This is a genomic window from Streptomyces indicus (assembly GCF_900100315.1).
In the GTDB taxonomy this organism is placed as follows: Bacteria; Actinomycetota; Actinomycetes; order Streptomycetales; family Streptomycetaceae; genus Streptomyces; species Streptomyces indicus.
The window spans coordinates 68,951-125,413 of sequence record NZ_FNFF01000020.1; the positions used below are offsets into that span (position 1 = coordinate 68,951).

Sequence of the window (56,463 nt, forward strand, 5' to 3'; positions counted from 1 at the left end):
GGAAGCCGAAGCCCTTCTCGCTGTTGAACCACTTGACCTTGCCGGTAGGCACGTCTGTCCGTCCTCGTCGTCTGCTGTTCCGGGGCCGGCCGCGATACGCGGCGGCGGAAAAAACGGCTCTTGATAGCACTGCAGCGGGTCCGAAGAACCCGCCGACACCAAGACTATTGGCAACGGCGCGCCTGACAAGCCCGCTTTTCACGGTGCCCGCCGGCCCCTGTCCGCTGGGAACTACCCTGGTCGCGTGAGCAACACACCTTCAGGACCCGGCGACCGGCTCGTACGGGTCGGCGCGATCATCTTCCTCATCGGGACGGTGGCCACTTTGGCCACGGTCGCCCCTTTGTTCCTCGGCACGGAGCCTTTCCCGCCCGTGGCGTACGCCGTGTGCATGCTGATGGGCGTCGGCTTCGCGGTCGCCGGGGCGGGCGTCCTCAAGTCGATCGCAGTGCAGCGCCGTCAGGCGCGCGCAGCCGCCGAGTAGGACGCGAACCAGGCGGGGAACGCGACGAGGTCCGCCAGGACCACGTCCGCGCCCTCCGCGCGCAGCTCCTCCGCCGAGCAGGGGCCGGTCGGCACCGCCACCGACAGGGCGCCCGCGACACGTGCGCCCCGCACGTCGCCGAGGTGGTCGCCGACGTAGACCGAGGCGCCGTACTCCTTGAGCGCCTCGGCCTTGGCCTCCGCCCACAGCCAGCCGATCACGGCGTCCGGCTCGATGCCCAGGTGGTCGAGGTGGAGCTTGGCGCTCGGCTCGTGCTTCGCGGTGACGACGATCGCCCGGCCGCCGGCCGCGCGGACCGCGGCGACGGCCTCGCGGGCGCCGGGCATCGCCGGCGACGGCGTGATCGCGTATGTGGGGTACATCTCACGGTAGCGATCGGCGAGCGCGGGGATCTCCTCGGCAGGGAACCAGTGCGCCAGCTCGTGTTCGAGGGGCGGGCCGAGCCGGCTGACCACGAGGTCCGCGTCGATCGGGACGCCCGTCTCGGCGGCCAGCGCCTCCCAGCAGACCTTGATCCCCGGCCGTGAGTCGATCAAGGTCATGTCGAGGTCGAAGCCGACGGTGAGCGGGGGCTGCGGGCGCGCGTTCGAGGTCATGGGGCCATTGTCACCGGGTGGGTGCGGGTCCGGTCCGGGTGTCCGAGTTCTAGACTTAGGCCACCCTGAGCTCGAACGAACACGCGGCGTGACGCCCGTAACGCAGAAAAGGGCACGATGCCGACCGCCGCCGCCACCTCCCCCAAGGCGCACCGCCCGATCGCGGCCAGACGCCTCGCCCTGACCGGAGTGGCGCTCCTCGCGCTCCTCCTCGCCGTGCTGCTCTCGCTCGCCGTCGGCGCCCGCGCCATCGCGCCGTCGGCCGTCGTCGATGCGCTCCTGAACGGCGGGCACAGCGACGCGGCCGAGGTCGTACGGGAGCTGCGGGTGCCGCGCACGCTGATCGGTCTGATGGTGGGCGCCGCGCTCGCCCTCGCGGGCACCGCGTTGCAGGGCATCACGCGCAATCCGATCGCGGACCCCGGGATCCTCGGGATCAGCCAGGGCGCGTCCGTGGCGGTCGTGCTCGCCATCGCGTTCGCGGGGATCCACTCGCTCTCCGGATACGTGTGGTTCGCGTTCGCGGGCGCCGCCGTCGCCTCCGTCGCGGTGTACGCGATCGCCTCCAGCGGGCGCGGGGGCGCGACGCCCGTGAAGCTCGCGCTCGGCGGTGCGGCGATCAACGCGCTGCTCGTGTCCGTGACGATGGCGGTCCTGACGACGAAGGCGTCCGCGCTGGACGAGTTCCGGTTCTGGCAGGTCGGGTCGATCGCCGGACGCGGGTCCGACGTGGTCGGGCAGGTGTGGCCGTTCCTGCTCGTCGGGGTGGTCCTGGTGTTCTCGGTGGCGCGCGGGCTCGACGCGCTGGCGCTCGGCGAGGACGTGGCGAAGGGGCTCGGGCAGCGGGTCGCGACCGTGCGGATCGTGGGCGGGCTCGGGGCGACCGTGCTCACCGGGGTCGGGGTCGCGGCGGCCGGTCCGATCGCGTTCGTCGGGCTCGCGGTGCCGCATATCGCGCGGGCGGTCGTGGGCTCGGACCACCGCTGGGTGCTGCCGATGGCCGCGCTGATCGGGCCCGTGATGCTGCTCGTGTCGGATGTGGTCGGGCGGGTGGTCTTCCCGCCGTCGGAGGTGCCTGCGGGTGTGATGACCGCGCTGATCGGTGTGCCGTTCCTGGTGACGCTCGTACGGCGGAAGGCGGTGGCGGCATGAACCCGGCGGCCGTACGGCACGGGGCGGTGGCGGCATGAGCACCCTCGCCGACTCCTCCGCGAAGGGCAGCCGGGTGCGTCCCGCCGGCTACGGCGTGCTGCGCACGGGACCGGCCGCGTTCCTCGTGCACCGGCGGGCGGTGGGCATGGGCGCCGCGCTGCTCGTGCTGCTTGCCGCGGCCTCGGTGCTCTACCTGTGCGTGGGCGAGTCCTTCGTCTCTCCCGGCAACGTCCTGAAGGTCCTGCTCGGCGGCACCTCGCCCGACGAACTGGTCGTCGAGGAGCTGCGGTTGCCGCGTCTGGTCGTGGCCCTGCTCGTGGGCCTCGCCTTCGGTGTCGCGGGCGCCCTGGTCCAGACCGTCGCGCGCAATCCGCTCGCGAGCCCCGACGTCATCGGCATCAGCCAGGGTGCGAGCGCGCTCACGGTCGCCGCGATGACGCTGGGCGTCACCTCGTACAGCGTGCTGCCGTATCTGTCCGTGGCGGGCGGGATCCTCGCCGCCGCGCTGGTCTATCTCTTCGCGTGGCGCGGCGGGCTGCACGCCACGCGCTTCGTCCTGATCGGCATCGGCTTCGCGATCGCGCTGCGCTCGGTCACCACGCTGTTCATGACCAAGGGCGACTACCTCGTCGCCCAGCAGGCGCAGATCTGGATGACCGGGTCGCTCAACGGGCGCGGCTGGCCCGAGGCCGAGGTACTCGGACCGCTGCTCCTGGTGCTCGTGCCGGCGATCGCGTGGGCCGCGCGCGCCCAGCGCAACGTGTCCCTCGACGACGACACGGCGACCGCGCTCGGGGTGCGGCTCGGGCGCGTACGGCTCGGTCTGGTCGGACTCGGTGTGGTGCTCGCCTCGGTGGCCACCGCGGCCGCCGGGCCGGTGGACTTCGTGGCGCTGCTCGCGCCGCAGATCGCGCGCCGGATGACCCGGACCGCGCAGATCCCGCTGGTCTCCAGCGCGCTCATGGGCGCGCTGATCGTGGTGCTCGCAGACCTGCTCGCGCGTCGGCTCTTCTCGCCCACCGAACTGCCGGTGGGAGTCCTGACGGCCGCGGTGGGCGCGCCGTATCTGATCTGGTTGATCATCCGCAGCCGTACCGTCGGAGGAAGCTCGTGAGCCGGCTCACCACCCAGGCGCTGACCCTCGCCTACGAGGACCGCACGGTCGTCGAGGACCTGGACCTCGCGATCCCGGACGGCCGGGTCACCGTGATCGTCGGCCCCAACGCCTGCGGCAAGTCGACCACGCTGCGCGCCCTCGGCCGCCTCCTCAAGCCGAAGTCGGGCGCGGTCCTGCTCGACGGCAGCGAACTCGCCAAACTGCCCACCAAGCGCATCGCCCAGCAGATCGGCCTGCTCCCGCAGACCCCCGTCGCCCCCGAGGCGATCACGGTCGCGGACCTGGTCTCGCGCGGGCGCCAGCCGCACCAGCACTGGTGGCAGCAGTGGTCGGACGAGGACGAGCGCGCGGTGACGGAGGCGATGGCCCGCACCGACGTCACGGACCTGGCGGAGCGCTCCGTGGACGAGCTCTCCGGCGGCCAGCGCCAGCGCGTGTGGATCGCGATGGCCCTCGCGCAGGAGACGGACCTGCTCCTGCTCGACGAGCCGACCACGTACCTGGACATCTCGCACCAGGTGGAAGTCCTCGACCTGGTCCGCCAGTTGAACCACGACAAGGGCCGCACGGTGGTGGTCGTCCTGCACGACCTCAACCAGGCCGCCCGCTACGCCGACCACCTCGTCGCGATGAAGTCGGGCCGCGTGGTGGCCTCGGGCCCGCCCTCGGAGGTGGTCACGGCGGATCTCGTCCACGAGGTCTTCGGCCTGGACTGCGTGGTGGTCCCGGACCCGGTGACGGGGTCGCCGCTGGTGGTGCCGGGGGCGCCGTGGAAGGCGGCGTAGCCGCCACTCCCCCACCGGACCCACGGGTCACAGGGTTTACTTGGGGCGTCATCTGACGTTCAACAGGGTGGGGATTCTGCGATGACTTCAAGAAGGCTGTTCCTGGGTGCGTTCACGGCGGGGGCTGTGACCGTGGCTGCGGGGGCGAGTGAGGCGGCCGCAGCCGAGGCGGAGGGCGTCGTCGAAGGGGACACGACGTTCACCGGGGCGGTGAAGGCCACCTCGTTCCACACGGATTCGGCTGCGATGTCGTCGTTCGCCGGCACCGCGGCTACCGCGCACACGCACACGCTGACGGTGCGGCAGGCGGGGACCGTCGTCGACAGCGTGGCGCTGAACGTCACGTCGACGAACCCGAACGATTCCGCGATGTGGGTGTCCGGCAAGGAGAAGGCGCGCGGCACTCTCAAGGTCACGCACCAGGGTTACGCGGACGGGTCGGACTACGAAGCCGCGGCGATCTCCATCTGGTTGTCGACCGCGGACGGCGTGGAAGGAACGCGGGCCCAGGGCATCTTCATGCGGCCCGCGCCCGGGAACGGACCGACCAAGGGCAACCTCATCACCTTGCGCAACAACGAGGACAAGGTGGACGACTTCGTCGTGAAGGCCAACGGCCGAGTCGGCCTCGGTCTGCCGTACGGGATGAACCCCCGTGCTCGGATCGAGATCGCCCAGCGCCCGGGTGACACGATGGGCCTGATGCTGCAGGCCAACCCTGAGAGCACCGCCCACCTCGCCGACTTCCGCAACAGCCAGGACGTCTCGCAGACCCGAGTCCTCAACGACGGAACGCTTGCCTCGCGCAACGTGTACCTCGGTGGCAGCGGATCGCCGCAGTTCGGCGGAGGTGACGCGGTCGTCGGCATCCGCAACCGCGCGCTCAAGCCCACCACGAACCCCGCCAACGGCGGCGTCCTCTACGCGGAGAACGGGGCTCTCGTGTGGCACGGCTCCAACGGCACAGTCACCACCATCGCCCCGGCCTGACCGAACCCCGAGGAACCACCGTGGAACTGACCCCCGAACAACTCGTAGCCGAGTTCCAGGACGCCGTCATGGAGCTCTACTTCGCGCGCAAGCGCATCGCCGTGCTCGAGTCCGAGAACCAGGCGCTCCGGGCCGAACTCGCCCTCGCCGCGCAGCCGGCGGAGGCGGAGTCCTGAGCAGACGGGGGTGACCGGACGAGCCCCGGCCACCGCAGCTCACTCCTCCGCCAGCTCCGCCACCCCCGTGATCCGGTGCAGCGGATACGTGCGGACCTCGTCGGCCGTGTGGTCGTAGCCCGTGACGAAGCCGCCCTCCACGCGGACGGGGGCGATGACGCGCTGGCTCGCGGTGCCCTCCGCGTTGACGTAGCCGATCCACAGGGCGTCGCCTGTCATCACCGCCGCCTGCATCGTGGCCAGCGTCTCCGCGGCCGTGGTGCGCGGGAGATGGCCGTCCGTGGTCGTCGGGGTCTCCTTGCGCGGGGCGGTGGAGGCCAGGTCGCCCGCGCGGATCGCGCGGACCGCCGCGCCGAGCAGCGTGGCGTCGGGGACCGGGGGGCCGTCGGGGACCGGCTCCGGGGGTGTGCGCGGCGGGGTGCGGTGGGAGTGGGCGCGGGTGATCAGGACGTCGCCTTCGGCCGACTCGGCGGCCGGGGCGAAGCCCATCGTGCGCAGGCCTTCGAGGAGGGTGCCGGGGTCCGCCTGGGCGGCCAGGACCGTGGGGGCCAGGCGGCGCAGGCGCAGGCCCTGGGAGCGCTTGTCGGCGAGGATCTCGCCGAGGACGGCCTCGTCGTCGCAGCGCACGTACGCGGAGGCCGCGCCGATCCTCAAGTGGCCGTGTTTGCGGGCCACATCGTCGATCAGGTACGCCAGCGGCTGCGGCACGGGCGTACGGCTGTGGGCCGTCAGGAAGGCCTGGAGGTCGGAGGCGGACTTGCCGGCGTCGAGCGCGCGGCGGACCGAGGCGGCCGTGAACCGGTAGACCGTGGCACCGCCCTTGGACTCCACGTCCGCGAGGACGCCCAGCATGTCGGCGAGCGGGCGCTCCAGGGGGCCGGGCGCGACCGCGGTGAGGTCGGCCTGGAGCAGGACGTGGTCGAGCGGGTCCGGGATGAGGGGCGCGAGCACCCGTACGAGCAGCTCGTCGTCCTCGACGAGCAGCGCGCGGCCGTGCGAGGAGAGGGCGCCGCGGCCCGTCACGCCCAGCAACTCGGCTTCCGTGAGCGCCCATTGGGCCAGGCGCGAGCGCAGGTCGTCCTGGCCCGCGGCGCCGGAGCCGGCCGCGCCGCCGCGCAACGGGCGCTCCCAGCGCAGCCGTTCGAGAATCGACGCCGGGGCGGGCGCGCCGCCCTCCGGCAGCGCGGCGAGCAGGTCGAGGACGCGGCGGCGGACCTCGGGGGCGGCCGAACGGTCCAGGTGCGGGCCGAGCACCGACATCACGCGGTCCTTGGCGTCGCGCGAACCGGCCACGCCCGGCGCGCGGGTGGCCGCGAGCCACGCGGTCGCCAGCACCTGCCAGCGCTCGGCGGGCGACTGCTCCAGCCATGCGTCGTACGCGGGCGTCGCGGCGTACCGCTCGTCGGCCTCGCCGTCGGAGGCCACCAGGCCCGCCGCGTAGGCGAGTTCGATCCAGAAGGCCGCCACCGGCTCCGACACGTCGAGCGCGACGGCGGTACGCTTGAGGTCGCGCACGCTCAGGCCGCCGGCCCGCAGCACCGCGGGCCCGCCCTCGTCCCAGTCCTTCAGGAGCTCCTCGACGGTGGCGAGCGCGGTGTAGGCCTGCCCGGCCGCGGTGGCGTCGACCACGCGGCCGCTGTGCGTGGACGCGGCCTCGACCGGCGGCGGCAGCGGCCTGGGCTCGCGGTGCGCGCGCCCGCCGCGCAGGTGCAGCGCGGCCTCGCGCGGCAGCACCACGGTGCCGGGCGCGGTGGGCAGCAGCAGTCCGCGGTCGAGCAGCCAGCGGACGTGGGGCGCGGGCTGGGCGGTGACCTGCCCGTACGGCGGCCCCCACGTCAGCCGCCCGAGCACCTCCAAGGCGTCCACGGGGGCCTCGTCGAGCAGGGCGCTCATCCTCGTACGGTCGCGGAACAGGTCCGTGAGCGCGGTGACCGCCGACACCGCGTCGTGCGTGGGCGTGAGGCCCGCGCCCGCGAGCAGCTGCTGCACGCGGCCCGGCGACATCCCCGAGGTGGCCTCGGCGACGGTGGGTCCGAGGCCGGTCGGCGAGGGGTGGCCCGGGCTCGGCGCGAGCAGCTCGCGCGCCGTGCGCACCAGGCGCAGCCGGTCGTCCCCGCCCCACACGAGGGCCTGCTCGCGCAGGGTGGCGAGCGCCACGGGCAGGGCGGCCTCGATGTCCGCGTCCCGCTCGCCGTCGCCGGTGAGGAGGGCTTCCAGCTGCGCGTACGTGGCCGGGTCAGGGGCGACCGCGAGCGCCTCGGCGGTCTGGAGCGCGAAGGTGTCGAGGCGCTCCAGGGCGCGGACGACCGAGGCACGCGTGCCGGCCCGGGTGGCGAGCTGGGTCAGGTCGTTGGGCACCGGACTGAGCAGGTCGGCCCGCGCCCGCAGCAGGGCGGCGAGCGACGCGTCGTCGCGCTGCCGCAGCTCCTCGGCCAGCGTCCGCGGGGTGGCAGTGGCCGTGCTCTCGGTCCTCATCCGCACCACGGTAGTCCCTGGGACCGACAGGGCGGCGGTGTGCGCGGTACGGTCGGAGCGCCGGGATGACGTAAGAGGGCATACCCGGACGGGACTTGGCGGTGCGCGACGGTGCACGGCGGCCGTGGCGCCGCGGGTGGCTGCGGCGGCGCGGGCGGCGACGGTCGGGCGGCGGTCGGGTCGGGCGGTCTCCGGGCGCGGGCGGCGATGGCGGCTCGGGTGACGGCGGCGGTTCGGGTGCGGCGGCTCGCGCGGCGAGGGCGGCCCGCGTGGCGGCGGCTGTGCGGGCGCCGGTGGCTGTGCGTGCGCTGGTGGCTCGCGTGGCGGGCGAGTCCTGTGGACAACGGCAAGGCGGCAGGGGGTTCGGTCCGGTGGCGATCGAGAGCGATCAGCTGGTCTTCGACTATCTGAGCCGGGTCGGCGACCTGGCCCAGCAGCGGCAGCTGTCCTCCTCGGCGCGGATGCGCCTGGTCACCGAGGTGCGCGCGGAGATCGAGAAGCGGCGCGGCCGGGCGGTCGGCGGCGAGACCCCCGCGTCCGTCCGGCGGCTGCTCGCGCGGATCGGCCGGCCCGAGGAGCTCGTGGCGAAGGCGGCGGCGGGCCAGGAGCTCGATCTGCCGCCCGACGTGGAGGTGCCGGTCCAGCGCACCGGGACACGGCGGTTCGGGCGGGCGGCGAAGGAGTCGGACGGTGCAGGCGGGTCCGCCACGTCCGGCGGGTCGGCGGTGCCGGACGACTCGGACTCAGGACGCCGTTCCGGCCTGGCCGGGCTCTCCGGCCTGCGCCGCACCCTCCCTCGCCCCCGCCGTTCCGGGCCGGGCGATGAGCCCGAGCTGCCGCCGCGCCCCGTGGCCTCGCCGCCGCATCTCGCGGGCGAGGACGAGCTCGGGCCGAGCGGGTCGGAGCCGGACTGGTGGCGGGTGGACGCCACCCCGTTCGGGCCTTCGGACACCGTGCCCGGCTTCGTCGGCGGCATCGAGATCCCCGAAATACTGAAGCCGCCGCCCAAGGACGACGAGGAGGACGAGGGCGCCGGACAGGTGCCGGGCGCCCGGCGGTCCGCGCGGCTCGAGAAGGCCGCGGTCGTCGAGGAGGACGGGAGCGACGAGCTCGACGAGGCCGTGGAGACCGCCGGCCGCAGGCGGCTGCTGCCGCGGTTGCGGCGCGCCCCCGCCGAGCGCTCCCTGAGCTTCAGCAATCCGCTGCTGCTCATCGCCGCCGCGCTCCTGGTCGCGGGGGTCGTGATGGGCAACCCCCTTCCGCTGGCGGCCGGTTGGGGCATCGCGTACGCCTCGCGCCGCCTCACCCGCAACGAGGCGAAGCTCGCCGTCCTGTGGGTGCCGGGGCTGGCCGTGGCCTCCGGCCTCGTATGGCTGTGGGGCCGGGTCGAGGGCCGCTGGGGCGAGCCCGTCGCGGACGAGGCGATGGGCTCGGCCGTGTCCGAGACCTGGCCGTGGGTGGTACGCGGAGCCGCCCTCGCCTCGGCCCTGTTCCTGGTGTGGCGCTCGCAGCGGCGGTCCGGCGGGGAGTGAGCGGAGGCCCGGCAGCGTGGGTACGTACGGCGGCGGACCGGGCCGCGTGAATCCGTATCGCCACGGACCGGCCCCACGGATCCTGACTGCCACGGCCCCGACCACACGGACCCGCACCGCCACGCACCAGGCCGCGTGAATCCGTACCGCGACGGACCGGACCGCATGAATCCGCACCGCCACGGACCAGACCGCACGGACCCGCACCGCCACGGACCAGACCGCCACGGACCGGGCCGCCACGGACCGGGCTGCGCGGACCCGCACCACCGCAGCCCGCCCCGCACCGCAGCCCGCCCGACACCCCCCGGATTCAGCCCAGCGCCTCCGGCAGCGGCTCGCCGTGCACCACGATCAGGCCCGACACCGCACGCGTCAGCGCCACGTACAGGCGGCGCAGGCCCGTGCGTTCGTCCGGCTCGCCCGCCACGACCGCCGACGGTTCGTCGAGGACCACGTAGTCGTATTCGAGGCCCTTCGCGAGCGACGCCGGTACGAGTGTGAGGCGGGTGTCCGGGGTGGTCTCCTCGCCGGGGCCCAGGTAGCCGAGGCCGGCCCCCTCAAGTGCCTTGGCCAGGACGGGGATCCGCGCGTCCGCCGCGATCAGGCCGATGGAGCCCTCGTGCGCCAGGGACTCCATGCAGGCGGCCACCACGTCCTCGTCGGGCGCGGACGACTCCCGTACCGAGAGGGATCCCGGCGACTCGCGGACCGAGGACACCTCCGTCAGACCCGGCGCGATCGACGGGAGCAGACGCGAGGCGTACGCGATCACCTCGCGCGGCACACGGAAGCCCGCCGTCAGCTCCTCGATCACCGCGTCCTGCTTGCCGAGGTGGCCGAGCGCCTCGCCCCAACTCCGCGTCGCCCAGGGCGTGGTGCCCTGCGCGAGGTCGCCGAGCACGGTGGCCGAGCCGGTGGTGCAGCGGCGGCCCACCGCGCGGTACTGCATCGGCGAGAGGTCCTGCGCCTCGTCGAGGACCACATGGCCGAGCGAGTGCGTACGGGTCACCAGGTCGGCGGCCTCGTCGATCAGGACCGCGTCCGCCGCCGACCACTTGGCCGACTTCACCGAGCGCGCGGGCTTCGCCCAGAGGATGGTCCGCTGCTCCTCCTCGCTCAGCACCCCTTCGGCGTGCTCGGCGAGGAAGTCCGCGTCGGACAGCAGGCGCAGCACCAGCTTCGCGGGGTCGACCGGGGGCCAGATCGCCTTGACGGCCGCCTTCACGGCGGTGTTGCGGGCGACGGCGTCCTGCACGCGGTCGTCGGGCGCCTCACCGGCCTGCTCCATCCGGACGAGCACGGCGTGCGCGATCCGCTGCGGGAGCGCCTCGCGCGCGGCCCCGTACCGGATGTCGCGGTCCAGCAACTCCCGGACGATCTCCTCCAGTTCGTACGCGGGCACGCGCCAGCGCCGCGAGCCGCGGACCACCATCAGTGCCTCGGCCGGCATGCTCACATGCGAGCGGACCGCGCGCCGCAGCACCTCGGCCATCCGCGCGTCGCCCTTGACCAGGGCGGACGCGGCATCGTCCGTGCCGCGCACCTCCACGTGCGCGACGAGGTCGTCCACGGTGGCCTGCTGCACCTCCAACTCGCCGAGTGCGGGCAGCACTTGCTCGATGTAGTGCAGGAAGGACTTGTTGGGTCCGATGACGAGGGTGCCGGTGCGGGCGAGCCGCTCGCGGTGCGCGTAGAGCAGATACGCGACCCGGTGCAGGCCGACCGCCGTCTTGCCGGTCCCCGGCCCTCCCTGCACGCAGACCGTGCCGCCGAGCCCGCTGCGGACGATCTCGTCCTGCTCGGGCTGAATGGTGGCCACGATGTCGCGCATCGGGCCCACGCGCGGCCGCTCGATCTCCTGCTGGAGCAGCTTGCTGGTCTGCGCCGCCTCGGACGGGTCGGAGAGGTGTTCGTCCTCGTACGCGGTGATCTCGCCGCCCGTGTAGCCGAACCGGCGGCGCAGCGCGACGTCCATCGGCTTCTGCTTCGAGGCCTGGTAGAAGGGCTGCGAGACGGGCGCGCGCCAGTCGATGACCATGGGGTCGCCGTCGGCGTCGTGCACATGCCGGCGCCCGATGTAGAACTGGTCGCCCGCCGCGCCCTCCGCCTCCTCCGCGCCCACGGGGTGCAGGTAGGTGAGCCGCCCGAAGAACAGCGGGGTGTGGGCGAGGTCGGCGAGGGACTTGATGCGCTCGTCGATCTGGTGCTGGAGCACCGCCGCGTTCACCCAGTTCGCGGTGACGTCGCGGATGTCGAGCCCCTCCGCGTCCTCCCGCATCGCGCGCAGGGCGGCGCGGGACGCGGCGAGGTGGGCGCGTTCGCGGCCCAGGGGGCCGGCGTCGCGGGTGGGGTCTTCTTGCACGGGCACGGCAAAGCCTCCAACCAGGATCGTTCCAGGGCTGGCCCCCGGTTTCCGGCCGGGCGGCGGCACTCCGCTGGTGCTACGGAGGCGGGAAGCGGGACCCGTGGCGGTGCGGCCGCCGGGGTCCGGGCAGACGGAGAAGCTTAGATCACGCTCCGCGGGCCGTGCCAACGGTTTTCCGTCGAGCGGGTCCCTCTGCCCAAAGGCGGAGAGCGTCCCCTATGGGGATGAGGGTCGGGTTCAGCCCCCAGGTCGATGTCTGATATGGGGGTGCTCGCCCATCCTTGAACACATGAGCAGCGCAACCTTCACCCCAGGCCCTGTCCGCACCGGACCGCCGAGCGGCGCGACCGCCACCGGCACCGTCCGCCACACCCACCGCGTCGGCAACGCCCTGCGTGCCGTCAAGGTCTTCGCCCGCGCGGCGATGGACGTCGTCGTCCTCGGCGAGTACGCCCAGGACGCGGGCGTCGTCCGCCGCCGCCCGGCCCACCGCGACCACTGACCCCTCCGCCGACCCGTTCGCCGACCCGTTCCGTCAAGTAGCCGTCCGCACACACCCGGTGACCGTGCGCTAAGGTCTCGCGCGTGATCCGCCGGACTGTGACCAACCGAACGCCGACCGTGACCAGCCCGGGCGTCCTGCTCACGGTCTCCGCACTGGCGCTCGCCGCACTCTGCCTGGCCCGGCGCATCCCGATGGCCGACACGCTCGTGTACCGGGCCGAGGGCGCCGCCGTGATGCACGGTACGGACCTCTACGGCTTCACCGTCACCGAGTGGGCCCTGCCGGCGACCTATCCGCCGTTCGCCGCGATCCTCTTCGTGCCGACGGCCTGGCTGCCCCTGCCGGCCCTGAAGTTCGTGTTCGTGGCGGGCAACGCCCTGCTGCTTGCCCTGCTGATCCACCACTCGGCCCGCTTCGCCCGCCTCCCGCTCCCCTGCCCCCTGCTGTACACGACCGTGGCGGTGGGCCTCTGGCTCGAACCGGTCTTCCAGACCCTCCTGTTCGGCCAGATCAACCTGGCGCTGATCTGCCTGGTGCTGTGGGATCTGAACCGTCCGGCGACCGCGCTCGGCAAGGGCTTCGCGCTCGGGGTCGCGGCCGGCGTGAAGATCACCCCGGGCGTCTTCATCGTCCATCTGCTCCTGACGCGCCAACTGCGCGCCGCGGCCACGGCGTTGGCCTCCTTCACCGGTACGGTCCTGCTCGGCGCCCTCGTCCTGCCCTCCGCGAGCATCGCCTTCTGGACCCGCCATCTCTTCGAGACCGGCCGGGTGGGCAAGGCCTGGATCGTCGACAACCAGTCGCTTCAGGGCCTGATCGCCCGCGCGCTCGGCGACCCGGCACCGGGCCTCGCGTGGCTGGTGCCGGCCGCCCTGCTTGCCGCGGGCGGCCTCTGGCTCGCGGCCCGCGTCCACGCCCGCTCCCCCGCCTGGTCGCTCCTGGTCACCGCGTACACGGCGCTGCTCGTCTCGCCGATCAGCTGGTCCCACCACTGGGTGTGGTGCGTCCCGCTGCTCGCCCTGCTGCTCGCCGAGGGCCGTACGCGGCTCGCGCTCGCGGTGGCCGCGGTGTTCACGGCCCGCAGCTTCTGGGTGCTGCCCCACCAGGGCGATCTGGACCTGCACCTGCCCTGGTGGCAGCAGCCGTTGGCCGCCCCGTACGCCTTGCTCGCCCTGGCGCTGCTCGCCTGGGCCGCGCTGCGCTTCGGCCGCCCCGAGCACCCGTGCTCACGCCTGGTCGGGCAGCGCACCGGATCCCCGAGGACCTCGGTGCCGCTCGGCTGAGCGCAGGGCGGTCGGTCCTCGGCGAGGAGGATGTCCGCGTCGTCGAAGATGCGCAGCACCACGAGGAGACCGAACGGTCAGCCCGCCGCCAGCAGGTCGTCCGCGTCCATGATCCGGTACGCGTACCCCTGCTCGGCCAGGAACCGCTGGCGGTGGGCCGCGAAGTCCTGGTCGATGGTGTCGCGGGCGACCACCGAGTAGAAGTGCGCCTGGTGGCCGTCCGACTTGGGGCGGAGCACCCGGCCCAGGCGCTGCGCCTCCTCCTGCCGCGAGCCGAAGGTGCCGGACACCTGGATCGCGACGGTGGCCTCGGGCAGGTCGATGGAGAAGTTCGCCACCTTCGAGACGACCAGCACGCTGATCTCGCCCTCGCGGAAGGCGTCGAAGAGCTTCTCGCGCTGGGCGTTGGAGGTCTCGCCCTTGATGACGGGGGCGTCCAAGTGTGCGCCCAGCTCGTCGAGTTGGTCGATGTACTGGCCGATGACGAGGATCTGCTGGCCCGCGAACTTCTTCACGATCGCCTCCGTCACCTTGCGCTTGGTGGCGGTGGTGGCGCAGAAGCGGTACTTCTCCTCGGCCTCCGCGGTGGCGTAGGCGAGGCGCTCGGACTCGGTGAGGTTGACCCGGACCTCCACGCAGTCGGCGGGCGCGATGTAGCCCTGGGCCTCGATCTCCTTCCAGGGCGCGTCGAAGCGCTTGGGTCCGATGAGGCTGAACACGTCGGACTCGCGGCCGTCCTCGCGTACGAGCGTGGCCGTCAGACCGAGGCGGCGGCGCGCCTGGAGGTCGGCGGTGAACTTGAAGACGGGCGCGGGCAGCAGGTGCACCTCGTCGTAGACGATCAGGCCCCAGTCGCGGGAGTCGAAGAGCTCCAGGTGCGGGTAGACACCCTTCCGCTTCGTCGTCAGGACCTGGTACGTGGCGATGGTGACGGGACGGATCTCCTTCTTCGTCCCGCTGTACTCGCCGATCTCGTCCTCGGTCAGCGAGGTGCGCTTGACCAGCTCGTGCTTCCACTGGCGGGCCGAGACGGTGTTCGTGACGAGGATGAGCGTGGTGGCCTTGGCCTGGGCCATCGCGCCGGCGCCGACGAGCGTCTTGCCGGCGCCGCAGGGCAGCACCACGACGCCGGACCCGCCGTGCCAGAAGTTCTCCACGGCCTGCTTCTGGTACGGGCGCAGGGCCCAGCCCGACTCGTCGAGCTCGATCGGGTGCGCCTCGCCGTCCACGTAACCGGCGAGGTCCTCGGCGGGCCAGCCCAGCTTGAGCAGGGTCTGCTTGATCTGGCCGCGCTCGGAGGGGTGCACGGCGACGGTGTCCGCGTCGATCCGGGCGCCGACGAGCGGCGTGATCCGCTTGGACTTGAGTACCTCTTCGAGCACCGGCCGGTCGGTGGTCGTCAGGACGAGCCCGTGCGCCGGGTGCTTGCTGAGGGTGAGCCGCCCGTAGCGGTCCATCGTCTCGGCGATGTCGACGAGCAGGGCGTGCGGGACGGGGTAGCGGCTGTACGCGACGAGCGCGTCCACGACCTGCTCGGCGTCATGCCCGGCGGCCCGTGCGTTCCACAGCCCGAGCGGGGTCACGCGGTAGGTGTGGATGTGCTCGGGCGCCCGCTCCAGCTCGGCGAACGGAGCGATGGCCCGACGGCATGCGTCGGCCTGCTCGTGGTCCACCTCGAGGAGGAGGGTCTTGTCGGACTGGACGATGAGTGGGCCGTTCACACGCGTCACCCTTCTGCTGGCCAAACGTCCAGTGTGCCGCATGCGCCGGCGGTACGGGGGCGCCATCGGACGCCCCCGCCTGCTGCGCTGCGGCGGCCCGTACCGGCTACGCGTCGACCGCAGCCCGCCACTCGGCCACGGCCTCCGCCGACACCGGCGCATCCCACCCCTGCGGCCGGGCGGCCGACCCGATGTGGAACGCGTCGATGCCGGCGGCCTTGAGCTCCGGCAGGTGCTTGAGGCCGAGCCCCCCGCCGACCAGGATCTGCGGCTCGTACCCGGGCTCGCCCGAGCGCGCGCGCCCCGCCTCGGCCACCAGCGTGGCAAGTCCGTCGTCCACACCCGCCGCCGAGCCCGCCGTCAGGTAGGTGTCGAGGCCGGGCAGCTCCGCGAGCTGCTTGCGCAGGGCGTCGCGGTCGGCGGCCCGGTCGATCGCGCGGTGGAAGGTCCAGCGCGCGCCGCCCAGGGCCCCGACCAGCGTCTCGATCGCGGGCATGTCCGGCGCCCCGGTCTCGTCCAGGAAGCCGAGCACGAACTCGGTGGCGCCGGCCTCGCGCAGCTCACCGGCCGAGCGGACGAGCGCCTGCACGTCTCCGGCCGCGAACCCGTCGGCGGCGCGCAGCATCACGCGGAGGTCGATGTCGACCGCGGAGCGGATCGCCTTGAAGGTGGCCACGCTCGGAGTGAGCCCGTCGGCCGCCATGTCGGTGACCATTTCGAGCCGGTCCGCGCCGCCCGTCTGTGCGGCGACCGCGTCCTCGGGCCCGAGGGCGATCACCTCAAGGACTGCACGCTTCGTCATGGGCCCACTCCTCACGGATCACCGTTGATCGCGACATTCGCTGAGACTTCTCTGGTCTAGTCCAATCTCAGGGTACGCGGTCACGGCCCCGCTGGGGAGTCGATCAGTGCCCGTGCCCGCCCTCTTCACCAGAACCTTCACCGGAGCCGGTCCCGGAACCCGACCCCGGGCCGGAGTCCGGCACCGCCCCGTCCGCGTGCACCGTGAAGGCCGCCGTGCGGACCTTGCCCTCGTGCTGGAAGTCCAGGAAGAGCCGGTAGGAGCCCTTGCCGGTGGTCTCGGCCGTGAAGGAGATGTCCGGTCCGGCCGGGCCCTCGTTCGGGTGGACGTGCAGGTACTCGAGGTCGCCCTCGCGCAGCGCGACCAGGTGCCCGTACGCGCCGAGGTAGGGCTGGAGGTTCTTCACCGGCTTGCCGTCCTTGCTGACGCTCAGAACCAGTTCGCTCGCCTTGCCGGGCTTCAGTGCGCCGTTGAGCCGCACCTCGTAGCCGTCCACCTTCGCGACCGGGGACGCCTTCGGCAGCTCCTTCGGCTTGTACGGTCCGGCCACCGCGACCTCGGCCGCCTGCACGGTCCCCTCGGCCGCCCCCTTCGCCTTGAAGTCGGCGAAGATCCGGTAGCTGCCCGCCTCGGGGAGCTCCACCGGCGTGGACCAGACGCCCTGCGCGTCCCGCTCGGGGTGCAGATGCCGGTACACGGTGAGGTCGCGCGAGGCGACGATCAGGTGCAGCTCCTTGCCGTGCTCGCGCGTGTACGAGGTGAGCGGACGCCCCGCCTCGTCCTCGATCGCGAACCGGATCTCGCCACGCTGATCGGCGGTGAGCCGCGGAGTCTTCAGGCCGATGCGGTACGCGGCCCCGGAGGCGGCCGGCTGCTCGCCGTGCCCTTCGCCCTCCTTGCCACCCCCGCCCCCGCTGTCGTGGCCGCCGTCCGACGTGTGGGCCGCGGCCTCCTTGGCCTTCTTGTCGATCACCGGGTCGAGGCCACTGCCGACCGCGTACGCGGTGCCGAAGGTCGCGCCGAGCGCTGCGGCGAAGGCGGTGATCCGGAGTGCTGTCTTCATGGCGTGCTCCTCGATGGTCGGACTCGACACCTCCAATAGATACCCCCCTAGGGTATAAAGTCAAGCGCTGGGAACGCTTGCGTCAGATAGGGGTGGGGGGTATACCTGAGAACGCAAGCCGAGATACCCCCCTGGGGTACTGGACGACGAGCGAGGAGACCGCAGTCATGACCACCGAAATCGACACCGGCCCCGCACAGGCACAGGTCGAGCTGGCCATCGGCGGCATGACCTGCGCCTCCTGCGCGGCCCGTATCGAGAAGAAGCTCAACCGGATGGACGGGGTCGAGGCCACGGTCAACTACGCGACCGAGAAGGCCAAGGTCAGCTTCCGCGAGGACGTCTCGGTCCAGGACCTGATCGCCACGGTCGAGGCCACCGGCTACACGGCCCAGGAGCCCGAGCCGCCGCGCGCAGCCGAGGCCGGCGATGCGGGGCAGCAGGCCCCCGAGGCGGACGAGCTCCGGCCGCTGCGCCAGCGGCTCCTCACCGCCGTGCTGCTCTCCGTCCCGGTGATCGCGATGGCGATGATCCCGGCCCTCCAGTTCGAGTACTGGCAGTGGCTGTCGCTGACCCTGGCCGCGCCCGTGGTCACGTATGCCGCCTGGCCCTTCCACAAGGCGGCCTGGACCAACGCGCGGCACGGCGCCGCGACGATGGACACGCTGATCTCGGTGGGTACGTCGGCGGCGTTCCTGTGGTCGCTGTGGGCGCTGTTCTTCGGGACGGCCGGCATCCCCGGGATGACGCACCCCTTCGAGCTGACCATCGAGCGCAGCGACGGCGCCGGGAACATCTACCTGGAGGCGGCCGCGGGCGTCACGGCCTTCATCCTGGCCGGCCGCTACTTCGAGGCACGCTCGAAGAGGAAGGCGGGCGCGGCGCTCAAGGCGCTGCTCGAACTGGGCGCCAAGGACGTGACCGTGCTGCGCGAGGGCGGCAGCGAAGTCCGTATCCCCATCGGCGAGTTGAAGACCGGCGACCGCTTCCTGGTGCGGCCGGGCGAGAAGATCGCCACGGACGGTGTGGTGGTCGAGGGGTCCTCGGCCGTGGACGCCTCCATGCTCACCGGTGAGTCGGTGCCGGTGGAGGTCGCCGCCGGGGACGCGGTGACCGGGGCGACCCTGAACGCGGGCGGCCGTCTGGTCGTCGAGGCCACCCGGGTCGGCGCGGACACCCAACTGGCCCGGATGGCACGCCTGGTGGAGGACGCGCAGAACGGCAAGGCCGCGGCCCAGCGCCTGGCCGACCGTATCTCCGCGGTGTTCGTGCCGGTCGTGATCGCCCTGGCCTTCGCCACCCTCGCCTTCTGGCTGGGCAACGGGGCCGGCTGGAGCGCCGCCTTCACCGCGGCCGTCGCGGTCCTGATCATCGCCTGCCCCTGCGCCCTCGGTCTCGCCACCCCGACCGCGCTCATGGTCGGCACGGGCCGCGGCGCCCAGCTCGGCATCCTGATCAAGGGCCCCGAGGTCCTGGAGTCCACCCGCAAGGTCGACACGATCGTGCTCGACAAGACCGGCACCGTGACCACCGGCCGGATGACCCTGCTCGCCGCGCACACCGCCGAGGGAGTCTCGGAGTCCGAACTCCTGCGCCTTGCGGGTGCGTTGGAGAACTCCTCCGAGCACCCGATCGCCCAGGCCGTGGCGGCGGGCGCGCTCAAGGAGAACGACGGTCCGCTGCCCGTGCCCGAGGACTTCGCCAACGTCCCCGGACTCGGCGTCCAGGGCATCGTCGAGGGCCACGCGGTCCTGGTCGGCCGCACCGCACTGCTCGCCGAGTGGGCGATCCACCTGCCGGTGGACCTGGAGCGGGCGCTCGCCGAGGCCGAGGCGGCCGGCCGTACGGCCATCGCCGTGGCCTGGGACGGCGAGGCGCGCGGGGTCCTGGAGGTCGCGGACGCGGTCAAGGACACCAGCGCCGAGGCCATCCGCCGGCTGCGGGACCTGGGCCTGACCCCGATCCTGCTCACCGGCGACAACAAGGCGGTGGCGCAGGCCGTGGCCGCCGAGGTGGGCATCGCGCCCGAGGACGTCATCGCCGAGGTCCTGCCGCAGGACAAGGTCGACGTGGTCAAGAGGCTCCAGTCCGAGGGCCGTTCGGTCGCGATGGTCGGCGACGGCGTCAACGACGCGGCCGCGCTCGCCCAGGCCGACCTCGGCCTCGCGATGGGCACGGGCACGGACGCGGCCATCGAGGCGGGCGACCTCACGCTCGTCCGCGGAGACCTGCGCGCGGCGGCCGACGCGATCCGGCTGTCGCGCCGCACGCTCGGCACGATCCGCACGAACCTGTTCTGGGCCTTCGCCTACAACGTCGGCGCGCTGCCGCTGGCGGCCGCGGGACTGCTGAACCCGATGATCGCGGGTGCGGCGATGGCGTTCTCGTCGGTGTTCGTGGTGGGGAACTCGCTGCGGCTGCGGGGGTTCAAGGCGCTTTAGCCGTACGGGAGTCCGCGAGCGAGGACGGCGCCGGTCCCTTGGGGGGCCGGCGCCCCTCGCATGCTCCGGTTCAGTCGCCGAACAGGTTCAGCTCGGCCTCCGTGGTGCCCGCGAGTTCGTAGCGCGCGCCGGTCACCGGGCGGCCCGCGAGCAGCCGGACGAACACGGGCGCCGAGCCGATGAAGCGGGCCGGCGGGCCCGAGCCCTCGACGCCCAGGAGCACGGGCTCGTCGAGTTCGTCCAGGTCGGCGTGGACCGGCGGCGCGGACTTCTGGCGCGCGTAGTGCGCCGCGATGGCGAGCGCGGCCGGGACGCCCTCGCCCCCGTACGCGCCCTTGGCGCCCACGGCCTCCTTGATGTCGCCGGAGTGGATCCACTCCCCCAGGGCGACCGCGTCGAACAGGCCGCCCGACGCGGCGATCACGGGGCCCGCGTCGGACATCGCGCGCTCCAGCTCGTCCACGACCTTCTGGTCGGACCAGGAGGCGCGCTCGGCGATGTCCCGCTCGTTGCAGGCGGGCGAGAAGACGTCCTCGTCGAAGCGGCTCTCGATGAGCCGCATCAGGGCGGAGCCGCAGTGCGCCGCCACATGCCGGACGGTCCAGCCCGGGCAGCACGTGGCGCGGCGGAAGTCCTCGTCCTTCAGGCCCCGCAGGAGCGGGATCAGGACGTCGCGTTCGCCGCGCAGCAACTGGCCCGGCAGTTCGGGATCATGGGTGTCGGTCATGGCGCGGAGCGTAGGGCCGGCCGGGACAAGGCACCAGACATCCCCGTACGCTCGGGGCATGGCCGACTCCGACACCGCCTCCGCCGCCTCGCTCGACGCACTGCGAACGCGCTGGTCGGACGCACTGCGCGCGGCCCGGGGCACCGGAGCGGAGGGGCCCGACCCAGTTCCGTACGCGGACCACCTCCTCAAGCGCTGGGCCGAACCCCAGCGCCGCTACCACACGCTCGCCCACCTCACGGCGGTCCTCGACCACGTGGACACCCTGGCCGGGCACGCGGACGAACCCCACCTCGTGCGGCTTGCCGCCTGGTTCCACGACGCCGTGTACCTGCCCGAGCGCTCCGAGAACGAGGAGCGCTCGGCCCGGCTGGCCGAACGCGCCCTCGCCGAGGCCGGGTTGGCGCCCGCGGACGTGGCCGAGGTGGCCCGTCTGGTCCGCCTGACCGTGACGCACGCGCCCGGCCCCGAGGACCGCAACGGGCAGGTCCTGTGCGACGCGGACCTGGCGGTCCTGGCCTCGGCGCCCGAGGCGTACGCGGCGTACACGCGGGCCGTGCGCGAGGAGTACGCCTTCGTCCCCGAGGACGCCTTCCGCACCGGCCGCGCGCAGATCCTGGCCCAACTCCTCGCGCTGCCAAGGCTGTTCCACACCCCGCAGGGCGCGGACGAGTGGGAGCCGCGCGCCCGCGCCAACCTGCGCAAAGAGCTCGCGGAACTCGGCGCGGCCCCCGCATAATCACGCGGTGACCGATACGAGCAATGACGCGGGGACCGATACGAACCATCACGCGGTGAGCGATACGGGCGAGACCGGCGGCATGCCCCAGGACGCACCCTTCGCCCTCCGCACCCCGGACCTGACCCTGGTCGCGCTCGCCCCCTCGGCGGCGCTCGACCTGGCCTCGGGCGGCACCGGCGGCTTCACCTGGATCGAGGGCGGGCCCGAGGAGGGCACGCGGGTCGGTGCGGGCGTGATGGCGAAGGCCGCGGCGGAGGGCGCGCACCGCCCGGGCTGGGGCACGTATGTGCTGGTCAGGGAGTCGGACGGGCTCGCGGTCGGCGCGATGGGGTTCCACGGACCGCCGTCCGGCGGCCGCGTCGAGATCGGCTACGACGTGGTGGCCGCGGCCCGCCGCAACGGGTACGCGACCCAGGCCCTGCGCGCCCTGACGGCGTGGGCCCTGGAGTCGGTGGGCGCGGTGGTCGCGCGTACGGAGCCGACGAACCGGGGGTCCCGGCGGACGCTGGAGCGCGTCGGGTTCACGCGGGTGCCCTCGCCGGACGCGGCGTGGGTGGCGTACGAGCTCAGCGCTTGTGTCGGCTGAGCTCAGCGACGTACTGCGTCACACGCCGCCCGGCCCGTCACGCAGGCCGCCCCTTCGGGCGCCGCAGTCCGGAAGCCGTCAGGAGCCGCACGACCTCGCGCGAGGACACCTCCACCGCACCGGCCGCCACCGCGTCCGCGTACCGTGCGGCCGGGATGTCGTAGTGGTCGCGCTCGAAGGCGCGCGGCGGACAGCCGATCGACGCGGCGAACGCGTGCAGTTCCTCGTACGAGCTGTCGCTGATCAGGTGCGACCACATCCGCCCGTGCCCGGGCCAGGTCGGCGGGTCGATGTAGACCGTCACCGGGGCACCGCCCCGAGCGAGCCCACCGCGGCTACTACGACCGCGGCCTTCGCGCACACCCAGTGCGGGTCGGGGCCCAACTCCGGCTCCACCTCCAGGGCATGGGGGTCACCCGAGCCGCAGACGGGGCACAGCGGCCAGCGTCCGTAGCGCTCGAGAAGGGCATCCTGGACGTCCTGGGCCACGAGACCGGCGAGGTACTCGGCCCCCTCCGGCCACTGCTCCACCCACCACCGCCGGTGCACCACGGCGTCCTCGACCAGCGAGACGACATCCGCCTCGGCCACGTCACCGGCCACGAGGTCGGCGAGCACGAGGGCGCGTGCAGTGTGCAGGGCCTGTTCCAGGCGGGGCTTGTGTTCCGCGTCGTCCATACGTTCATTGTGCGCCCGGCCGGACGCCCCGTGCCGGGCCGTCCGCGCAGGCACCGTCCCCTTACGACCTGGCGCGGTCCGCAGCCGTGTCCTGGGCGCTCTTCTCCGAAGAGGCCGCCACGTTCCCGGTCTCCGCAGAGGCCGCCACGTTCCCGGCCACCCGACGCGACACCTCGCCCGCGCCCCGAGTCCGCTGCACCCGCAGCGCCGCGTACGCCACGCCCAGTGCCGTCACCGTCATCGCCGCGCCGGCCCACGCGGGCGAGCGGAAGCCGAAGTCCGCGTCGATCACCGCGCCGCCCAGCCACGGGCCGCCGGTGTTGCCGAGGTTGAAGGCCGCCGTCGTGGTCGCGCCCGCGAGGGTCGGGGCCGCACCGGCCACGTTGAACATCCGGGCATTGAGCGCCGGAGCCGTGTAGAACGCCGAGAAGCCGAGCAGGAACGCGAGCACGACCACCGCCACCGCGCTGCCCGCGAGCAGCGCGAACCCGACGAGGAACACGGTCGACGCGGCGATACCGCTGAACATCACGCCGAACAGGTGCGCGTCCGCGATCCGCCCGCCCACCGTCGTCCCGACGAGCGCGCCCATCCCGAACAGGCCGAGCACCCACGGCACCCAGGCCGAGTCCAGCCCGGCCACGTCCGTGAGCAGCGGGGCGAGGTAGCTGAACGCGCAGAACACACCGCCGGCCGCGAGCGCGATCAGCGCGATCTGGAGCCAGACGGCGCGGTCCTTGTAGATGGCCAACTCCCGCCGCAGGCGCGGCTTCTGCTCGGGAAGGGGGATGCGCGGGATCAGGGTCACGACACCGACGAGCGCGATCGCCGAGGAGAGGCCCACGGCCCAGAACGCCGAGCGCCAGCCCAGGTGTTCACCGAGGAAGGCGCCCGCGGGCACACCGAGGACGTTCGCCACGGAGAGGCCGCCGATCATCACGGCCATCGCGCGGGCCCGCTGCCCGAGGTCCACCATCGCGATGGCCACGGCCGCGCCGACCGCCCAGAAGCCCGCACAGGCAAGGGCGCTGACGACGCGTGAGGCGAAGAGGATCTCGTACGTGGGGGCGAGCGCGCCCGCCACCTGCCCGAGCCCGAAGACGGAGATCAGCGTGATGAGGGTGGTGCGGCGCGGCAGCCGCAGCGTGGCCACGGCGAGCAGCGGCGCGCCCACGACCATGCCGATCGCGAACGCCGAGATGAGCAGTCCGGCCTGCGGGATGGTGACGTCCATGTCGCGGGCGATCTCCGGGAGCAGTCCGGAGAGCATGAACTCGCTCGTCCCCAGCGCGAAGACGGCCGTGCCGAGCGTGTAGACGGCTATGGGCATACGGGAGCGTGTGGCGGGTGCGGGCATGTCAGGTGCGAACAAGCACGAGGCCCCTTTCATTCCGTACGCCCCTCCGTACGCCCCTCCGTACGCACCCGTACGCACCGCGGGCAGCCGCCTCGTTGTGACGGCGGCCACACGTCAAGGCGCCGTGATGAACCCGGGACCAAGGGCCTCTTGACGACATAAGAACGCCGAAAATATCTTTCAAATGTGAGCAACGATCTGAAGGAAAGTTTCCGCAGCGCCTCGGGCGGCCCCGGCACGACCACCGGCCCGGCCACCGGCGCACTGCCGGACACCCCGCCCGCGCCGGCCGCCCTCGCGGCCAAGGTGCGCACGCTCGCCCCGTCCATGACCCGCTCGATGCAGCGCGTGGCCGAGGCCGTCGCCGGCGATCCGGCCGGCTGCGCCGCCCTCACGGTGACCGGCCTCGCCGAGCGCACGGGCACCAGCGAGGCGACCGTGGTCCGCACGGCCCGTCTGCTCGGCTACCCCGGCTACCGCGACCTGCGCCTCGCGCTCGCGGGCCTGGCCGCCCAGCAGCAGTCCGGCCGCGCGCCCGCGGTCACCGCCGACATCGCGGTGGACGACCCGCTGGCCGACGTGGTCGCCAAGCTCGCCTACGACGAGCAGCAGACCCTCGCCGACACCGCCGCCGGCCTCGACATGGCCCAGCTCGGCGCCGCCGTCTCGGCCCTCGCCGCCGCCCGCCGCGTGGAGCTCTACGGCGTGGCCGCCTCGGGCCTGGTCGCGCAGGACCTCGCGCAGAAGCTGCTCCGTATCGGACACGTCGCGTTCGCCCACTCCGACCCGCACCTGGCCGTCACCAACGCGGTCACCCTGCGCTCCGGCGACGTGGCCATCGCGATCACCCACTCCGGATCGACCGGCGACATCATCGAGCCGCTGCGCGTGGCCTTCGAGCACGGCGCCACCACGATCGCGATCACGGGCCGCCCGGACAGCCCGGTGACGCAGTACGCGGACCACATACTCACCACCTCCACCGCGCGCGAGAGCGAGCTCAGGCCCGCCGCGATGTCCTCGCGCACCTCCCAACTGCTCGTCGTGGACTGCCTGTTCGTCGGCGTCGCCCAGCGCACCTACGAGACCGCGGCGCCCGCCCTTGCCGCGTCCTACGAGGCACTCGCGCACCGCCACAGCCCACGCAACACACGCTGAGGCCCCCGCTTCCGCAGCTCCTGCCGCCCTCCCCTTCACCCGCACATGGAAGAGCACCCCGTCATGACCTCCACCACGCCTGAAACCACCGCCGACGACGCCGGTGCCGACAGCACCTACGGGGAGCTGCGCGCCCAGCTGGCGACGCTGACGACCGAGGCGTTCCGGCCCGAACTCGCCGAGATCGACCGGCTCTCCACGCTGGAGATCGCGGCCACGATGAACGGCGAGGACGCCACCGTCCCGGCCGCCGTCGCCGCGCAGCTGCCGCAGATCGCGGCCGCGATCGACGGGGCGGCCGAGCGGATGGCGCGCGGCGGGCGGCTGGTCTACGCGGGCGCGGGCACGGCGGGCCGGCTCGGGGTGCTCGACGCCTCCGAGTGCCCGCCCACCTTCAACACCGACCCGTCCGAGGTCGTCGGCCTGATCGCGGGCGGCCCGGCCGCGATGGTCACGGCCGTCGAGGGCGCGGAGGACTCCAAGGAGCTGGCCCGCGAGGACCTGGACAACCTGAACCTGGGCCCGGACGACGTCGTCGTCGGCATCTCGGCCTCCGGCCGCACCCCGTACGCGATCGGCGCCGTCGAACACGCCCGGGCGAAGGGCGCGTTGACGATCGGCCTGTCCTGCAACGCGGACTCGGCCCTCGCGGCCGCCGCCGAGCACGGCATCGAGGTCGTGGTCGGACCCGAGCTGCTCACCGGCTCCACCCGCCTGAAGGCGGGCACGGCCCAGAAGCTCGTCCTCAACATGCTCTCCACCATCACGATGATCCGGCTCGGCAAGACCTACGGGAACCTGATGGTGGACGTCCGCGCCTCCAACGAGAAGCTGCGGGCCCGCTCCCGGCGCATCGTCGCGCTCGCCACCGACGCCTCCGACGAGGCCATCGAGGCGGCCCTGACCGGAGCGGACGGGGAGGTGAAGACCGCCATCCTCATGATCCTCGCGGACCTCGACGCCACCACCGCGAACCGGCTCCTGGACGACGCGCACGGCCACCTGCGCGCGGCCCTCCAGTCCGCCGCCGGCTGACCCCTCCCCGCACCACCTTCACAGCAAGGCACCACCGCACATGAGCACCGAAGACAAGAACCGCGCCACTGCCGCCGCGATCCTGCCCCTCGTCGGCGGCGCGGCCAACATCACCACCATCGCCCACTGCATGACCCGGCTCCGGCTCGGTCTGCGCGACCGCTCCCTCGTCCAGGACGAGGCCCTCAAGGCCGTGCCGGCCGTGATGGGTGTGGTCGAGGACGACACGTACCAGATCGTGCTCGGCCCGGGCACCGTCGCCCGGGTCACGCCCGAGTTCGAGAAGCTGGTCGAGGAGGAGCGCGCGGCCGCACCCGCGCAGCCGGTCTCGGCCGATGAACTCGCCGCTCAGGGCGCCGAGATGAAGGCGGCCCAGAAGGCGAGGAACCAGACCCCCTTCAAGCTCTTCCTGCGCCGCATCGCGAACATCTTCGTCCCGCTGATCCCGGCCCTGATCGGCTGCGGCATCATCGCCGGCCTCAACGGTCTGCTGATCAACCTGGGCTGGCTGCCCTCGGTCACCCCGGCGCTCGCCGCGATGGCCTCGGGCTTCATGGCGCTCATCGCCGTCTTCGTCGGCTTCAACACGGCCAAGGAGTTCGGCGGTACGCCGATCCTGGGCGGTGCGGTCGCGGCGATCATCGTCTTCCCGGGCGTGGCCAACATCGAGGCCTTCGGCCAGCAGCTCTCCCCCGGCCAGGGCGGCGTCCTCGGCGCGCTGGGCGCGGCGGTGCTCGCCACGTACATCGAGAAGTGGTGCCGCAGGTGGGTGCCCGAGGCGGTGGACGTGCTCGTGACCCCGACCCTCACGGTCCTCATCTCCGGTCTGGTCACCATCTTCGGCCTGATGTTCCTCGCGGGCGAGATCTCCACCGGCATCGGCACCGCGGCCAACTGGCTCCTCGACAACACGGGCGCCTTCGCGGGCCTGGTCCTCGGCGGGCTCTTCCTGCCCCTGGTCATGCTGGGCCTCCACCAGGCCCTGATCCCGATCCACACCACGCTCATCGAGCAGCAGGGCTACACCGTCCTGCTCCCCATCCTGGCGATGGCGGGCGCGGGCCAGGTCGGCTGCGCGATCGCGGTCTTCAAGCGCCTGCGCCACAACACCTCGATCCGCACGACCATCAAGTCCGCGCTCCCCGCAGGCTTCCTGGGCGTCGGCGAACCCCTCATCTACGGCGTCTCGCTCCCGCTGGGCCGCCCCTTCATCACCGCCTGCATCGGCGGTGCGGCGGGCGGCGCCTTCATCGGCACCTTCTCGATGCTCGGCGACAAGGTCGGCTCGACCGCCATCGGCCCCTCGGGCTGGGCCCTCTTCCCCCTCCTCGACGGCAACCACGGCCTGGGCATGACGATCGCGATCTACGCGGGCGGCCTCCTCGTCGGCTACCTGGTCGGCTTCATCGCCACGTACTTCTTCGGCTTCTCGAAGCAGATGCTGGTGGAGCTGAATGCTCCGCAGGAGGCGGTCGTGGCGTCGGGCACGGCGGCGACGGCCTCCGCGGCCCCGGAGGCACCTGAGCCGGCGAAGGTCTGAGCGGCTTCGCGGTCGTAGGTCTTACGGTCGCAGCTCGTGCGGCCGCGGGTCTTACGGCCGCAGGTCGTACGGCCAAGGGCGGTACCCCGTGTTCGGGGTACCGCCCTTGTTGTCCCAAGTGACCCGGCGCCCCGCACAACCTGGTACCCCCCACCCCACCCGGCTAAGATCACCCGGGCCTCACCTCGGGGCTCAACTGCCATGGAGGGGGCGGGAGTTGGGGACGCCACTGGGGCCGGACGATCCTGAGCGGATCGGGGACTACTGGCTGGCCGCGCGGCTCGGTGCGGGCGGCCAGGGGGTCGTGTACGAGGCGTACGACGCGCAGGGGGCGCGGGTCGCGCTCAAGGCGCTGCATCGCGGCTCGGCCGACTGGGTGCGGGAGCGGTTCGGGCGGGAGGCGGACGCGGCGCGGAAAGTGGCCTCGTTCTGTACCGCGCGGATCCTCGATGTGTCGCTCGGAGGGGACGGCGGCGAGGGCGCGGCTCCTGCGTTCATCGTCAGCGAGTACGTGCCCGGGCCGACCCTCGCCGACCAGGTCCGCAGCCGTGGCACGCTCGACCCCGACGCCCTCCTTCGCCTGGCCACCGGCGCCGCCACCGCGCTCGCCGCGATCCATCACGCCGGCGTCATCCACCGCGACCTGAAACCGGGCAACATCCTGCTCGGCCCGGACGGCCCGCGGATCATCGACTTCGGGATCGCGCGCGCCCCCGACATGTCCCTCACGGCGACCGGCGCGCTGCTCGGCACGCTCGGGTACATGGCACCGGAGGTCCTCGCGGGCGGCCGCGCGACGGCGGCGGCCGATGTCTTCGCCTGGGGCGCCGTGGTGCTGTACGCGGCGAGCGGCACCGAGCCGTTCCGCGGGGAGCACATCGGCGAGGTGGCCCGCCGCACGGCAGCTCTCGACCCCGACCTGTCCTCCATACCCCCGCGGATCCGCCCGCTCATCGCCTCGGCCCTCGCGAAGGACCCCGCTCTGCGGCCCGGCGCCGCGGAGCTGGTGCTCGGCCTCGTCGGCGATCTGCCGAAGGCGGCGGATCCGAGGCTGGCCCTCCTTGAGGCGGGGGCCGAGCGTGCCGGCGGCCCGGCGGACGACCGTACCGCTGACACCACGCCGGCGCTCGGCGAGCGCGCGGAGGCCGCCTTCACGGGTCTGCCGCCGGATGCCCAACTCGCGGCTCAGCAGCTGCTGTTACGGATGGTCGTGCCCGGCGACGCCCCGGACGGTTCGCAGGATTCCGTACGGACGGTGGACCGGGCGGAGTGGTACGACGGCCGGCCCGAGAGCGAGCAGCGCCCGGCGCGGCTCGCGGTGGACAGGCTCACGGAGGCGGGTGCGCTGACGGGCTCGGACGACGGATCCGTACGGCCCGCAAGCGCCGCCCTTCTCCCCGCCTGGCGTCGGCTGCACGACTGGGTCGCCGCCGACCGTACGGGACTTGCCCTGCACCGTTCGCTGGGCCGGGCGGCCCGCGCCTGGGCCGCGAACGGGGAACGCGCCGACGATCTGCTGCACGGCTCGGCCCTGCGGACCTGCCTGGACTGGCTGCCGACGGCCCCGTTCCAGCTGCGTCCGAACCCCCTGGAGGTCCGCTTCCTGGACGCCTCCCGGGCGGAGGCGACCCGCGCGGCCCGCCGTCGCCGTCAACTCCTGTCGGGTCTTGCCGTGTTGACGGTGCTGGCCCTGCTGGGCGGACTGTTCGGCGTCTTCCAGGCCCGCGAGAGCAGCCGCCAGCGGGAGACGGCGGAGCTGCGGCGGGCGCAGGCGACGGCGCGGTCGGTGGCGCAGGCGGCGGAGAGCCTGCGGAGCACGGAGCCGGACACGGCGCTGCTGCTGAGCCTGGCCTCGTGGCAGATCGCGGAAGTGCCGGAGGCCCGAGCGGCGTTGGGGGCCGGGGCCACGCAGCGGACGCTGAGCACGGTGGCACTGCCTCGGGTGACCGACGGGCCGGGAGCAGGCGAGGCCCTGCTGGGCGGCGCTGACTCCCTGCTCTCCTACCGGCCGGGCTCCGCAGAGATCTGGGATCTCACCAAGGGGGCGGCGGGCGCCCGCAAGCCGCGCGTCACGTTCCCGGGCGGGCTCAGGGAACCCCGCAACGACCGTCAGCCGCCGGCAAGTCCCGACGGTAAGCACCTCCTCGCCTGGCAGAAGGGGAACACATACCAGCTCGTCTCCTCGCGGGACGGCAAGCCCACCGGTGCCGTCTACACCGCACCGGAGAACACGGAACCCGAGAGCCTGAGCAACGACGGTCATGCCGTGTTCGTCGACAACGGCAGACACGCCGGCCCGAACCGGGCCGCGTTGCTGACGCCGGACGGCCGCAAGCTCGCCGAGTGGCCGACGGACCAGAGTCCGGTCCTGTCCCCCGACGGCTCCCTCGTCTCGGTCTGCGAACCGGACAGCGCCGTGCCGCTCACGGTGTGGAGCGTCGACGACACACGTGTCCGGCCCGCTTTCGCGCCGGTCGATGACGACGCCTCCGACGTGAGCGCGTGCGGCACTGTGGTCGGTTTCAGCGGCGACGGCCGCAGGATGGCCATGGCCGACGACCTCGGGGTCCAGGTCTGGGACACCGCAAACGGTAGGGCCATAGGCCACGTCACACTGACCGAGGACGGCAACAGGGACAGCTGGAATGCCCAGTTGACGGCCACGGGAGGCCATGTCTTCGGCTGGTCGCAAGATGGCGATATCAAGGTCCTGGACGTCGCCTCCGGTGAAGCCGTCCTCGACATCCCCGGAGTCAAGAGCGCGGGGAGCGACGGCTTCCTCATCGACGGCGCCGTCCTCGACGAACGCACCAAGTCCATCGCCTACCGCTCCACCCGCGGCAACGAGGTCGTACGGCTCGACGTCTCGGGCGTACTGTCCAGCAGCACCACAAATACGGAGTCCGCCCATGGCGTGGCTATCTCCCCCGACGGCACCACCGGATTGGTGAGGCTCGGCATCAGGTCCGAGGCCTACCAGCTGATCGACCTCACCACCGGCAAGCAGAAGGGCGCACGCGTCCCCGTACCCCTCCCGGATTTCGAGATCGGCATTCCGTCAGGTCCGCAGTCCCTGTCCTCGGACGGGCGCCTCCTCGCGCACCTGGACGTGAAGGACGGGGGCACCGGTCCGATGCAGGTCGTGACCATCCGGGACGCCAAGGAGAACCGCAAAGTGTGGGATGCCCCTGTCCCCGGGCCGCGCGATCTGGTCAACATCGGGCTCTCCCCCGACGGTCGCTACATCTCCGTGCTGCACGAGGGTGCGGGCCAGGCCTCCGGCGAGGGCGGCGACCTTGAGATCTGGGACATACAGGAGAAGAAGAAGCTGCACCGGTTCCGGAAGCTGTCCGGGCCGTCAGCCTTCAGCCCGGACAACCGCACCCTCGTCACCGGGCGCGGTGACGTACTCGACCTCGCCTCCAGGAAGACGCGCAAGGTGCCGGGCTTCGACCGCGAACCCACCGGCAGCCTGGCATTCTCGCCGGACGGCAGAAGCCTCGGCGTCCTCAAGGAGTCGGGCTGGCTGGAGCTCTGGGACGGACAGGTCCGCGAGCGCACCGCCCGTATGCCGGGCAGCACCGTGCAGGGCGGCACGCACTACGGGCAGCAGGCGCACAGCCTGGCGTTTTCACCCGAGGGCCGGTTTCTCGCGGCCGTGGTCGGCCAGAACGGAGGCGCGGTGCAGCTCTGGGACCTGGAGAGCCGCGCCGGCCTGGGCAAGCCCATCGACGTCACCGGCAACCGCATCGACTCCCTCGGCTTCCGCGACAGCACGCTCGTCACCCTCAGTGGCAGCCGCGCCCAGGCCCTGAGCCTCGACCCCGACGATCTCGCCGAGACCATCTGCAAGAAGGCGGGACGCGACATCACCGAGGAGGAATGGGAGTTGTACGTGCCGGACGCCCCGTACCGCAGCGTCTGCTGACCGCGAACCGTCGGCTCAGGAACGACGCGAGCGGCGCCCGGTCGCGTCGTCCCCCCGCAGCGCCGCATCCACAAGCCCCCGCACCTCGTCCTCCGACACCTCCCCACCCCCGGTCAGCCGGTCGAAGACCAGGCCGTCGACGCAGGCGAGCAGGGTGAGGGTGCGGGACTCGGGGTCCAGGGCGCCGTGCGCGGCGAGGAAGGTGCGGACGAGGTCGCGGCCCGCGTTCTCCCTCGGCCGGAGGATCTCGCGCAGCTCCGGCTGGTGGACGCTCTCGACCGTGCAGGCGTAGCGGGCGAGGGTCCGCCGGCGCCCTTCGCCGACGAGCCTGCCCTCGGTGAACTGGACGAGTGCGGCGGTGAGTTCGGCGGCGTCCCGCGGTACGGGGAGCGCCTCGCCGGCCGCCTGGAGCTCCGCCTGGTCCAGCTCGACGAGGCGGCGCACGAGCGCGGTGAGCAGGGCGCTGCGGGTGCGCAGATACGCCGAGGTCGTGCCCGTCGGCAGACCGGCCGCGCGGTCCACGGCGCGGTGGGTCAGGCCGCGCATCCCCTGCTCGGCGAGCACGGAGACGGCGGCGTCGGCGAGGGCGGTGCGGCGGTCGGGGGCGGTCGAGCTGTCGTTGGCCACACCCCTTTCTACAGCAGTAGAAGGGGAAGGCTACGCTCCTTCTACACCTGTAGAAGGAGGAGGCACATGAGCGCGGAGTCGACGTCCCCCAGGGGCACGGCGCTGGTGGTGGGTGCGGGGATCGGCGGGCTCGCCGCCGCGATCGGGCTGCGGCGTACCGGCTGGGACGTGACCGTGGTCGAGCGCGCCCAGGTGCTCGCCGACGCGGGCGCGGGCATCTCGCTCGCCGCCAACGGCATCCACGCCCTTGACGCACTCGGCGTGGACCTGCGCGAGGCCGCGCGCTTCCAGTACACGGGCGGCACCCGTACGCCCGACGGCCGCTGGCTGGCCCGGATGGACGGCCATGCCTTGGAGCGCGCCCTCGGCACGCCGATCGCGGGCATCCCGCGCGCGGAACTGCACCGGCTGCTGCGCGCCGCCCTGCCCCCGGACGCGTTGCGCGTGGGCACCACGGTGAGGGACCTCGACGTCTCCGCTCCCGGCCGCGTACGGGTGCGCACGGACGACGGCCCGTTCGAAGCGGATCTGCTCGTGGCCGCCGACGGGCTGCGCAGCCGGCTGCGCGCCCGGCTCTTCCCGGACCACCCCGGTCCGGTCTACAGCGGGTCGACCGTGCTGCGCGCGATCACCGCCCGACCCCTCGACCTGGCCGAGGACTTCGCGCTGACGTGGGGGCCCGGCGCCGAGTTCGGCCACATCGCCTTCACGGACGGCCGCGCGGAGTGGCACGCGGTCCTCAACTCCCCCGCGGGCCTGCGGCACGAGGACCCGCTCGCCGTCCTGCGCGCCCGCTTCGCCGACTGGCACCACCCGGTGCCGCAGCTCCTCGCGGCCACCGACCCCGCGGCCGTCCTGCACCACGACATCCACGAGCTGGCCACGCCCCTGCCCTCGTTCGTCGCGGGCCGGGTCGCGCTGCTCGGCGACGCGGCCCACGCGATGACGCCCAACCTGGGGCAGGGCGCCTGCCAGGCCCTGGAGGACGCGGTCACGCTGGCGGCGGCGCTGGCCGAGGGCCCGTCCGTGGAGTCCGCGCTGCTGCGGTACGACGCCGAACGCAGGCCGCGCGCCCAGGCCGTGGCCCGCGCCGCACGGCAGGCGGGGCGGATGGGCCAGCAGCTGACGAACCCGCTCGCGATCGCCCTGCGCAACCGCGCCCTGCGGCTCGCCCCGCCGCGTGCGACGATCCGCGCCATCCTGCGGCACGCGGCGTGGGTGCCGCCGCACCTGGAGCGGGAGGACGGCGGCGGCCGGGGACCGCGCACGGGCGCCGCCGCCTGACCCCGGCCGGCCTCGGCTCAGCTGAGCCCTGACTCAGCTCAGCTCAGCGTCTGCAGCGAAGCCGCGTCGTACGACCGCAGCTCGCCGGCCCGCCCGGACAGCACCTTCGCCGCCCACTGCGGGTCCTGGAGCAGCGCACGCCCCACCGCGATCAGGTCGAACTCGTCGTTCTCCAGGCGGTCGAGGAGGTCGTCGATGCCGCGCAGGGACGAACCCTCGCCCTGGAAGGCCTTGATGAACTCGCCGTCCAGGCCCACCGAGCCCACCGAGATGACGGGCCTGCCCGTGAGCTTCTTCGTCCAGCCCGCCAGGTTGAGGTCGGAGCCCTCGAACTCGGGGAGCCAGTAGCGGCGGGTCGAGGCGTGGAAGGCGTCGACGCCGGCGGCGGCGATCGGCGCCAGGATCGACTCCAGCTCCTCGGGGGTCTCGGCGAGGCGGGCCGTGTAGTCCTGCTGCTTCCACTGCGAGTAGCGGAAGAGGACGGGGAAGGAGGGCGAGACGGCCGCGCGGACCGCCGCGACGATCTCGGCCGCGAACTTCGTACGGGCCACCGCCGAGCCGCCGTACGCGTCCGTGCGGCGGTTGGTGCCCTCCCACAGGAACTGGTCGATCAAGTAGCCGTGCGCGCCGTGCAGTTCGACCCCGTCGAAGCCGAGCCGCTCGGCGTCGGCGGCGGCCTGCGCGAAGGCCGCGACCACCTCGTCGATGTCGGACTGCGTCATCGCCTCGCCGGTGGGCTCGATGCCCGGCTTGTAGAGGCCGGAGGGCCCCATCGGCGCGGCGTCCGCGAACGGCGGCTCACCCGCCCTGCGCACCATCCCGATGTGCCACAGCTGCGGCATGATCGTGCCGCTCGCGGCGTGCACCGCGTCCACGACCTTCTTCCAGCCCGCGAGCTGCTCCTCGCCGTGGAAGCGCGGCACGCTGTCGCTCTGTCCTGCCGAGTCGTGGCCGACGTAGGTGCCCTCGGTGATGATCAGGCCGACACCCGCGTCGGCCCGGCGCGCGTAGTACCCGACCACGTCGTCGGTGGGTATCCCGCCCGGCGAGAACATCCGGGTCATGGGCGCCATGGCGACACGGTTCGGCACGGTCAGGCCGTTCAGCCGCACCGGACGGGACAGGACCTGGGCGGCCCGGTCCGGGGTGCCGGCGGGCGGGGTGGCATCGGCGACGGTCACGTGGGGGCTCCTTGGGGAGGGCTCGGGAACGGGCGGCAGGGTTCGTACACACGTACCGACCGGTAAGTATGCACCGGCCGTCTCCTCTGCAACGGGCACACCCCGGCACCGCATTCCACTGCCACCGCACCTGCGCCTGTGATCCCGGCTACCCGGTCCCGATGAGCCGGCGGCCGGCTCAGTACCCCCACCCGCGCAATCCCACCCACAACGCCACCGTTGCCCCGGCCAGCGCGAGCGGTGTGGTGAGCAGACCGAGCACGGTGAACTCCCGCAGCCGTACGTCGTGGCCGTGCTGGAGCGCGATCCGCCGCCACAGGAGCGTGGCCAGCGAGCCCGTGTACGTGAGGTTCGGCCCGATGTTCACGCCGATCAGGACGGCGAGCACCGCGCCGGGGCCGGAGGGCGCGGCGAGCGGGAGCAGGGCGAGAACCGCGGGCAGGTTGTTGATCAGGTTCGCGAGGAGCGCGGCGAGCGCGGCCGTGCCGAGCAGTGCGGGCAGCGAGCTGCCGTCGGGCAGGACGCGGGCGAGGGCGTCGCCGAGCCCGTGGTCGACGACGGCCCGCACGATGATGCCGAGGCAGAGGACGAAGAGCAGGAACGGCCAGTGGGTGGCGCGGACGAGCGCTGCGGGTGTGGTGTGGCGCCTGCTCAGGGCCCGTACGGCCAGCACCGCCGCACCTGCCGCGGCCGCCCACGCGGGATCGATGCCGACCGCGGACGCGACGGCGAACCCGGCAAGCGTCAGGCACACGGTGACCAGGGCGAACAGCGGCAGCTCGGGCGGCTCCTCGGCAGCCACCGGCTCGGCGGGCGCGTCGAGATCGGCGGCGAAGTAGCGGCGGAACACCACGTACTCGACGGCGATGGCCACCAGCCACGGCAGCAGCATGAGGAGCGCGAAGCGCGTGAAGCTGAGACCGGCTGCGGTGAACGCGAGCAGGTTCGTCAGATTCGATACGGGGAGCAGCAGCGAGGCCGTGTTGGAGAGATGGGCGCTCGCGTAGACGTGGGGCGCGGGGCGCGCGCCCATCCTGGCGGCCGTGGCGAACACGACAGGGGTCAGCAGCACGACGGTGGCGTCCAGGCTGAGCGCCGCGGTGATCAGCGAGGCCAGCGTGAACACCGCGCCGAGCAGCCGGCGCGGACGCCGCCGGGCCCAGCGGGCCATCCAGGTCCCGCAGGCGTGGAAGAGCCCTTCGTCCGCGCAGAGCTGCGCGAGGACCAGGACCGCGGCGAGGAACCCGATCACCGGCCCGAGCCGGGCGGCCTCCTCCTCCACCTCCGCGAGCGGCAGCGCACCGGCAAGGATCACCACCCCCGCGGCAGGCACGGCGAACCACGCCTCGGCCCGCCCGAAAGGCCGCACGACGGCACACACGAGGGTCATGCCGAGGGCTGCCACGGCCAGGAACTCGATCAGCACGTATCTGATCATCACCCCTGCGGCGGCCGGCTCCCGCCGCGGGCCCACCGCAGAACGCCCGAGGGCGGCACCCCCAGAAGGGAGTGCCGCCCTCGGCGTACAGCAGGTACGGCTCGTATGGACCCGATCCGCGAGGATCAGAAGTCCATGTCACCGCCCGGCATGCCGCCCGGAGCGCCGGCAGCGGCCTTCTCCGGCTTGTCGGCGATGACGGCCTCGGTGGTGAGGAAGAGCGCGGCGATGGACGCGGCGTTCTGCAGCGCGGAACGCGTGACCTTCGCCGGGTCGATGATGCCCTGGGCGATCATGTCGACGTACTCACCGGTCGCGGCGTTGAGGCCGTGGCCGACGGGCAGGTTGCGCACCTTCTCCACGACGACGCCACCCTCGAGACCACCGTTGACGGCGATCTGCTTGAGCGGGGCCTCGAGCGCGAGCTTCACGGCGTTGGCGCCGGTGGCCTCGTCGCCGTCGAGCTCGAGCTTCTCGAAGACCGAGGAGGCCTGGAGCAGGGCCACGCCACCACCGGCGACGATGCCCTCCTCGACGGCCGCCTTGGCGTTGCGCACGGCGTCCTCGATGCGGTGCTTGCGCTCCTTGAGCTCGACCTCGGTCGCGGCACCGGCCTTGATGACCGCCACGCCGCCGGCGAGCTTCGCGAGGCGCTCCTGGAGCTTCTCGCGGTCGTAGTCGGAGTCCGACTGCTCGATCTCGGCGCGGATCTGGTTCACGCGGCCGTTGACGGCCTCGCTGTCACCGGCGCCGTCGACGATCGTGGTCTCGTCCTTGGTGATGACGACCTTGCGGGCGCGGCCGAGCAGGTCCACGGTCGCGTTCTCGAGCTTGAGACCGACCTCCTCGGAGATGACCTCGCCGCCCGTGAGGATGGCGATGTCGTTCAGCATCGCCTTGCGGCGGTCGCCGAAGCCCGGGGCCTTGACGGCCACGGAGCGGAAGGTGCCCTTGATCTTGTTGACGACCAGGGTGGACAGGGCCTCGCCCTCGACGTCCTCGGCGATGATCAGCAGCGGCTTGCCGGACTGCATGACCTTCTCCAGGAGCGGCAGCAGGTCCTTGACCGAGCCGATCTTGGAGTTGGCGATGAGGATGTACGGGTCCTCGAGGACGGCCTCCATGCGCTCCATGTCGGTCGCGAAGTACGCCGAGATGTAGCCCTTGTCGAAGCGCATGCCCTCGGTGAGCTCCAGCTCCAGACCGAAGGTCTGGGCCTCCTCGACCGTGATGACGCCTTCCTTGCCAACCTTGTCCATGGCCTCGGCGATGAGCTCGCCGATCTGGGTGTCGGCGGCGGAGATGGAGGCGGTCGAAGCGATCTGCTCCTTGGTCTCGACCTCCTTGGCCTGGTCGAGCAGCGCACCGGAGACGGCCTCGACGGCCTTCTCGATGCCGCGCTTGAGGGCCATCGGGTTGGCACCCGCGGCCACGTTGCGCAGACCCTCGCGGACGAGCGCCTGGGCGAGAACGGTGGCGGTGGTCGTACCGTCGCCGGCGACGTCGTCCGTCTTCTTGGCGACTTCCTTGACCAGCTCGGCGCCGATCTTCTCGTACGGGTCCTCGAGCTCGATCTCCTTGGCGATGGAGACACCATCGTTGGTGATCGTGGGGGCGCCCCACTTCTTCTCGAGGACGACGTTGCGGCCCTTGGGGCCAAGGGTGACCTTGACGGCGTCGGCGAGCTGGTTCATCCCGCGCTCGAGACCGCGCCGTGCCTCCTCGTCGAACGCGATGATCTTGGCCATGTGAAGTGGTCCTCCCGGACAGGGGTGGATTGCTCCGGATCGAGCGCGATGCCCGCGACGGACGGCCCCCGGTCCTGGCGGTTCCTTGCCCCACCCGGCCCGTGGACCTCATCGGTCCGATCCAAGTTTCTGTCACTCTCACTGGGAGAGTGCTAACGCCAATGATTAGCACTCGCCCCTATCGAGTGCAAGCGAGTCTCTGGTTTCGGCCGACTGCGCGGAGGCCTCCGGCCGGGTGCCGCTGTGCCCACCCTCCCCCAAGCTCTCAACTTCGTTCGAGCAGGGGGGACCCCCATCGCCCTGCGGCACGACTGCCCACAGCTGGGTGGGGCACAAAGAGAAGGGTCCGCACCCCTTGCGGGATGCGGACCCTCCATCACGTCGTTGCAGACTGCTCCGGCGCGATCAGGCAGTCACGCGGACCATGTCCGCCTGCGGCCCCTTCTGACCCTGCGAGATCTCGAACTCGACCCGCTGGCCCTCTTCAAGGGTGCGGTAGCCGTCCATCTGAATCGCGCTGTAGTGGACGAATACATCCGCACCACCGTCGACCGCGATGAAGCCGTAGCCCTTCTCCGCGTTGAACCACTTGACGGTGCCCTGAGCCATGCCTAACTCCCCTATTACTGGCCCTTGCACAGATCCACACTTCGCGGATCCGGGTCAGAACTCACCCCCCGACAGGTGGGGGTGTGCGCGCCGGAACGCGTCGACCGCCGCTGAATGTATCTGTCCAACTGCCGTCTGCAACAGGTCAATCGGACGAGAATTCTGGGCACGACCGATCGGGAATTTACGGAGAATTCGCTGGAGTTCAGGGCAAGTCGGGCCGGACAAAGGGCTCGAATCGTGCAAATGGCGCGAGCGTCGTTGCGAGTTCTTGGCGGTGTGCACGCGAGTTCTCATATGACCCCGGCACACTCTCTGCGCGCCTGCCTCGAAAGGCGAAACAGCATTCCCAACTGTACCGCGCTCAACCATGCAGAATTGCCCCCTCCGCTTCCCGTACGGAAGCTCGCACGGGAAGCGGAGAGGGCAATCGCGGAACGCGGGAAGCGGAACGCGGCGTGAAGCGGAAAGCTCAGCCTCCGGCGACGGCCGGGATGATCGAGACGCCGGCCCCGTCCGGGGTGGCCGTCTCCAGGCCCTGCTCGAAGCGCACGTCGTCGTCGTTCACGTACACGTTCACGAAGCGGCGCAGCTTGCCCTGGTCGTCCAGGACGCGGGCGGCGATCCCGGTGTGGTTCTTCTCCAGGTCGGCGATGACCTCGGCGAGGGTCGCACCCTCGGCCGGGACCTCCGCCTGGCCGCCGGTGTAGGTGCGCAGGATGGTGGGGATGCGGACGTTCACGCTCATGGGACTTCAGGCCTTTCGGGAGGGATACGAGGAGATCAGCCGGCCAGACCGGCGGCGCGGAACGCGTCCAGGTTCGGGCGGATGGTCGCGGTCGCGCCGGTGCCGGCGACCGCGTCGAGGGTCTTCAGGCCGTCGCCGGTGTTGAGCACCACGGTGGTCTTCGACGGGTCGAGGACGCCTTCCTTGATGAGCTTGCGCGTCACGCCCACCGTCACACCGCCCGCCGTCTCGGCGAAGATGCCCTCGGTCTGCGCGAGCAGCTTGATCGCGTCCACGACCTGCTCGTCGTTCACATCCTCCACCGCACCGCCGGTGCGGCGCGCGATGTCGAGCACGTAGGGGCCGTCGGCCGGGTTGCCGATCGCGAGCGACTTGGCGATGGTGTCCGGCTTCTGCGGGCGTACGACGTCGTGGCCGCCCTTGAAGGCCGTGGAGACCGGGGAGCAGCCCTCGGCCTGGGCGCCGAAGATCTTGTACGGCTTGTCCTCGACGAGACCGAGCTTGATCAGCTCCTGAAGACCCTTGTCGATCTTCGTGAGCTGCGAGCCGGAGGCGATCGGGATCACCAGCTGGTCGGGCAGCTGCCAGCCGAGCTGCTCGCAGATCTCGTACGCGAGGGTCTTGGAGCCCTCGGCGTAGTACGGGCGCAGGTTCACGTTCACGAAGCCCCAGCCCTCGCCCAGCGGGTCGCCGATGAGCTCGGAGCAGAAGCGGTTCACGTCGTCGTAGTTGCCCTCGATGGCCACGAGCTCGCCGCCGTAGACCGCGGCCATGACGACCTTGCCCTGCTCCAGGTCGTGCGGGATGAACACGCAGGATCGGAAGCCGGCGCGGGCCGCGGCGGCGCCGACGGCGCCCGCGAGGTTGCCCGTCGAGGAGCAGGAGAGGGTGGTGAAGCCGAAGGCGCGGGCGGCCTCGATGGCCTGGGCGACGACGCGGTCCTTGAAGGAGTGCGTGGGGTTGCCGGAGTCGTCCTTGATGAACAACTTGCCCTGGTCGACGCCGAGTTCACGGGCGAGGTTGTCGGCCTTGACGAGCTTGGTCCAGCCGGGGTTGAGGTTCGGCTTCTCGGCGACGTCGGCCGGGACGGGAAGCAGCGGGGCGTAGCGCCAGACGTTGGCGGGGCCCGCCTCGATGCGGCGGCGCAGCTCTTCGGTCTCGTAGGCGGAGAAGTCGTACGCGATCTCGAGCGGGCCGAAACACTCCTCGCAGGCGAAGACCGGGCCGAGCGGGACGCGGTGGCCGCACTCGCGGCAGCTCAGCGCGGTGGCGGGACCGAGATCCACAGAGGTGGTGGCGGTTTCAACAGTCTGTACAGCCATGGCAGGCGAGGCCCTTTCTCCTCATCTTCCTCATGACGCACTTCGCCATGAGACGGATTTGGCACCTTCCCTAGCCATGGACCTCGCGTCGCGCGGTGCGAGAACTGGCTGGAGGGTTGCCGGGGCTTCAACGGGCCGTATCCCTCTGCCCCTCTGGATGAGCGGTATGACCTGGTGTCCTCCAGGTGTTTGTGACGCGATGACCCCCGACATGCGGCCGTCATGCGCGTTGTTCAAGACTGTAACCGAAGGCCCCGGCCGTTGAGATAGTCGTCCGAACGGCGAGATGGATCACATGAGGAGTGGGCAGACGTGCTCGAAGAGGTGGAGCGCTGGCTTCGGGAGCGCTCCTGGTCGGCGAAGGACCGGCCGCTCGACGTCCTGCTCGCCGAGAAGGCGCGGCAGGGCACGACGGTCAGTGTCGTGCTGCCCGCCCTCGACGAGGAGGCCACGGTCGGGCAGATCGTGGCCGTGATCCGGCGCGAGCTGATGAGCCCCGCCTGCCCGCTCGTGGACGAGCTCGTGGTGATCGACTCCGGTTCGGGCGACCGTACGGCCGAAGTGGCCGCGGCGGCCGGCGCCCGCGTGGTGCACCGCGACGCGATACTCCCGCGGATCCCCGCCGTGCCCGGCAAGGGCGAGGTGCTGTGGCGCTCGCTGCTCGTGACGAGCGGCGAGATCGTGTGCTTCGTGGACGCGGATCTGCGCGAGTTCTCGCCGGACTTCGTGAGCGGCATCGTGGGCCCGCTGCTCACCGAGCCGGACGTGCAGTTCGTGAAGGCGATGTACGACCGGCCGCTCGGGGACGAGGCCGGGACGGGCGGGGGCGCCCGCAACGACCAGGGCGGACGCGTCACCGAGCTGGTCGCCCGCCCGCTGCTCAACCTGCACTGGCCCCAACTGGCGGGATTCGTCCAGCCGTTGGGCGGCGAGTACGCGGCCCGCCGCTCGCTGCTCGAACGGCTCCCCTTCCCCGTCGGATACGGCGTGGAGCTCGGCCTGCTCGTCGATGCGCTGCACACCGTCGGCCTCGACGCCCTCGCGCAGGTCGACGTCGGCGTGCGCAAGCACCGCCACCAGGACGGCAAGGCGCTCGGCCGGATGGCGGCGGCCATCTACCGGACCGCGCAGCTGCGGCTGGCCCGCGGCCATCTCGTGCGGCCACGGCTCACGCAGTTCGAGCGGGGCGCGGACGGGTTCGAGCCGCGGACGCACGACGTGGACACCGAGGAGCGGCCGCCGATGGCCTCGGTGGCGGAGTACAGGGCACGACGGGTGGCGTAGGCCCGCGCTTGCGTGGCGGAACCGGAGCCGATCATGGATATTGCCTAAATTTCCCATTTATGTGGGTTAGACAAGCAATGGGAAGGGCCCGGCGCCGGACGCTGGGTGCCCTGGTCGCCACCGCCACCGCCGCCACTTCGCTGATCGGTCTCGCCCCGGCCGCCGCCGTGGTCGTCGAGCCGTTCGCCAAGCGCTACGACGAGGCCCTGTACGGGGACTTCATCGAGCTCGGCAACGCCGTGCTCGACTGCCCGAGCGCGCCGCCGGACGAGGCCGCGAACTGCCGTGACGCGCAGTCGGGCGCGAACAACATGAACAACAACCAGTTCACGATGGAGTACACGGACACCGCGGGCCTGAGCGCCACTGTGATCAACTCCAGCACCGGCAAGGTCGAGATCCCGCCGGGCGCCGAGGTCGCCTACGCGCGCATGTACTGGGGCGGCAACACCGGTACGTACCGGCGGTTCGGCACCCAGCTGATCGACTACTGCGACACCGCTGGCCCGGCCACCAAGCCGGCCGGCGACCCGCTCACCAAGCAGCCGGTGCTCAAGGTGGGCAGCGGCGCCGAGACCCGGGTGACCGTGCAGAACGCGGTGGCCACGCCCTCCACCACGGGCGGCCCGCACTACTACACCGCCGAGGCCGACGTCACGCGCCAGTTCGCCGGCGTGCCGACCGGCTCCGAGGTCCCCGTCGCCGTCGGTGACGTCTGGGCGCCGACCGGCAAGGGCTGCGTCGGCGGCTGGTCGCTGTACGTCGTCTACAAGTACGACGCCCCCGAGCCGACGCACGCACCGGACCGCAAGCACGTGTACCTCTACGGCGGCCACGTGGTGCAGCGCTCCAGCGACCCGGACACCACGATCAAGGTGGACGGCTTCTACCGCTCCGGCGACGGCCCGCTGCGCGCCGGTGTCACGGCCTTCGAGGGCGACCGGAACGTCCTGCGGGACACCTTCCTGGTGAACGGGACCAACATCCCCAACGAGGAAGGCGTCACCAACAACTTCTTCGACAGCCACGCGATGGGCTGCGACCAGCCCTGCGACGACAACAACTTCAGCATCGACGCGAAGACGGTCGAGATCCCCGCGGCGACCATCCCGCAGGGCGCCACCACGGCGAACCTGACCTTCCGGACCCGTAACGACACCTACGTGCCCTCGGCACTCGCCTTCTCCGTGCCCGTGCCGGACGTCGAGATCACCAAGACCGCCTCGCCGAAGAACATCCAGCCCGGCGACAAGCTGACCTACACGGTGACGGCGAAGAACATCAGCCGGCTGCCGTACCCGGGCGCGAAGTTCACCGACGACCTGACCGACAACCTCGACGACGCGACGTACAACAACGACGCGAAGGCCGAGCCGTCGGGCAACGTGAGCTACGACGAACCGAAGATCTCCTTCGTCGGTGACATCCCGGCCGGCGAGACGGTGACCGTCACGTACTCCGTCACCGTCAACGACCCGCGCACCGGCGACGGCAAGATGCGCAACAACATCGACGTCGAGTCCCCGCGCTCCAACTGCGAGGCCGGCTCCACCGACCCGGCCTGCGGGACCACCCCGGTGATCGAGGAAGAGCCGGCGCCGGTCGTGCCGATCGGCATCGTCACCAAGCCGGTCACGCCCGTCGTGCCGCCGTGCACCGACACCACCAACACGATCACGCTCACCAACGCGACCACCACGGCACGCAAGGGCGCGAAGATCCACTGGCCGGTGGTGAAGGGCGGCACGCCGAAGGCGAGCAGCGGCACCGTGACCCGGAGCGGCAAGAACTGGGTGTGGACGGGCGACGTGCCCGCCAAGGGCAAGGTCGTCATCAAGCAGACGGTCACGTCCTCCTGCACCCCGGGCGGCGTCGTGGTGATCCCGGTGACCGGCGACGTGCCGAAGACCACCTGCACCCCGGCGAAGACGCGTGCGGGCGGCACGGACCCCTGTGTCTCCGTGATCGTCAGCAAGCGGACGCAGGCCCGTCCGGCCCCGCCGGACTCCGCGTCCTCGCCGGAGCTCGCCGAGACGGGCGGCACCTCGAACACGATGCTGTTCGGCGGGCTCGCGATCGTGATGTGCGGTCTGGGCGCGCTGGCTCTGGCGGCGTCCCGTTCCCGCCGTGACTGATCGCTGAACCGCGGGTCTCCACCGGTAGGCCGGGCTCCCCTCGGGGAGTCCGGCCTTCCGTCATGTGAGGCATCCGTACGTTTGAGCGTTTACGGCACGGGCTAGGTTCGCGTCATGGTCTCCGAGCACGGTGCGCAGGTCCTCGTCGCGTCCAATCGCGGCCCCGTTTCCTATGCCGTACGGGAGGACGGGACGCTCGACGCGAAGCGCGGCGGTGGCGGTCTCGTGTCCGGCCTGTCGGCGATCGGGGACGCGGGAGGCGAAGGCGCCACGCTGTGGGTGTGCTCGGCGGTGGGCGAGGGCGACCGCGAGGCGGTGCGGCGCGGGGTGGGCGAGCCCGGCGTGCGGATGCTCGACATCGACGCGGACGTGCACGCCGACGCGTACAACGGGATCGCCAACTCGGTCCTGTGGTTCGTGCACCACCTGCTGTACCAGACCCCGCTGGAGCCCTCCTTCGGACCGGAGTTCCGGCGCCAGTGGGAGGCGTACCGCACGTACAACCGGGCCTTCGCGGAGGCGCTCGCCGAGGAGGCGGCCCGTGGCGCGGTGGTCGTCGTGCAGGACTACCACCTGGCGCTCGTGCCCGGCATGCTCCGGGCCCTCCGTCCCGACCTGCGGATCGGCCACTTCTCGCACACGCCGTGGGCGCCGGCCGAGTACTTCCGGATGCTGCCGGACGACATCGCCGAGGAGCTGCTGCTCGGCATGCTCGGCGCCGACCGCCTCGGCTTCCTGACCACGCGCTGGCTGCAGGCCTTCCAGGGGTGCTGCGCCGCGGTGCTCGGGTCGTACGAGGTGATGACGTACGGACCCGAGGAGGCGACGCCCAGCGTCGGCTTCCGCACCCCCGACGGCCGCTTCCACCGCACCCTGCTCGGTGTGCACGGGCTCGGCGCGGACGGCGACTTCCTGCGGGCGCGCTCGCAGGAGGCGGACGTCGAGGAGCGGCTCGCGGACCTGCGCGAGCAGATCGGAACGGAGCCCGGGGGCGAGGCCCGCAAGGTGATCATGCGGGTGGACCGCACCGAGCTGTCGAAGAACATCGTGCGGGGGCTGCACGCGTACCGGCTGCTGCTCGAGGAGCACCCCGAGTGGCACGGACGGGTCGTGCACGTCGCCTTCGCCTACCCCTCGCGGCAGGACCTCGCGGTCTACCGGGACTACACGGCGGAGGTCTCGCTGGTCGCCGAGGAGATCAACTCGGCGTACGGGACGGCCGGTTGGACTCCGGTGATCCTGCATGTCAAGGACGACTTCGCGCGCTCGCTCGCGGCGTACCGGCTCGCGGACGTGGCGCTGGTGAACCCGATCCGCGACGGCATGAACCTCGTCGCGAAGGAGGTGCCGGTCGTCTCGGACGAGGGCTGCGTCCTGGTCCTCTCGCGCGAGGCGGGGGCGTGCGCCGAACTGGGCGAGGACGCGCTGGTCGTCAACCCGTATGACGTGGTGGGCACTTCGGCCGCGCTCCTGACCGCGCTGACGATGCCGGCGGAGGAGCGGGCCGAGCGCACCAAGCGCCTGGCCGCGGCGGGGACGGCGCTGCCGCCCGCGCAGTGGTTCCTGGACCAGGTGGCGGCGCTTCGGAGCTGACAGCCGGGGCGGCGGCGGGGCGGCGTGCCCGATCCGCGGGACAGGCGGCGGTGCGGCGCGCCCGCCCCGCGGGTCAGGCGCCGGTTGCCGCGGCCAGCGAGCGCAGCAGGGCGACCACGCCGGACGGGCCGTCCACCACCAGGTCGGCGCGGTCCGCGAGTTCCGCCACCTCCGTGCTGCCGCTGCACACCAGCAGGCCGTTGAGGCCCTCCGAACGGAGCTTCTCCACGGCCGAGAACGCGGGCAGGTCGCCCAGGTCGTCGCCGGCGTAGAGGACGGTGGTCGCACCGGCCTCGCGGACGTACGAGGCGAGCGCCACGCCCTTGTCCATGCCGGGCGGGCGCAGCTCCAGGACGAGGCGGCCCGGTTCGACGATCAGGCCGTGGCGGGCGGCGAGCCGGTCGAGCGGCTCGCGCAGGGCCTCGAAGGCCGCGGCCGGGTCGGCGGCGCGGCGGGTGTGGACGGCGACCGCGCGGCCCTTCTCCTCGATCCACGTGCCGCGCCACACGCCCAACGAGTCGAGGAATCCAGGGAGTTCGGCCCGTACGGCGGCCACTCCGGGGTGCGGCTCGGGGGCGTGCACCGTGCCGGAGACCGCGTCCCAGCGCTCGGCGCCGTAGTGGCCGAGCACGACCAGGTGCTCCAGGCCCGGCACCCCCGCGAAGCCGCCGTAGCGGACGGCGACACCCGCGGGCCGGCCGGTGACGACCGCGACGGAGGCCACCCGGGGCGCGAGGGCGGCGAGCGCGGGCACGGCTTCCGGGTGGGCGCGGGCCTGCTCGGGGTCCGGGACGATCTCCGCGAGCGTCCCGTCGAAGTCCAGGGCGATCACGGCCCGCCCGGGGTGCTCGACGAGCGCGGCGAGGCCGTCGCGCCCGGCCGGGGTGGACGGCGTCGGCAGGTCGGGGGTGCGGCCCGGTGTGCGGTCAGGCGTGCGGCCCGGTGTGCGGTCAGGCGCGTGGTCAGGCGTGTGGTCAGGCGTGCGATGCGGATGGCTGCCCATACGGCGACCCTATCCAGGCGGGGCGCATCTGGCCCATGCCGATCCCGTCATCGGCGGGAGGGGGCGGCTGGGGCGGGATGGTCGCGGTGGCCGGGGCGGGGTTGCCGGTGGTGGCCGGGCGGGATTGTCAGTGGTGGCCGATAGCCTTGAAAGGGCTCGGCCCCCGGGAGGGAGGGGTCTGGGTACTGGTCGGTGTTCGGCCGGCCCCGTCAGCAAAGGGCAGGAAGCACAGGCATGACCGATCAGCGGGAGCCGGCAGAGCTCGGGGCACGCGAACGGGCCGTGCTCGCGCTGGAGCGGCGGAACTGGCCTTCGCCCGGCGCCAAGGAGCGTGCGGTGCGCGAGGAGCTGGGGATGGCGCCCACGCGCTACCACCAGCTGCTCAATGCGCTGCTCGACGACGACCGCGCCCTCGCCCACGACCCCGTCACGGTCAACCGCCTGCGCCGGATACGCGAAGAGCGCCGCGCCCGACGGTGAGCCGGGCGGCGGCGCCCTGAAGAGGCGTGTCCCGAGGCAGTGGCGCCCTCGAGCCGCAGACGCGGATCTACTCCGCAGCCGCAGACCTACTCCGCGTCCTCCGCAGCCCGCGCCTTGTTCTGGATGTCGGTCAGGACCGCGGCCGGGTTGCCGCCCGGTGCGACCGCCTTGCCGATCTGCTTCTTGATGTCGGCGCTCACCTGGGCCCAGGACGTGTTGCCGACGGGCGGCAGCTGGGACGAGGGCAGCGCCTCCATGAACGGCTCGAGCTGCTTGTACTTGCCGTCCGCGGTCATCGCGTCCAGCGCCGAGTTGGTGACGGGCAGGATGTTGTATCGGTCGGAGAACGCGAGCACATTCTCCTTGCTGTACACGAAGTCGAGGAACGCGCCGATCTGGTCGCGGTGGCCGTTCTGCTTGAAGGCCATCATCCAGTCGGCCACGCCCATCGTGGACTTCGCGGCGCCGCCGCGGCCCGGCAGCGGGACCATGCCGAAGTCGATGCCCTTCTTCTTCGCCTGGGCGATGAGCGTCGGGTGCCCGTTGAGCATGCCGACCTCTCCCTTGGAGAAGGCGTCGAAGGCCGCCTGGCGGTTGAGCTCGGCCGGCGCGACCGGACCCACCAGGCCCTTGTCGACAAGGTTGTCCTTGAGCCAGTTGAACGTCTTGATGTTCGTCTCGGAGTCGAGCGTGTACGAGCCGACCTGGTCGGTGTAGCCGTCGCCGCCCGCGAGCAGCCACAGCATGGTCTCGGCCTGCGCCTCCTCCTTGCCGAGGGGCAGCGCGAAGGGGTACTTGACGCCGTCCTCCTTCAACAGGGCGGCGTCGGCGGCGAGTTCGTCCCAGGACGCCGGCGGCTTGCTGATGCCGGCGGCCTTGAAGAGGTCCTTGTTGTAGAACATCAGGCGCGTCGACGAGGCGAACGGCATGCCGTACTGGATCCGGTTGACCTCACCGGCCGAGGTCAGCGAGGACAGGAAGTCGCCCTGGGTCGGGATGGAGAGCAGCTCGTCCGCGGGGTAGAGCTTGTCCTGCGCGGCGTAGTCCGAGTACGCGCCGATCTGCGCCATGTCGGGCGCTTCGCCCGCCTTGACCATCTTCGCGACCTCGGCGTCGACGTCGCTCCAGGACAGGACGGTCACCTCGACATTGATGTCGGGGTTCTTCGCCTCGAACTTCTCGACGACCTCGGCCCAGTACTTCTCGGAACTGTCGTCCGCGGAGGCCCCGTAGTCGGCAGCGACCAGTTTGAGGGTCACCCCACCGCTGCCCGTGGCGCCGCAGCTCGCCAGCGTCATCGTGAGGCCCAGTGCGGCGCCTGCCGCGATCAGTACGTTTGTGCGCCGCTGCACAGCTGTTCCCACCCTCGTCGTGATCCAGTCGGTCCCCCGTGACGTCCTGTCCTTCACCAGGTCTACACCACTCAGATATCACTTGTGCAACAGAGCGTCACCGTTGTCGCATCCGTTGGCCAAGGGTGCGCGCGGGAAATGGACATGACGTATCCGTACGGGCGCGGCCACAATGGGACGCATGCCTGGTCCCTACGTCATCCGCGGCTCCGTCTCCCTTCCGGAGGCCGAGCTCATGTGGCGTTTCTCGCGGTCCTCGGGACCCGGCGGACAGCACGTCAACACCTCGGACTCACAGGTGGAGCTGCGCTTCGACGTGGCCAACACCAAGGCGCTGCCCGAGGTCTGGAAGGAGCGGGCGCTCGAGCGCCTCGCCTCGCGGCTCGTGGACGGCGTGCTCTCCGTACGCGCCTCGGAGCACCGCTCGCAGTGGCGCAACCGCGAGATGGCCGCCACGCGGATGGCCGCCCTCCTCGCCGAGGCCACCGCCCCGCCGCCGCGCCCGCGGCGACCCACCCGCATCCCGCGCGGGATCAACGAGCGGCGGCTGCGCGAGAAGAAGGCGCGTTCGGAGACGAAGAGGGGCCGGTCGGGGCGCGACTGGAGCTGAGCGTACGGTCGGCTCGAAAAGACGCGACGGCCGCAGGCGGCGTCAGCCCAACTGCCGGTACTTCCCCCGGAAATACATCAGCGGCCCACCGTCCGCGCTCGGCAGTGAGGCCGAGAGCACCCGGCCCACCACGAGCGTGTGATCGCCGGCCTGGACCCGCGACTCCGTCTCGCACTCCAGCGTCGCGAGGGCCCCGCCGACCAGCGGCGCGCCCGACAACTCCCCCCGTACGTAAGGGATGTCCTCGAAGAGGAGGCGGTCGCTGATCCGGCCCTTCATCGCGAACCGGCCCGCGATGTGGCGCTGGGACTCGGCGAGCACCGAGACGGCCCAGCGGGGCTGTTCGGCGAGCAGGTCGTCCATGCGGGAGCCCTCCCGCAGCGAGACGAGCACGAGCGGCGGATCGAGGGACACGGACAGGAAGGCCGTGGCCGTCATGCCGACGTCCTCGCCGGCCGGGCCGCCCTCGCCGAGCGGCTCCTCCTGGGCGGTCACCAGGACCACTCCGGCGGCAAGGCGCGACATGGCGGCACGGAACTCGTCGTTGCTCACCCCCACAGGATGCACGGCGGGCGCGGGCACCGCGGCAGGGGGCGTGGGCGCGGGGGACTTCACTGCTTGCGACACGGCTCGAACGTAATCCCGCGGCACACGTCCGCACATCGGGCATCGGGACTAGGTCCCCGGTCCGAGATTTGCGTTCAGGAAACAGATGCGGAGCGGGCCTGGCACCCCCTCAACCCTTCAGTACCTGCTGTGACTTGAGTCACAGGGTCCATATTTTGTTGACCCTGTGTACCGAGTGGGCAGCTCGCTGTGATTCAGTGGCTGAGGCAGGCGGCCATGATGGGATCACCGTCCGGTCGGGGGCACGTCGGAGAACATCGAGAAGCTGGGGAAGCTGCTAATCCTGGAGTTGCTGTCGAGGTCTCGGGGAGAGCGAGCATGGAGACCGAGTCGGAGCCCTACGTCCGTCTTGCGACCCTGCGGCAGCTGCATCAGGTGGTCGCCGAGCTGAACACGGCCCGCAGCCTGGCCGACACCCTCCAGGCCGTCGCGGACGGCGTGGTGAGCGGGCTCGGCTACGAGCTGGGGTGCGTGAACCTCGTACGGGCCGACGGCGACCTGGTCGTCGCCGCTTTCGCGGGCAATCCGGCCGCCGAGGCCCTCATCACCGGACGCGTGGGTTCCCGCGCCTCCTGGGAGCGCCGGCTCGCCATGGGCGAGGCCTGGGGCTCGCTGCGCTTCATCCCGCACACCGAGGGCTGGGTGCTCGTCGACGACGACGTGCCGCAGTGGCACACGGACGGTCCCGAGCCCCGCTTCGAGGACGAGTGGCACCCCAGCGACCGGCTCTACGCGCCGATGTACGCGACGGGGTCCTCCAGCGGCGAGCTGATCGGCGTCATCTCGGTCGACCGGCCGCGCAACGGACGCAAGCCGGGCCCGTGGGGCCAGGAAGCGCTGCAGATGTACGCATTCCAGGCCGCGATTGCAATCAGCAACGCACGACTTCGAGCAAACATGCAGCGGGCACTGGTCAGACTCGAACGGGAGCAGCAGGCGCTGCGGGCCAGCGAGGAGTCCTTCCGGCAGGCCTTCGAGTACGCGCCGAGCGGCATGGCCATCGCCGAGATGGGCGGGGACCAGCACGGCCGAATACTGCGCACCAACGACGCCCTGTGCCGGCTGCTCGGCCGCCCGGCCGCCGCGATGCGCCGCTACTCCTTCTCCGACCTGGTCCACCCCGAGGACATCGGCACCCTGCTGCGCACCTCCGCCGAGGGCGGGCGGGCCGAGCTCCGGCTCGGCCGCCGCGACGGCACGTACCTCTGGGTCTCGCTGCGCAACTCCGTGGTGGCCGACGCCACCGACGGCCCCCGCTTTCTGCTCACGCACGTCGAGGACATCGAGGAGCGCAAGCGCCGCGAGCTGCACCTCGCGCACCGCGCCTCGCACGACGCCCTGACCGGGCTGCCCAACAGCGCCGAGCTGCGCTCGCGCCTCGGCTCGCGGTTGTGCGGACGTCCGCAGTCCGCCCCGCAGGGCGCCGTCGAGTCGCTCGACGCGGCCTACGGGGCCGGGCCCCCGTACGAGGGGGCGGGGCTGTACGACGGGGTGCCGGCCTACGACGCCAACGCCTCCCCCTACGACCCCTCGCCGTACGACTCCAACGGCCATGGCTTCGACTTCGCGCGTGCGGCCGCCGACTCCGCATCGCTCGCATCGGGCTACGGCACCTACGACCACCACGTCCACGTGGTCGCCCCGCAGGGCGAGCACGACGACGGGACCAAGGGGCTCGCGGTGCTCTTCTGCGACCTCGACGGTTTCAAGTCGATCAACGACCGCTTCGGGCACCACACGGGCGACGCCGTCCTGATCGAGGTGGCGCGGCGGCTGACCAGCGGGGTGCGCGACGGGGACACGGTCGCGCGGCTCGGCGGAGACGAGTTCGTGGTGCTCGCCGACGGGCTCGGCCGCGCGGACGCGGCGGACCTGGCGGTGCGGCTGCGCAACGCGATCATCCCTCCGATCCGCGTGGACGGCCGCGCGGTGCGGGTGGGCGCGAGCTTCGGCATCGGCTGGGCGCACTGCGGCATGTCCGCGGACGAGGTCCTGCAATCGGCGGACCAGCGGATGTACATCGAGAAAAGGTCGCGTGCCAAACAGCACAGGCGTGCCGGATAACTCCAGGTCAGCGGTCTTTCCTCGGCAACTGGCCCAAAGGGGGTCACCCGAAGCGGGTACGCTCGGCCGGATACGTACCTGTGTTCCGCCCGATCGACCACCTGCCCGGTCGACCGACCTGCCTGAGGAGTGACCCGGGAATGACCACGCCTGGCGACAACGGCGCGCGCACGCCCGAGGAAGAGGACCCGTTCGGCTATCTCTACGCCGACGGTCAGGCAGCGGGCGCCACCCCGCCGCCCGGCGGCGGTGGCTACGGCTACCCGGGCCGCGCCTCGTACAACCAGGTCCGCACGGTCGGCGAGCGGCAGTACGGCCAGCAGACCCAGCAGCCCCCGCAGGGCTACGGGCAGCAGGGTCACGGCCAGCCGCAGGGCTACGACCAGGCCCACTACTCGGCGCCCGAGACCTTCCAGGGCGACGCCACCCGGCAGATCCCCCCGCAGCAGTCCTACGGCGGCGCGGGGAACGGGCACGGGGGCCACGGCGGGCACGGCGGCGGCGGGCGCGGCCGCGGTCCGAACACCAAGGGCCTGCTCATCGGCGCCATCGCCGTGGTCGCGGCCGTGGTGGTCGGCATCGGTGTCGCGATCCTCGGCGGTGACGACGGCGAGAAGGAACCGCAGGCCCAGGGCACCGGCGGCGGAGCCACGACGGGCGAGAGCGTCAAGCCCTCCGAGCCCTCCGAGGACAAGAAGGACGAGCCCGTCGACCTGCCGAAGACCGACGCGAAGGTCCTCAAGCTGACGCCGCCCGCGACCACGGCCTCCGACGTCAAGGGCGCGAAGGCCGGCACCTACGTGGCGGGCTTCAACCAGGTGGGCGCCTCGCTGACCTGGCAGATCGACGGCTTCGAGAAGGCCGGCTCGTACAGCCTGCGGGTCACCTACGCCGTTCCCGGCGAGGACACCACCGGCACCCTGACGGTGAACGGCGACCGGCAGACCCGGCCGCTCAACATGAAGAACTGGGCGAACGCCAAGCCCGGCGAGTGGGAGAAGGGCTGGACCACCACGTTCGCGGTGGTCGACCTCAAGCCCGGTACCAACACCATCACGCTCTCGTGCGAGCAGAGCGACAAGTGCAACTCCTACATCGACCAGATGTGGCTCGTGGAGGGCACGGGCGGCTGACGCCCCGCGGCGGGCGGACGCCGGCTCAGGCCGCGTCCGCGTGCCGGTGCACCGTCACCTTGTCCACGAAGGACGCGTACGCCGACGCGTCGAACTCCCCCGCCGCCGGGGCGAGTACGGTCGCCGCGGAAAGCGCCACCGCCGACGCGAGGCGTCGCGGCCAGGGCTCGCCCGTCACCAGGCCGGACAGCAGCGCGGCCACGGCCGAGTCCCCCGCCCCCGTCGGATTGCCCGCCACGCGCTCGGGCGGTGCGGCCTGCCAGCTGCCCTCGGGGGTGGCCGCGAGCAGGCCCTCGGGGCCCAGCGAGGCGACCACGGCGTGCGCGCCGCGGCGGCGGGCCGCGCGAGCGGCGGGCAACGGGTCCCAGGAGCCGGTGAGTTCGGCCAGTTCGTCGGCGTTGGGCTTGACGATGTCGGGGCGCGCGGCGATGCCGCGGCGCAGCGGTTCGCCGCTGGTGTCGAGCAGCACGGGGACGCCCGCGGCGCGTGCGACGCGCACGAGATGGGCGTACGCGCCCACCGGCACACCGGGCGGCAGGCTGCCGCAGAGCGCCACCGCCGAGGCGGAGCCGAGGAGTTGCTCGTACGAGGCCAGGAACGCGGACCACTCGGGCGGGGCGATCAGCGGTCCCGGTTCGTTGAGCTGGGTCGTGTCGCCGGAGGCCGAGTCGACCACGGCGACGGTGCGGCGGGTGGCCCCCGAGACCCCGAAGAGGGCGTCGCGGACGCCGCTGAGCCCTTCGCGCACGGCCTCGCCGGTCGCGCCCCCCACGAAGCCCGTGACGGTCACCTCGTGGCCGAGCGCGGTGAGCACGCGGGCCACGTTGAGGCCCTTGCCGCCGGGGCGTTCGGCGACGGTGGTGACCCGGTGCGAGGAGTGCGGGACGAGGCGCTCCACGCGGTACGTGAGGTCCAGGGCCGTGTTCAGCGTGACCGTGAGTATCACGGGTGCCACCCCCGGAGGTGCGTGATCGTGCGCGTGCGTGGGTCCGTCTGCGCGTGTTCGTGCGTATGCCGGGCCTGATCATGCCAAAGAGGAGGCGGTGAGCCCAGACCTCGGGCCCACCGCCTCCTCGACTGCCGGCGTCCAACCGGGGGTCAAATCACCCCAGTTGAGGATCCACCACCCATTCGCCCCGGCGCATCACGCCGACGACCGAGTAGCCGCCGTCGAGCACCACCAGGTCGGCCCACTTGCCGGGCTCCAGGGAGCCCACCTCGTCGTAGGCGCCGATCAGCTTGGCCGGGTTGGCCGAGATGGCCCGTACGACGTCCTCGATGGGGAAGCCGTCGACAGTGACCGCGCGCTTGAAGGCGCGGTCGAGGGTGAGCGTCGAGCCGGCGATCGAGCCCTCGGAGCCGTCCTCGGTGACCAGGCGTGCGACCGAGTCCTTCACCTCGACGGCGAGCGGGCCGAGCATGTACTCCCCGTCGCCGAAGCCCGCCGCGTCCATCGCGTCGGTGATGAAGGCGACGCGGCCGGCGCCCGCGCGGTGGAAGGCGAGCTCCAGGGACGCGGGGTGCAGGTGCGTGCCGTCGTTGATGAGCTCGACGGTGACCCGCTCGTCCTCCAGGAGCGCCACGATCGGCCCGGGCAGGCGGTGGCCGATGGCGGGCATCGCGTTGTAGAGGTGCGTGGCCACGGTGGCGCCCGCGTCGATGGCCTCCTTCGTCTGCTCGTACGTGGCGTCGGTGTGGCCGATCGCCGCGATCACGCCGTGCTCGGCGAGGAGGCGTACGGAGTCCACGCCGCCGGGGAGCTCGGTGGCGAGCGTGAACATCCTGGCCTGGCCGCGCGCCGCGTCCATCAGCTTGCGCACGTCCGCCGGGTCGGGGTCGCGCAGGAGCGTTTCGTCATGGGCGCCCTTGCGGCACGGGGAGATGAACGGGCCCTCGAAGTGGATGCCCGCGATCTCGCCCTGCTCGGCCAGCTCGGAGAGCAGTCCGGCGCGCTGGGCGAGGAAGTCCATGTCGCCGGTGACGGTGGAGGCCACGAGCGTGGTCGTGCCGTGCTCGCGGTGCGTCCGCACGCCCTTGAGCACGTCGTCCACGGTGCCGGACGTGAAGGACGCGCCGCCGCCGCCGTGGTTGTGGATGTCCACGAAACCGGGGACCACCCAGTGCCCGGACAGGTCGACGGCCGGGGCGTCCGGCTCGGCGGCGCCGGCGATCCGGCCCCGCTCGTCGACGATGACGCGGCCGTCAGTGACGGTTCCGGTGGGCAGCACCACCCGGGCGCCGGTGAGTACCTTGCGTGCGGCCATCAGGTGGTTACCTCCGGGGTGGGGTCGTCGTGGGGGGCGGTGGGCTGGTGGGGTACGGGGGCGGCGGACTCTCCGCCGCCGGGACGGACGCCGGCTCCGGCTGCGGTCGCGGCACTGGCGTCGGCACCGGCATCGATGTCGGCGTCCAGCAGGTCCCAGGCGAGCAGGCCCGCGCCCAGGCAGCCCGCGGTGTCGCCGAGGGCCGCCGGGACGATCGACGGCAGCGTCTGGAACGTGATCCGCCGCTCGACGGCCGCACGCAGCGGTGTGAACAAGGTTTCCCCGGCTTCGGCCAGTCCGCCACCGATGATCAGCGTGCGGGGGTCGAGCAGGGTGACGGCGGTGACCAGGCCGTCGGCGAGCGCGTCGACGGCGTGCTGCCAGACCTCGGCCGCCTTCGGGTCCCCGGATTCCACGGCCTTCGCGCAGTCGGCGGCGTCCGCGTCGGGGTCGCCGCTCGCCTCGGCCCAGGCCTTCGTCACGGCGGAGGCGCTGGCCAGGCGCTCCAGGCAGCCGCGCTGACCGCAGCCGCAGGGGGGTCCGTCCGGGCGTACGACGATGTGGCCGATCTCGCCCGCGCCGAAGTGCGCGCCCGCCTCGATGCGCCCGTCGATGCCGATGGCGCCCGCGATGCCGGTGCCCAGCGGCAGGAACAGGAAGCGGTCGGCGCCCTTGCCCGCCCCGATGCGCCCCTCCGCGAGGCCGCCGGTGCGCACGTCGTGGCCGAGCGCGACGGGGATGCCGAGCCGGTCCTGGAGGAGGTCCCTGAGCGGGACGTCCTTCCAGCCGAGGTTCGCGGCGAACAGGGCGATGCCGCGCTCGGAGTCGATGATCCCGGGGATCGCCACGCCTGCTGCCTCGGCGGGCCGGCCGAAGTGCTGCTCGCCGTGGGCGCGCAGCTCGGCCGCGAAGCCGAGGATCGACTCGATCACCGCGTCGGCGCCGCGCTCGCGTCCGGTGCGGCGGCGGGCCTCGTGCAGCAGGGTGCCGTCCGCCCCGACCAGGGCGGCCTTCATTCCGGTGCCGCCCACGTCCAGGGCGATGACATGTCTCACGGGGACAGTGTGGCGCGTACCCCTGCGAAAGGTCTAGTCCACTTCGGCCTGCTCGTTCACGGGCCGGAGCGGGACGGACACCGTCAAAAGGATGGGAAACCGGTGCCGCGGACTGGAACCAGGACCGGGACGGATGCGTTGGAGGGGATGAGGGTAGCTTCGGGACCACTCGCAGCACCCGCACACACATTTAGGGGAAAGGGACCTCCATGGCTGTAAGCCTGTCCAAGGGCGGCAATGTCTCGCTGACCAAGGAGGCACCGGGCCTGACCGCTGTCACCGTGGGCCTCGGCTGGGACGTCCGCACCACCACCGGTACGGACTTCGACCTGGACGCCTCGGCGATCGCGGTCAAGGCTGACGGCAAGGTCTTCTCGGACGGCCACTTCGTCTTCTTCAACAACAAGGCGACGCCGGACCAGACCATCGTCCACACCGGTGACAACCGCACGGGCGAGGGCGCCGGCGACGACGAGGCGATCAACGTCAACCTGGCCGGTCTGCCGGCCGAGGTCGACAAGATCGTCTTCCCGGTGTCGATCTACGACGCGGAGTCCCGCTCGCAGAACTTCGGCCAGGTGCGCAACGCCTACATCCGCATCATCAACCAGGCCGGCGGCACCGAGATCGCGCGCTATGACCTC

General features: G+C 72.2%; 48 protein-coding genes, 1 pseudogene and 1 riboswitch (1 of these 50 running past the window's edge). Of the genes and pseudogenes, 25 read left to right on the forward strand and 24 right to left on the reverse strand.

Annotation, left to right across the window (positions count from 1 at the left end; all coding sequences use genetic code 11):
- Positions 1-52 carry the 5' end (the start) of a cold-shock protein gene (locus BLT97_RS38945; RefSeq protein ID WP_093616816.1) on the reverse strand. It extends 332 nt beyond the left edge of the window, so 52 of the gene's 384 nt are visible here — the first part of the coding sequence; its start codon is at positions 50-52; its stop codon lies off the left edge, out of view.
- Positions 53-244: 192 nt separating this feature from the next.
- On the opposite strand from BLT97_RS38945, the gene BLT97_RS32665 reads away from it, so the two are divergent.
- Positions 245-484 (forward strand): hypothetical protein, encoded by a 240-nt coding sequence (locus tag BLT97_RS32665; protein ID WP_093616818.1) that lies wholly within the window; start codon positions 245-247, stop codon positions 482-484.
- Here the strand turns inward: BLT97_RS32665 and BLT97_RS32670 are convergent.
- Complete coding sequence (locus BLT97_RS32670; RefSeq protein ID WP_093616820.1) at positions 460-1,101, reverse strand: HAD family hydrolase; 642 nt, start codon at positions 1,099-1,101, stop codon at positions 460-462. The genes BLT97_RS32665 and BLT97_RS32670 overlap by 25 nt on opposite strands.
- 117 nt (positions 1,102-1,218) lie before the next feature.
- On the opposite strand from BLT97_RS32670, the gene BLT97_RS32675 reads away from it, so the two are divergent.
- The 5 genes from BLT97_RS32675 (at position 1,219) to BLT97_RS38120 (ending at position 5,321) form a co-directional block, all read left to right on the forward strand.
- The gene (locus BLT97_RS32675) at positions 1,219-2,253 is read left to right on the forward strand and encodes a FecCD family ABC transporter permease (RefSeq protein ID WP_176953970.1); all 1,035 of its coding nucleotides are present in this window, start codon (positions 1,219-1,221) and stop codon (positions 2,251-2,253) included.
- A gap of 34 nt (positions 2,254-2,287) precedes the next feature.
- A complete protein-coding gene (locus tag BLT97_RS32680; RefSeq protein WP_093616822.1) occupies positions 2,288-3,367 on the forward strand; it encodes a FecCD family ABC transporter permease in 1,080 nt (359 codons plus the stop codon).
- Positions 3,364-4,155, forward strand: coding sequence for an ABC transporter ATP-binding protein (locus tag BLT97_RS32685; protein WP_093616824.1), 792 nt, complete (start codon positions 3,364-3,366; stop codon positions 4,153-4,155). Before BLT97_RS32680 ends, BLT97_RS32685 begins: the two co-directional genes overlap by 4 nt.
- 81 nt (positions 4,156-4,236) lie before the next feature.
- Complete coding sequence (locus tag BLT97_RS32690) at positions 4,237-5,145, forward strand: hyaluronoglucosaminidase (protein WP_245769673.1); 909 nt, start codon at positions 4,237-4,239, stop codon at positions 5,143-5,145.
- Between the two features lie 20 nt (positions 5,146-5,165).
- Complete coding sequence (locus tag BLT97_RS38120) at positions 5,166-5,321, forward strand: hypothetical protein (RefSeq protein ID WP_176953971.1); 156 nt, start codon at positions 5,166-5,168, stop codon at positions 5,319-5,321.
- A gap of 39 nt (positions 5,322-5,360) precedes the next feature.
- On the opposite strand, the gene BLT97_RS32695 is transcribed toward BLT97_RS38120, so the two are convergent.
- Positions 5,361-7,796 (reverse strand): helicase-associated domain-containing protein, encoded by a 2,436-nt coding sequence (locus tag BLT97_RS32695; protein ID WP_093616826.1) that lies wholly within the window; start codon positions 7,794-7,796, stop codon positions 5,361-5,363.
- Positions 7,797-8,167: 371 nt separating this feature from the next.
- Between BLT97_RS32695 and BLT97_RS32700 the strand changes: the two genes are divergently transcribed.
- Positions 8,168-9,328, forward strand: coding sequence for a hypothetical protein (locus BLT97_RS32700; RefSeq protein ID WP_093616828.1), 1,161 nt, complete (start codon positions 8,168-8,170; stop codon positions 9,326-9,328).
- 313 nt (positions 9,329-9,641) lie between these two features.
- On the opposite strand, the gene BLT97_RS32705 is transcribed toward BLT97_RS32700, so the two are convergent.
- Entirely contained in the window at positions 9,642-11,609 is a 1,968-nt protein-coding gene (locus tag BLT97_RS32705) for a HelD family protein (protein WP_093616901.1), read from the reverse strand.
- Between the two features lie 376 nt (positions 11,610-11,985).
- Between BLT97_RS32705 and BLT97_RS32710 the strand changes: the two genes are divergently transcribed.
- The gene (locus BLT97_RS32710; RefSeq protein WP_093616830.1) at positions 11,986-12,198 is read left to right on the forward strand and encodes a hypothetical protein; all 213 of its coding nucleotides are present in this window, start codon (positions 11,986-11,988) and stop codon (positions 12,196-12,198) included.
- Positions 12,199-12,335: 137 nt separating this feature from the next.
- Positions 12,336-13,484 (forward strand): glycosyltransferase 87 family protein, encoded by a 1,149-nt coding sequence (locus BLT97_RS32715; RefSeq protein WP_425442800.1) that lies wholly within the window; start codon positions 12,336-12,338, stop codon positions 13,482-13,484.
- A gap of 77 nt (positions 13,485-13,561) precedes the next feature.
- Here the strand turns inward: BLT97_RS32715 and BLT97_RS32720 are convergent, their stop codons facing one another.
- The 3 genes from BLT97_RS32720 to BLT97_RS32730 all read right to left on the reverse strand — a co-directional run bounded on the left by BLT97_RS32720 (position 13,562) and on the right by BLT97_RS32730 (position 17,070).
- On the reverse strand, positions 13,562-15,205 hold the full coding sequence (locus BLT97_RS32720) for a DNA repair helicase XPB (protein WP_093616832.1): 1,644 nt from the start codon (positions 15,203-15,205) through the stop codon (positions 13,562-13,564).
- A gap of 106 nt (positions 15,206-15,311) precedes the next feature.
- Positions 15,312-16,007 (reverse strand): copper homeostasis protein CutC, encoded by a 696-nt coding sequence (locus BLT97_RS32725; RefSeq protein ID WP_093616834.1) that lies wholly within the window; start codon positions 16,005-16,007, stop codon positions 15,312-15,314.
- A gap of 103 nt (positions 16,008-16,110) precedes the next feature.
- The gene (locus tag BLT97_RS32730; RefSeq protein ID WP_093616836.1) at positions 16,111-17,070 is read right to left on the reverse strand and encodes a hypothetical protein; all 960 of its coding nucleotides are present in this window, start codon (positions 17,068-17,070) and stop codon (positions 16,111-16,113) included.
- A gap of 167 nt (positions 17,071-17,237) precedes the next feature.
- Between BLT97_RS32730 and BLT97_RS32735 the strand changes: the two genes are divergently transcribed.
- Positions 17,238-19,511: a heavy metal translocating P-type ATPase gene (locus tag BLT97_RS32735; protein ID WP_093616838.1), complete on the forward strand. Its 2,274-nt coding sequence runs from the start codon at positions 17,238-17,240 to the stop codon at positions 19,509-19,511.
- A gap of 70 nt (positions 19,512-19,581) precedes the next feature.
- Here the strand turns inward: BLT97_RS32735 and BLT97_RS32740 are convergent, their stop codons facing one another.
- Positions 19,582-20,238 carry a maleylpyruvate isomerase family mycothiol-dependent enzyme gene (locus BLT97_RS32740; protein ID WP_093616840.1) on the reverse strand — a complete coding sequence of 219 codons (657 nt, stop codon included), beginning with the start codon at positions 20,236-20,238 and terminating at the stop codon, positions 19,582-19,584.
- Positions 20,239-20,296: 58 nt separating this feature from the next.
- On the opposite strand from BLT97_RS32740, the gene BLT97_RS32745 reads away from it, so the two are divergent.
- On the forward strand, positions 20,297-20,977 hold the full coding sequence (locus BLT97_RS32745; RefSeq protein WP_093616842.1) for an HD domain-containing protein: 681 nt from the start codon (positions 20,297-20,299) through the stop codon (positions 20,975-20,977).
- Positions 20,978-20,984: 7 nt separating this feature from the next.
- Positions 20,985-21,566 (forward strand): GNAT family N-acetyltransferase, encoded by a 582-nt coding sequence (locus tag BLT97_RS32750; RefSeq protein ID WP_245769674.1) that lies wholly within the window; start codon positions 20,985-20,987, stop codon positions 21,564-21,566.
- Between the two features lie 37 nt (positions 21,567-21,603).
- On the opposite strand, the gene BLT97_RS32755 is transcribed toward BLT97_RS32750, so the two are convergent.
- The 3 genes from BLT97_RS32755 to BLT97_RS32765 all read right to left on the reverse strand — a co-directional run bounded on the left by BLT97_RS32755 (position 21,604) and on the right by BLT97_RS32765 (position 23,574).
- A complete protein-coding gene (locus BLT97_RS32755; protein ID WP_093616844.1) occupies positions 21,604-21,870 on the reverse strand; it encodes a DUF4031 domain-containing protein in 267 nt (88 codons plus the stop codon).
- A complete protein-coding gene (locus BLT97_RS32760; protein ID WP_093616846.1) occupies positions 21,867-22,244 on the reverse strand; it encodes a hypothetical protein in 378 nt (125 codons plus the stop codon). The genes BLT97_RS32755 and BLT97_RS32760 overlap by 4 nt, the downstream gene beginning before the upstream one ends.
- Before the next feature lie 61 nt (positions 22,245-22,305).
- Entirely contained in the window at positions 22,306-23,574 is a 1,269-nt protein-coding gene (locus BLT97_RS32765; RefSeq protein ID WP_176953976.1) for a Cmx/CmrA family chloramphenicol efflux MFS transporter, read from the reverse strand.
- Between the two features lie 213 nt (positions 23,575-23,787).
- Between BLT97_RS32765 and BLT97_RS32770 the strand changes: the two genes are divergently transcribed.
- The 4 genes from BLT97_RS32770 to BLT97_RS32785 all read left to right on the forward strand — a co-directional run bounded on the left by BLT97_RS32770 (position 23,788) and on the right by BLT97_RS32785 (position 31,262).
- Positions 23,788-24,759 (forward strand): MurR/RpiR family transcriptional regulator, encoded by a 972-nt coding sequence (locus BLT97_RS32770; protein WP_425442796.1) that lies wholly within the window; start codon positions 23,788-23,790, stop codon positions 24,757-24,759.
- Positions 24,760-24,822: 63 nt separating this feature from the next.
- Entirely contained in the window at positions 24,823-25,794 is a 972-nt protein-coding gene (gene murQ, locus BLT97_RS32775; protein WP_093616850.1) for an N-acetylmuramic acid 6-phosphate etherase, read from the forward strand.
- Positions 25,795-25,834: 40 nt separating this feature from the next.
- Positions 25,835-27,334, forward strand: a complete 1,500-nt coding sequence (locus tag BLT97_RS32780; protein WP_093616909.1) for a PTS transporter subunit EIIC — start codon at positions 25,835-25,837, stop codon at positions 27,332-27,334.
- A gap of 217 nt (positions 27,335-27,551) precedes the next feature.
- Positions 27,552-31,262, forward strand: coding sequence for a WD40 repeat domain-containing serine/threonine protein kinase (locus tag BLT97_RS32785; RefSeq protein WP_176953972.1), 3,711 nt, complete (start codon positions 27,552-27,554; stop codon positions 31,260-31,262).
- 15 nt (positions 31,263-31,277) lie between these two features.
- Here BLT97_RS32785 and BLT97_RS32790 read toward each other — a convergent pair whose 3' ends face one another.
- The gene (locus tag BLT97_RS32790) at positions 31,278-31,808 is read right to left on the reverse strand and encodes a TetR family transcriptional regulator C-terminal domain-containing protein (protein WP_093616911.1); all 531 of its coding nucleotides are present in this window, start codon (positions 31,806-31,808) and stop codon (positions 31,278-31,280) included.
- 147 nt (positions 31,809-31,955) lie between these two features.
- On the opposite strand from BLT97_RS32790, the gene BLT97_RS32795 reads away from it, so the two are divergent.
- Positions 31,956-33,173: an FAD-dependent monooxygenase gene (locus BLT97_RS32795; protein ID WP_093616854.1), complete on the forward strand. Its 1,218-nt coding sequence runs from the start codon at positions 31,956-31,958 to the stop codon at positions 33,171-33,173.
- 38 nt (positions 33,174-33,211) lie between these two features.
- On the opposite strand, the gene BLT97_RS32800 is transcribed toward BLT97_RS32795, so the two are convergent.
- The 6 genes from BLT97_RS32800 to thrC all read right to left on the reverse strand — a co-directional run bounded on the left by BLT97_RS32800 (position 33,212) and on the right by thrC (position 40,219).
- Positions 33,212-34,354 carry an NADH:flavin oxidoreductase gene (locus tag BLT97_RS32800; protein WP_245769676.1) on the reverse strand — a complete coding sequence of 381 codons (1,143 nt, stop codon included), beginning with the start codon at positions 34,352-34,354 and terminating at the stop codon, positions 33,212-33,214.
- A 178-nt stretch (positions 34,355-34,532) separates the two neighbouring features.
- Positions 34,533-35,792: an SLC13 family permease gene (locus BLT97_RS32805; protein ID WP_176953973.1), complete on the reverse strand. Its 1,260-nt coding sequence runs from the start codon at positions 35,790-35,792 to the stop codon at positions 34,533-34,535.
- Between the two features lie 125 nt (positions 35,793-35,917).
- A complete protein-coding gene (groL, locus tag BLT97_RS32810) occupies positions 35,918-37,540 on the reverse strand; it encodes a chaperonin GroEL (protein ID WP_093616858.1) in 1,623 nt (540 codons plus the stop codon).
- A 405-nt stretch (positions 37,541-37,945) separates the two neighbouring features.
- Positions 37,946-38,149 (reverse strand): cold-shock protein, encoded by a 204-nt coding sequence (locus BLT97_RS32815; RefSeq protein ID WP_004986573.1) that lies wholly within the window; start codon positions 38,147-38,149, stop codon positions 37,946-37,948.
- A 472-nt stretch (positions 38,150-38,621) separates the two neighbouring features.
- Positions 38,622-38,897, reverse strand: a complete 276-nt coding sequence (locus BLT97_RS32820; protein WP_018847107.1) for a MoaD/ThiS family protein — start codon at positions 38,895-38,897, stop codon at positions 38,622-38,624.
- A 35-nt stretch (positions 38,898-38,932) separates the two neighbouring features.
- Positions 38,933-40,219: a threonine synthase gene (gene thrC / locus BLT97_RS32825; protein ID WP_093616860.1), complete on the reverse strand. Its 1,287-nt coding sequence runs from the start codon at positions 40,217-40,219 to the stop codon at positions 38,933-38,935.
- Between the two features lie 18 nt (positions 40,220-40,237).
- Positions 40,238-40,383: riboswitch (SAM riboswitch) on the reverse strand.
- 148 nt (positions 40,384-40,531) lie between these two features.
- On the opposite strand from thrC, the gene BLT97_RS32830 reads away from it, so the two are divergent.
- From BLT97_RS32830 to BLT97_RS32840, 3 genes are all read left to right on the forward strand, one after another.
- Positions 40,532-41,503, forward strand: coding sequence for a glucosyl-3-phosphoglycerate synthase (locus tag BLT97_RS32830; protein WP_093616862.1), 972 nt, complete (start codon positions 40,532-40,534; stop codon positions 41,501-41,503).
- Between the two features lie 77 nt (positions 41,504-41,580).
- Positions 41,581-43,638 carry a DUF7927 domain-containing protein gene (locus BLT97_RS32835; protein WP_245769677.1) on the forward strand — a complete coding sequence of 686 codons (2,058 nt, stop codon included), beginning with the start codon at positions 41,581-41,583 and terminating at the stop codon, positions 43,636-43,638.
- Between the two features lie 114 nt (positions 43,639-43,752).
- Positions 43,753-45,231 (forward strand): alpha,alpha-trehalose-phosphate synthase (UDP-forming), encoded by a 1,479-nt coding sequence (locus tag BLT97_RS32840; RefSeq protein WP_093616866.1) that lies wholly within the window; start codon positions 43,753-43,755, stop codon positions 45,229-45,231.
- A 73-nt stretch (positions 45,232-45,304) separates the two neighbouring features.
- On the opposite strand, the gene otsB is transcribed toward BLT97_RS32840, so the two are convergent.
- On the reverse strand, positions 45,305-46,234 hold the full coding sequence (gene otsB / locus BLT97_RS32845) for a trehalose-phosphatase (protein WP_093616868.1): 930 nt from the start codon (positions 46,232-46,234) through the stop codon (positions 45,305-45,307).
- Between the two features lie 234 nt (positions 46,235-46,468).
- Between otsB and BLT97_RS32850 the strand changes: the two genes are divergently transcribed.
- On the forward strand, positions 46,469-46,714 hold the full coding sequence (locus BLT97_RS32850) for a DUF3263 domain-containing protein (RefSeq protein WP_093616870.1): 246 nt from the start codon (positions 46,469-46,471) through the stop codon (positions 46,712-46,714).
- An 86-nt stretch (positions 46,715-46,800) separates the two neighbouring features.
- On the opposite strand, the gene BLT97_RS32855 is transcribed toward BLT97_RS32850, so the two are convergent.
- Positions 46,801-48,066, reverse strand: coding sequence for an ABC transporter substrate-binding protein (locus BLT97_RS32855; protein ID WP_245769678.1), 1,266 nt, complete (start codon positions 48,064-48,066; stop codon positions 46,801-46,803).
- Positions 48,067-48,238: 172 nt separating this feature from the next.
- On the opposite strand from BLT97_RS32855, the gene arfB reads away from it, so the two are divergent.
- A complete protein-coding gene (arfB, locus tag BLT97_RS32860) occupies positions 48,239-48,676 on the forward strand; it encodes an alternative ribosome rescue aminoacyl-tRNA hydrolase ArfB (protein WP_093616875.1) in 438 nt (145 codons plus the stop codon).
- A 42-nt stretch (positions 48,677-48,718) separates the two neighbouring features.
- Here the strand turns inward: arfB and BLT97_RS32865 are convergent, their stop codons facing one another.
- Positions 48,719-49,201, reverse strand: a complete 483-nt coding sequence (locus tag BLT97_RS32865; RefSeq protein WP_425442801.1) for a flavin reductase family protein — start codon at positions 49,199-49,201, stop codon at positions 48,719-48,721.
- 420 nt (positions 49,202-49,621) lie between these two features.
- Between BLT97_RS32865 and cdgB the strand changes: the two genes are divergently transcribed.
- The gene (cdgB, locus tag BLT97_RS32870) at positions 49,622-51,367 is read left to right on the forward strand and encodes a diguanylate cyclase CdgB (RefSeq protein ID WP_093616879.1); all 1,746 of its coding nucleotides are present in this window, start codon (positions 49,622-49,624) and stop codon (positions 51,365-51,367) included.
- 140 nt (positions 51,368-51,507) lie between these two features.
- Positions 51,508-52,500 (forward strand): carbohydrate-binding protein, encoded by a 993-nt coding sequence (locus BLT97_RS32875; RefSeq protein WP_093616881.1) that lies wholly within the window; start codon positions 51,508-51,510, stop codon positions 52,498-52,500.
- Between the two features lie 25 nt (positions 52,501-52,525).
- On the opposite strand, the gene BLT97_RS32880 is transcribed toward BLT97_RS32875, so the two are convergent.
- From BLT97_RS32880 to BLT97_RS32890, 3 genes and pseudogenes are all read right to left on the reverse strand, one after another.
- The gene (locus BLT97_RS32880) at positions 52,526-53,446 is read right to left on the reverse strand and encodes a 1-phosphofructokinase family hexose kinase (protein ID WP_093616915.1); all 921 of its coding nucleotides are present in this window, start codon (positions 53,444-53,446) and stop codon (positions 52,526-52,528) included.
- A 157-nt stretch (positions 53,447-53,603) separates the two neighbouring features.
- Complete coding sequence (gene nagA, locus BLT97_RS32885) at positions 53,604-54,764, reverse strand: N-acetylglucosamine-6-phosphate deacetylase (protein WP_093616883.1); 1,161 nt, start codon at positions 54,762-54,764, stop codon at positions 53,604-53,606.
- Positions 54,765-54,892: 128 nt separating this feature from the next.
- A pseudogene (locus BLT97_RS32890) lies at positions 54,893-55,819 on the reverse strand (ROK family protein); the annotation flags it as partial.
- 209 nt (positions 55,820-56,028) lie between these two features.
- Here BLT97_RS32890 and BLT97_RS32895 point away from each other — a divergent pair.
- On the forward strand, positions 56,029-56,463 hold a 435-nt coding region (locus BLT97_RS32895; RefSeq protein ID WP_093616887.1), incomplete at its 3' end, for a TerD family protein.

What these genes read in the sequence shown, in the direction of transcription:
- BLT97_RS32850 (WP_093616870.1), top strand. Translation starts at nt 46,469, where the DNA reads ATGACCGATCAGCGGGAGCCGGCAGAGCTCGGGGCACGCGAACGGGCC.
- BLT97_RS32865 (WP_425442801.1), bottom strand. Translation starts at nt 49,201, where the DNA reads ATGTCGCGCCTTGCCGCCGGAGTGGTCCTGGTGACCGCCCAGGAGGAG.
- BLT97_RS32815 (WP_004986573.1), bottom strand. Translation starts at nt 38,149, where the DNA reads ATGGCTCAGGGCACCGTCAAGTGGTTCAACGCGGAGAAGGGCTACGGC.
- BLT97_RS32765 (WP_176953976.1), bottom strand. Translation starts at nt 23,574, where the DNA reads ATGCCCATAGCCGTCTACACGCTCGGCACGGCCGTCTTCGCGCTGGGG.
- nagA (WP_093616883.1), bottom strand. Translation starts at nt 54,764, where the DNA reads ATGGCCGCACGCAAGGTACTCACCGGCGCCCGGGTGGTGCTGCCCACC.
- BLT97_RS32760 (WP_093616846.1), bottom strand. Translation starts at nt 22,244, where the DNA reads ATGGACGACGCGGAACACAAGCCCCGCCTGGAACAGGCCCTGCACACT.
- BLT97_RS32780 (WP_093616909.1), top strand. Translation starts at nt 25,835, where the DNA reads ATGAGCACCGAAGACAAGAACCGCGCCACTGCCGCCGCGATCCTGCCC.
- BLT97_RS32690 (WP_245769673.1), top strand. Translation starts at nt 4,237, where the DNA reads ATGACTTCAAGAAGGCTGTTCCTGGGTGCGTTCACGGCGGGGGCTGTG.
- BLT97_RS32875 (WP_093616881.1), top strand. Translation starts at nt 51,508, where the DNA reads ATGACCACGCCTGGCGACAACGGCGCGCGCACGCCCGAGGAAGAGGAC.
- groL (WP_093616858.1), bottom strand. Translation starts at nt 37,540, where the DNA reads ATGGCCAAGATCATCGCGTTCGACGAGGAGGCACGGCGCGGTCTCGAG.
- BLT97_RS32710 (WP_093616830.1), top strand. Translation starts at nt 11,986, where the DNA reads ATGAGCAGCGCAACCTTCACCCCAGGCCCTGTCCGCACCGGACCGCCG.
- cdgB (WP_093616879.1), top strand. Translation starts at nt 49,622, where the DNA reads ATGGAGACCGAGTCGGAGCCCTACGTCCGTCTTGCGACCCTGCGGCAG.
- thrC (WP_093616860.1), bottom strand. Translation starts at nt 40,219, where the DNA reads ATGGCTGTACAGACTGTTGAAACCGCCACCACCTCTGTGGATCTCGGT.
- BLT97_RS32670 (WP_093616820.1), bottom strand. Translation starts at nt 1,101, where the DNA reads ATGACCTCGAACGCGCGCCCGCAGCCCCCGCTCACCGTCGGCTTCGAC.
- BLT97_RS32680 (WP_093616822.1), top strand. Translation starts at nt 2,288, where the DNA reads ATGAGCACCCTCGCCGACTCCTCCGCGAAGGGCAGCCGGGTGCGTCCC.
- BLT97_RS32805 (WP_176953973.1), bottom strand. Translation starts at nt 35,792, where the DNA reads ATGATCAGATACGTGCTGATCGAGTTCCTGGCCGTGGCAGCCCTCGGC.
- BLT97_RS32790 (WP_093616911.1), bottom strand. Translation starts at nt 31,808, where the DNA reads ATGCGCGGCCTGACCCACCGCGCCGTGGACCGCGCGGCCGGTCTGCCG.
- BLT97_RS32735 (WP_093616838.1), top strand. Translation starts at nt 17,238, where the DNA reads ATGACCACCGAAATCGACACCGGCCCCGCACAGGCACAGGTCGAGCTG.
- BLT97_RS32745 (WP_093616842.1), top strand. Translation starts at nt 20,297, where the DNA reads ATGGCCGACTCCGACACCGCCTCCGCCGCCTCGCTCGACGCACTGCGA.
- murQ (WP_093616850.1), top strand. Translation starts at nt 24,823, where the DNA reads ATGACCTCCACCACGCCTGAAACCACCGCCGACGACGCCGGTGCCGAC.
- BLT97_RS32740 (WP_093616840.1), bottom strand. Translation starts at nt 20,238, where the DNA reads ATGACCGACACCCATGATCCCGAACTGCCGGGCCAGTTGCTGCGCGGC.
- BLT97_RS32840 (WP_093616866.1), top strand. Translation starts at nt 43,753, where the DNA reads ATGGTCTCCGAGCACGGTGCGCAGGTCCTCGTCGCGTCCAATCGCGGC.
- BLT97_RS32795 (WP_093616854.1), top strand. Translation starts at nt 31,956, where the DNA reads ATGAGCGCGGAGTCGACGTCCCCCAGGGGCACGGCGCTGGTGGTGGGT.
- otsB (WP_093616868.1), bottom strand. Translation starts at nt 46,234, where the DNA reads ATGGGCAGCCATCCGCATCGCACGCCTGACCACACGCCTGACCACGCG.
- BLT97_RS32695 (WP_093616826.1), bottom strand. Translation starts at nt 7,796, where the DNA reads ATGAGGACCGAGAGCACGGCCACTGCCACCCCGCGGACGCTGGCCGAG.
- BLT97_RS32730 (WP_093616836.1), bottom strand. Translation starts at nt 17,070, where the DNA reads ATGAAGACAGCACTCCGGATCACCGCCTTCGCCGCAGCGCTCGGCGCG.
- BLT97_RS32725 (WP_093616834.1), bottom strand. Translation starts at nt 16,007, where the DNA reads ATGACGAAGCGTGCAGTCCTTGAGGTGATCGCCCTCGGGCCCGAGGAC.
- arfB (WP_093616875.1), top strand. Translation starts at nt 48,239, where the DNA reads ATGGGACGCATGCCTGGTCCCTACGTCATCCGCGGCTCCGTCTCCCTT.
- BLT97_RS32705 (WP_093616901.1), bottom strand. Translation starts at nt 11,609, where the DNA reads ATGCGGGAGGACGCGGAGGGGCTCGACATCCGCGACGTCACCGCGAAC.
- BLT97_RS32835 (WP_245769677.1), top strand. Translation starts at nt 41,581, where the DNA reads ATGGGAAGGGCCCGGCGCCGGACGCTGGGTGCCCTGGTCGCCACCGCC.
- BLT97_RS32820 (WP_018847107.1), bottom strand. Translation starts at nt 38,897, where the DNA reads ATGAGCGTGAACGTCCGCATCCCCACCATCCTGCGCACCTACACCGGC.
- BLT97_RS32675 (WP_176953970.1), top strand. Translation starts at nt 1,219, where the DNA reads ATGCCGACCGCCGCCGCCACCTCCCCCAAGGCGCACCGCCCGATCGCG.